Raw genomic sequence first — 57,671 nt, 5'->3', positions numbered from 1 at the left:
GCCCGCGATGACATGTTCCAGCTGGGCGTGCATGGCCCGGTGAAAGGCAATCGGATTGCGCCAATTCGCTCAAGTTCGGCCTTGATTCTTTCATCGATGAACGCGAACCGGGAGCGAATTTACATTCAGCAACCACCGATTGCTGCGAGTGGTTTTTCCTCGCAGGCCTTTGCGCCGCACTACCCTCACACCGAGCGCAAGGAAGAAACAAAAACCTGCAGCGATTGCCACTTGTCACGCGAGGATGACAACAACGCCATCATGGCGCAGCTGTTGTTACAAGGCACAAACTTTGTGAACTTCATTGGGTTCAATGCATGGCTAGGTGGCACGGAGCACATTGCAGCGGTTACCGTAACCGAATGGGATGAACCCCAGGCTGTGTTGGGTAGTTACCTGCACAAATACGCCTACCCGGACTATTATCAAAATCACCTGAACCGCAACCGCGAACTGGCCGACACTGTGGTGCCCGCGCTGATGGACCACACCACGCGCGGCGTGGCAAGCTGCATCCAGTTGCGCGGCGAGTATGTGTTTGTGGCAGAAGGAAAAGGCGGTTTCCGCGCCTATGACGCAGCCAGTGTGGCCAACAAAGGCTATGGGCAACGAGTGATCACTGCACCGTTCAGCCCGCTTGGTCACGACACCCATGTGGCTTCCAAAAATGCGACTTGCATGGCCTTGCCCACCAACCAGCCCATCAACCCCGAGAAAAACCAGGGCGACCTGATGCGCGTTACCAATATGGAACAGCCCTTCCACCCCATTTACAACTATGCATTCATCACCGACAGCGAAGAAGGCCTGATTGCAGTGAATGTGAACACGCTGGCAGACGGTGAACCCCGCAACAACTTCTTCGAACGTGCTGTAACCTGGAATGAGAATGGTGTGTTGAATGGCGCAAGCCACATCACCTTGGGCGGGCACTACGCTTACATCACCACGCCGAAGGGGCTGGTGTTTGTTGACATCAACAACCCGCTAAAGCCGCGCCACATTACCACCCTGCCCTTGCAGGACGCCCGAGCCACAGCAGTGCAATTCCGCTACCTGTTTGCCACCACAGCCAAAGGGCTGGAAGTGATCGACATTACCCACCCTGAGAAGCCCGAACACACCGGTGCTGTAGTGCCCATGGCGGATGCACAACGGGTTTATTTGGCACGCACCTACGCCTATGTGGCGGCTAAAAAACAGGGCTTGGTAATCGTAGACATTGAACGCCCGCGCAAGCCCGTGGTGTACCAACAATTTACTGCAGACGGGCAACTGAATGACGCGCATGATGTGGTGGTGGGCTCGACCAATGCATCCCTGTTTGCCTATGTGGCTGACGGTGTCAATGGTTTGAAAGTTTTGCAACTGACATCGCCTGACACGCAGCCGAAATTCTATGGCTTCTCGCCTGCACCCAAGCCTGAACTGATTGCATGGCGCAAAACGCCCAGCCCGGCTTTGTCGGTATCCAAAGGTTTGGACCGGGATCGCGCCGTGGATGAAACAGGCGGGCAAATTGCCGTGTTTGGTCGCATTGGATCACGCCCGTTCACCCGCAAGGAAATGGAGGCGTTTTACCTTCGCCCCGATGGCCGCTTGTGGACTGTGACCGACAAGGTTGAAAAAGAAAACTACCTGCCCAAGCCCAAAGTCAATTCAGTGGCTTTCAGAAAGGATTAAGCCATGAAAGCAAATGCCTTGAACCGATGCTTCAATTGCCTGTTGCTTGCGCTAGGCACAAGCTTGTTGCTGGCTGCGCCTACTGCTGGCATGGCCCAAACCATGCCGCACCAATCGCCCCATCAATCGGTGGGCACAGTGAACTGTGCCAGCAGCACCTGCCATGGCAGCATTGCTGAACGCACAGCAACTCCTGTTTTGCAAAATGAATACACCACCTGGCTGCGCGAAGACCCACACACCCAGGCCTATGCGGTGTTAAAGAATGCACAATCGCAACGCATTGCCAAAAACATGGGGCTTGCCCAACCAGCCCATGAAGCCAAAGTTTGCCTGGATTGCCACAGCCACAATGTACCGGCCTCCAAGCAAGGTACGCGCTTTGACAAAAGCGATGGTGTGAATTGCGAAGCCTGCCACGGCCCGGCGGAGAAATGGATTAAAACCCATGTGGAGCCCAAAGCCACCCATGCGAAAAACATTGAGAATGGCCTGTACCCCACCAGCGACCCTTATTCCGCTGCCAAGCTGTGTACCAGTTGCCATGTGGGCGATTCAAGCCGCCCGATTACCCATCAAATCATGGGCGCGGGCCACCCACGCATTTCCATTGAAGTGGAAACTTTCATGGCACTTGAACCACCGCACTACCGAATCGACGACGACTGGGTGAAACGCAAAGGCGCATATGACGCAGGAAAAATCTGGGCGATGGGGCAATTTGCAAGCAGCGCCAATTTGCTGGAATTGATCGCAGACACCAAGAGGAATCGCCAGGGCATCATGCCTGAACTCATGATGTTCGACTGCCATGCCTGCCACTCACCCATGAGCAAGAAAGACTGGTCCAAAGACCTGGCGCGCAGCCCAGGGCAAGCACGCATCAACAACTCCAGCCTCATCATGGTTCAGGCCATTGTTCGCGCAGCCGCACCGCAACACAGCAGCGACATTGCCAAACTGGTGAACCAGTTGCACATTGCAAGCACTTCACCAGCCGCCAACTTCGCTGAAGTTGAACGCGCCGCAAACATACTTCATGCGCAACTGAACACCGTGCGAAAAGTGGTGGCCACGGTTCCATTCAACGAGCAAGTGTTGGAGAAAATCCTGAAAGACCTGGTGAATATGGCAGCCAATAACCAATACGCTGATTTCGCCGGTGCGGAACAAGCCTACATGTCGATCAGCAGCGTGGCCAATGGCCTGGCCCGAAAAGGCAATTCGCGCATTGCGCAAACCGTGAATTCAAAAATGGGCCGTTTGCTGAAATTACTTAGCAATGACGAGGCCTACGACCGCGAAGCATTTCAATCCGAACTGCTGGCCCTGAAAGCCGCAGTGGGAGCGTAAATCATGCAAAATAATCTCACACCCATGTTTGCCGATGTACCTGCTGAACTGGATATCGCCATTGTAGGTTCAGGCCCCGCAGGTTTGTCGGCAGCGGCGCGAGCGCAGCAACTGGGTTGCAAGTACGTGCTGTTCGAATCAGAAAACCATGCATCGGACACAATTTACAAGTACCAAAAGGGTAAGCATGTGATGGCTGAGCCCGGCTTTCTGCCCCTTCGCAGTGGCATGTCATTTGAAGCCGGAAAGCGGGAAAATATTCTTGGCACCTGGGATTCTCAGCTGCTTAATCAAAAAATCAATATTCAATACAAGAAAACAGTCAGCAAGATCAGCAAACTCAATGATGGCGCTGGACCGTTCGAGCTGACCTGCGAGGACGGAACCACAACCACCGCCCGCACAGTGATTTTAGGGATTGGTCTACAAGGCAATATCCGAAAAATTGGAACTGCTGGTGACGACCTTCCCAATGTTCAATACACTCTGGCTGACCCAGACGAGTTCAGCAATGAAACCATCATTGTGATCGGTGCGGGTGATGCCGCCATTGAAAACGCTCTGGCCTTGATGAAGAACAACAAGGTGGTCCTGATCAACCGCAAAGATGAATTTGCCCGCTGTAAAGAAGGCAACCTGAACCAGATTCTTGCGGCAGACAGAAATGAAGATTTGCGTATCTTCTACAACACCAGCACAAGTGCAGTCGAGGAGATACCCGAGGCCAAAGAGGGAGAGCCCACACTCAACTACCGCTACAAAGGCCCCGAAGGTGAGCAGACCATGCCTGTGCACCGAATTATTGCCCGTTTGGGGGCGACACCGCCCCGTGGCCTTGTAGAGAGCTTCGGGGTGACATTCCCCAACAGTGATCCCAACGCAGTGCCTGCGCTTAGCGAAACTTATGAATCCAACGTGCCTGGCCTGTTCATTGTCGGTGCGCTGGGTGGATACCCTCTGATCAAGCAGGCCATGAACCAAGGCCATGAGGTGGTGGATTCCATCATGGGCTTGCCGGTGGTACCCGCTGACGAGCCACTGTTGGCTGAGAAGTTCAAACCCCTCGGTGATGTTTCTGTCTCGGCCGTGCTGGACATGATTCTGGAAAATGTTCCACTGTTCAACCAGATGACCCGCCTTCAACTGCGCGAATTCATGTTGGAATCAACGCTTCACCAACCCAAGAAAGGTTCAGTCATTTTCCACAAAGGTGACTACACCAGCACTTTCTTTGCCATCGTGCGGGGTGGTGTTGGCATTGAATTGGTGAACAAGGAAGGCAAGCCATTTATTCTTAACCTCGACAAAGGCAACTATTTTGGCGAGATGGGTTTGATCTCCGGGCGACGCCGCACAGCGACGGTTTATGCAGGTGAAAACTGCGTATTAATCGAAACGCCCCGCAAGGCCATGCTGAAGTTGATTGCTTCGGTGGATGCGGTGCGCCGAACAATCGATGAAACATTCGTGCGTCGCGCTCTGTCCACGCACCTTGCACCGCAGCTGGAGCCGCAGGAAATCGAGCAACTGATTGCGTCAGGCATCAGTGTGACCCGCTACGTGCGGGGTGAAAAACTGTTCAGTGAAGGCGATAAAACCGACGGCTTGCATTTGATTCGACGCGGATCTGTTGCAGTGTCCAAATTGATTGATGACCAAGACTCGGTGCTTTCCTATGTTTCCGCAGGCAGCTATGTTGGGGAAATAGACCTTGTGGATGGGACAGATCGACAAACCACATGCACAGCCACGGTATTGACTGAAGTGCTCTTGATTCAAGCCGATGCGGTCATCGATGTGTTGAGCAAAAACAGCAATTGGAAAAAGGCTCTTCAGGCCAAAATTGGCAAACGCGTTCACGACGCCATTTTCCGGGAAAGTACTGCAAAACGTGAAAGTGATTTGATTCACTTTCTGATGAAACAAGGTTTAGGCGATGCCACCAACGCCCTGGTTATTGATGAGAACCTGTGCGTGCACTGTGACAATTGTGAACGTGCCTGCGCAGAAACCCACGATGGAATACCCCGCCTGGATCGCGATGCTGGCCCTACTTTCCAGAATATTCACTTGGCGCATTCTTGCCGACATTGTGAACAGCCGCATTGCATGAAAGACTGCCCACCCGATGCCATTCGCCGCAATGAAAAAGGTGAAGTCATGATTGCAGATACCTGCATTGGTTGCGGTAACTGTGCCAAAAACTGCCCTTACAACGCGATTGAATTGCGCGTTAAACCGCCTCCCAGAAAAACCGGTTTGCTGTCTTGGCTGCTGTTCGGCGCGGGCGGTCCTCTGGGAGAACGCCCGGCGAAGTACGACGCCAACTCTATCAAGAAAGCATACAAGTGTGACTTGTGCCACGGCAAAGAAGGTGGACCAGCATGTGTCCGCGCCTGCCCAACGGGCGCGGCATTCCGTATTTCACCCGAGGTGTATTTGAACCAGCAAAACGAACTGATCTAAGCCAACCAAGTTGGGTTAAATCGGTTCGTTTTACTTCGTGTCGAACTGGGTTACGCCATCCCAGTTTTCAGGTGGGGAATTCAACTCAAAGTACTCAATACGGTTTTTGTAGAGGGCATGCAAAGTAGGATTCGTCACCACACTGCCCTGCAATCCAGTCAACCGTTCTCGCGCCGCCTGCCATTTCTGGGCACGAAACGCGGCCAAAAACTCATCCCATTGTTCCAACTGGCTCAAGCTTGCTTCAGGCAAAGTGGCGTGCTCGCCCACGGGTGCATAAATTGAAACAGGCTCGTTCTTGCCCTTCACCTTCACCGCATCCAGTTCTTGAAACACCATGCCGGGCACAGCCGCTTTGGTTTGTGGCCCTACAATTACGCCCACGCCATAAGTTTTGGTAATGCCTTCCAGTCGCGAACCCAAGTTCACAGCATCGCCCATCACGGTGTAAGCGCGACGAATTTTTGAGCCCATGTCGCCCACCCGCATTTGCCCGGTGTTCACACCCACACCAATGGCCAGGGTGGGCCAATTACGCGCCAAGAGCCGTTCATTCAAACGCACAGCTTCTTCCTGCATGGCAATGGCCGCTTTAGTGGCCAATTCAGCATGTTCAGCATCGGCAATGGGTGCCCCCCAAAAGGCCATGATGGCATCACCAATGTATTTATCCAGCGTGCCACGGTGGGAGCGAATAATCTCTGACATCACAGTGAGGTATTCATTGATGTACTCGCGCAGTTCATTGGGCTTGAGCGATTCTGAAATCGTTGTGAAACCTCGAACATCCGAAAACAACACGGTGAGTTCGCGGCTTTCACCTTCCATGGAATAGCGCTTGGGGTCCGCCGCCATTTCAGAGACCAATTCCGGCGCTACATACTCTCCGAACAAATCCACCATTTGCCGCTTGCTGCGCGATTCCGCCAAATATCCATAGGCCACATCGAACATGAATATGGCCAGCACCAGCAACAACACCACCGCCACCGGCAATACCAGGCCTGCCTGAAAATACAGCACGGAATTGATCGCCACGCTGGCCACCAACACCGCTAGCGCAACCAATAGCGACCAGGTGGCACTAAGAATCGGCATCATCACACTCAGCACGAAACCCACTGCCAACACCGTAATGAACAACAAACCCTGCGAATACTCCGGTCGAAGTTTGTAAATGCTGTCGAGCATGCCACTGATCACATTGGCATGCACTTCTACCCCCGGGTAGGCCGGGTTCACGGGTGTGCTTCGCAAATCGAGCAAGCCAGGCGCTGTAGTACCGACCAATACAATTCGACCTTCAATGTCTTCTGGCTTCAATACGCCCGCAAGTACATCGGCCGCTGACACATAGCGATAGCCGCCAGCATTCGGACCACCCTTGGCCCGGAAATGAACACGGGTCAACAAGCCACGTTCAACTGGAATGTCCAACTCAACTTCAGGAGACCTCAGTGCAATCAACTCCACTGCACCATAGTCATCGGGAACACCTTCAGGAAACACAGGTATCACCTGCGGATTACCCAAGGCCCGCCGCAGTGTGCCCAAAGCAAAACTTTGGTAATAAGCATCATTGAATTGAGCAAGCAGCGGAATGGAGCGAACGGTGCCGTCCTCATCCACAATCGGATTGAAATAGCCGCCCTCCGCATTTTTCTGCAACACGGGTATATTGCCGCCATAGCCCTGCCAGCTTGTACTGTCCAGGGCCAACTCACCCAACTGGCTTCTTTTGAACAACGCTGGCGGAAGCGCGCCAGACAACGCTGTTGGATCCTGATTCAGGTAATACCCCAACACCACTGGCCGGTCGGCCAGAACCTGGGCCAACTGTGCATCTCGATCGAACTGCGCTTTAATTCCGGTTCGCAACTCCTGAAGCTGACTACCCAGAGCAGGCTTGTTTTCGATGATGGTGTCCAATGCCAGAAGCGCATCACTTTGCTGAGGCTCGGCAAATACAATGTCGAAACCAACCGCAGCAGCACCCAACCGATCGGTTAGCTCCACAACCAGCTTGGCCACCACATCTCGAGACCATGGCCAACGCCCCACTTCGCTCAGGCTTTGTTCGTCAATATCGACAATCACAATGCGCGGATCAAGCTCGGGCAGTTGTGCTTCAGCCCGCAGCCGCACATCATAAACCAAGTAATCAAGACGTTTCACCACTTCGCTGGGGGCGAAGCCCAACACATGCAGCAAAGCCACTGCCGTGAACGAAAAACCCACACCGATGCGAAATGCTTTGCCCGCAATTTTTCGCCAAGACTTGATCAATTTGCTCATGCATCAACTACCATCAAGGCGCACACTGCGGTGCCGAGAATGGCGGGGCAGACAAGGTGATGTCTTGAACAATGACATCGGGCGGTGCAGTCAGCAATTGCGGAGGCAGGTTACTCAATGTTTGTACAAAGGCACCCTCACCCCGATTGACTTCAAGCGGAGCTTGATTGGAATTGGTAATCACGATGGTGCCGTCGTTCACTGCAACAAACAATTGAGAACCCTCATCTGAAGAACCACCACCCTGCGTCAATGACTGAACCGGCGTAGACGATAGGGTTTCAAAGTTTGCAGGCGTGGTTTCAGGTAGTGGGCCAGCATTGGGCACATTGCCCAGCACATTGGCCAATGAATTGATGACTTGAATATTCACGTTGCCCGCAGGAATCACCGCCGATTGCCCTGCATTGATCACTGAATTTAAATTGCCCGAAGTGACAATAATTTGCCCGTCACGAAGCTCAACCGTCAGGTTGGCTCCGCCCGAGCACACCACTAAGCCACCATTCACTGATGTACATGAGATATCAATTGCTGTGCCTCGAATACCCACCGTCGCAGTTTCAGTAAAAAACTTCACGTTGTTGGGTTCGGCTTTGGCAATGGCACCGGTTACCGCACGCACCGCCCCTTTGAGCAACTTGAACGAGGCCACTGAGGTTTGTGGTGAAGCGGGTGCGTATCGATAGGCTGCCACTTGCATGGAGCTGCCGCCTGGCAGAGTGAGGCGGGTGGAATCGGCCATACTGAGCACGGCAAACCCACCTTCCGACACATCGATGGTTTCTCCCGCAAATACAGCTGATCCTTTTTGCAAAGCGCGTCGCTTGCCCTCAACCGACACCGCAAATAATTCGCCAGTCAGTTGGGAAATACGCCCCGCCACATCAGCCGTGGAAGTATTTGTGGCGGTGGCTTTGTCAGACTCGCCCTTGGCCAGGCGAGCACATTCATTGCCTTTACAAATTCGGGCCGTGAAGTCAGTTCCCCGGATACCAATCGTGGCTGTTTCACTTTTCATTGAAAAAGCGTCTGCACTACCACGTTTGCCAATCAACCCAGTAAGTGTGCGCACCCCCCCTTTGACGAGTTTGAATTCGGCTTTGTCGGCTATGGGTTGCTCGGGTTGATATTCATAGTTTTCAACCACAAAGCGCGTATTTGGGCGCAATGCCACCTGCGTGGTGTCCACAAACTCCAGCACCGTGGTGCTTTTTGCCTGTGTGTTGATGACATCGCCCACATTCAACTTGGTGCCCGCACTGGCGAATTTATTCTTGCCCTCCGCAGTTTGTAAATTGACCAAGCCAGTCACTACTTTGATAGTACCCACCACCGGTTTGGCAGGCTGGCTGGCCGATTGTGCTCCCGCAGGAGCGGCAAGGTCTTTCGGTTGAATGTTTTGAGCCAACGCCATGTTGGTGTCAACAAAGCTCAAAGCGAGAAAACCCAAGGCCAATAGTTTGCGCATGTTGTTGGTCCTCATTTGCACACCGCCGAAGCCCGCTGAGGATCACTTTGTGTGGTCTTCAACTCAATGTCATTGGACTGCTGTGAAATGGTTGTACCCGCAGTGCTTTGATTGGCTACCTCGACAGCCTCCTCTTCCTGTTGGGTTTGCTGCGTGCTACTTGTCGATGTAGTACCCGAGCTTGGCTCGGTAGTGCCAGTTGAGGTGGAAGTTGGCGTGAAAGCCTGATTCAAGTTTTGACCAACCGAGGTGCTATCGGTGCCTGTACTTTGCGTCAACGAAGTTGGACTTGTTGGCGAGGTGGGCTGGGGCGAGACCGGAGGCGGTGAACTTACAGCCACGGTCGAGGTGCTCATCTGCTGAATGGGCAACTGCTGACCATTCGTGGTGTCAGCAATTACGGGTGAAGAGAATGTGTACGCAGAACTGGCAGGAGAGTTGGAAATGCCACCGAAGGTTCCATTGATGGTGTTGGCCTCCAGGAAAGCATATTGACTGCCCGCAACCAGCGTACCGCCTGAAATATCAATCAAATTCAATTGACCTGCCAGGTTGGCGTTGCCCTGTACCACGATGCAATCGAAATCAGTACCCTGTACACCACCGTCACTCAAAATCTCGATGTCAGTAATGCTGTTTGCATCCAGGTTCAAGTCACCACTCACGGTCATCAAGCCGGGCGATGCGCCCGGGACAATTCGACCACCCTGTGCATTCAAATTACCAGTGATACTTGCAAAACCGCGCAAGGCACCGCCGTTGATGTTCACGTTGCCGACCAACTGTGTACCAGGCTGAACGGTGAGGTTACCGGCAGTTTGGCTGTAACCAGTATCGAATGTAAATAACCCACCATTAAAAAATACATTCGCAGCATTCTGAAAAGAGCCACCAAAATAAATGTCTTGTGCGGATCCGCCAGAGAAGTTCAATGTGCCAGTGCCGCCATTCACAAAGTTATTTCCAAATAAGCCCGAACCTGTCAAGTTCAAAGTGCCCGCGTTGGAAAACAAACCAGTACCTGAAACGATATTTGAAAAAGTGTAGGTACCGGTGTTGTTAATCGTGCCGCTGTTAACGATCGAATTTTGAACAACACTTCCAGTGGCGTTACCAAGGTTCAGCACACCACTGTTGTTCAACATACCCGTACCGGTTAGCAGGCCACTGAGTGTGTAATTGCCCTGAAATTCAAGCGTGCCGTTGTTTTCCAGATTATTTGAAATATTTTCATTGGATACATTATTGACGAACCGCGCAGTGGCTGTGTTCCCAATAAGCAGCCTCCTTCCGCTCATCAAATCTGATGCTGCAATCGTGGTCACACCACCCATCAACATGATGTCAGTGGGGGTTTGAATCTGAGAAAAATTCAATGTCAAATCAGGGGAAAATTCAGCGCCGCTGCCGGTTACCCCGACTGAGTTACGATTTGTAATTACTGAGCCAGCAAAGCTGCCGACCTGAGCTACATCAAACTTCACGCAGAAGTCAGAAACCGAACAGGTCAGGCCGTTGATTGCAGAGGAATCCGGAGTACCGTCAATCACGAAGGAAGGGCTCGCAAACCCGCTCAACACGGTAGTGACTGGCGTAGAGAATCCATCAAAATCTTCATATTCGGCCAAAGCCACCGCTTCAGGCGTTAGTTGGCCCACCAGAAACACGGGGCGCGCTGGCGGCGTTGATGCACCATAAAACAACTGCAAAGCCGGTGGCAAACTTGGCGCATTACCGGTCACGTTCAATCGAATACCACTGCCCACGTTCAAGGTCATTGAATCAGGAATGGAGCCAACTGCCATTGGGTCATACGCCCGTCGGCCTGCAATGATCAAGTTACCTTGTGCACCTGAGCTGATCGTTGCAGCACCGTTCAAATTGGCCACACCCTGAGCATCTGTTTCCACAATCAGGAATGCATCGCCGCCCATATTGATAGTGGCTCCACTCAATACAGCGGGCGTGACTGGTGCGCCATTGCCATCTTGGGTGGCCAACAAGACTACACCGGTTGGCGATACATTGATGGTTGTAGTCACTTCGGTGTTGCGCAGTTCCAGAAAGCTGTCTGGCGCAATATTGATTGAATTGGCTGTGCCCGCGCTGGTCAGCAAACCGCCGGTTACCACCAAATCGTCGCCAACTAGAATATTGCCTTTACTCAGTGGCGCTGAGGTTGCAGCGTTGCCTGCGTTAACCAGGCTGTTGTCCCACACGCCTTCTGCAGCCAAGCGACCACCACTGCTGCGGTTTACACCGTACAAATCTGCAGAAGTGAAATTGCCAGACAAAACCAGAGCGGAATTTGTTCCGTTTACATTCAGGGTACCGTCTACGGTGGACACGTTCTTGCCCTCAAGGCGCACACGGCCACTGTTCACGGTCAGCAAGCCATTGAAATCCAGGTCTACAATGGGTTCAAAATTGGTGTTGATGGATTGTGAGGACTGCACCTCACCAATTCTGAGAGAGCGTCCATCGCCTCCGGCATTGACCTGAATATTTGCAGATTGAATCAACATGGTGTTGATGGGGGTGGCGAGACTTTGAGTGGAGTTAAGATCGAAATTCTCTGTACCTGTTTGAATAGAATTCAAGTAGCCGTTAACCTCAATGGTTACCGGCGCGTCCAGGCGCCCATCAAGACCTGTGATGTCAACAATTGCACCACCTGAAGGAGAACTGGGAAGCTCGGCACTCTGCAAAGGCGGCATTGAAAAAACAAAATCATCAGTGGCAGCACCGTTCATCACAATGCGCGCACCCTGTTGGGCCACAAATTGACCTTGCGTTGTCGAGATATACGCACCTGACTGCTTTGCTGGAACCACTGGGGTAACTGTCATACCTGAGGACGACGAGGTAAACGCGCGCCCCAGCTCAAGAAAAGAGCCCGTCGACAAGGTAATTCGGGAATTTGCACCCATGCCAAGCGCCTGAAACTTGGTATTGCTAAAACCAACACCAAAATTCAATGTTCCATTGATATCCGTATCGATTGCACTAAGAAAGGAGGAAGACCCAAACTCGTTGGACATGATGTTGAACGTGCCGTCCAGAATCGCTTTCTGATAGTACAAACTGGAACCCACCAAGTTGATGGTGCTACCCGTGCCAGCAGCAATATCGCCAATTTGATAGAAACCAAACGGTGAGCTGCTGCTGCCAGCGCTGCTTGAAAAATTCAATGTCCCCGCATTGGTATCAATCTCGAAAATATCGTTAAAACCACCGTTGAAATTCACTGTACCGCTGGACACCAGTCGGTTCAAACTGGTACTGGGATTTATATCAAACAACAATTGCGGGTCAAATTGTGTGAAAGTTGACACCGTGCTGCCCGCCTCCACTGTCAGGCTATTCGCATCCAGAAAGTTGTATTGCAAATTGCCTTGAATGGGTGCGGGCAAATCAAAATTGTCTACGCCAACGCGAATGTCGGTGGCCGGAATTGTTTCAATACCAAACAGGCTTAATTGATTCACCTGAAGGTTTGCTCCCAGCACATTGAGTTTCACTGTTTTGTCCGGACTGACCACGTAGCTTAGCTGAGTCATCGGATCAGTGGCCACCGCACTGGTAACAGTAATTCGATTAAGCGCCAATGGGCCACTTGAACCAGTATTCATACCCGACAACAAATTCACGCCGTCGAGTGGCAACTGACCTTGCGTGTTGGTGGGCAGTACAGTGCCGACATCGTAGGGCGACAAAATCAGATTACCGTTGTTACCCAAGTACAGTGGCGCGTCTATGTACACGGGTTTGGCAATGTCGTAACTTAAATTCAAATCAAAACCATTGAACGCTAGCTGACCTGGATTCAGACCAACCGCAGCATCCACGTTAATTTCGCCTTTGGCCTCGAGAAACAGAAGAGGATTTACGCCAGTACTCTGAGACAAATTCTGATTAATCAAAATGGGCGCAGCAATGGTCAAATTACCGTCGCCTGGTTGCGTGCCTGTGGTGTAAATTTGAACCAAACCGTTATTCTCCAAACCAGCCACAACAGTGCTGTTTAGCAAATACGACTCGGTTGGCGATAAGGTTGAAGAAATATCATCCGTAGAAAAAAACGGTCCTGGCTGTTGTGTCTCCAGATCGAAACTTCCCGCGGGTGCATCACTGGCCTGCGCTACGATCGTCAGATTAGCCGGGTCGATCAACCACTGCCCTGCCTCACCCTTGGCAGCCGAGGTATTCGCAGCCACATTCACAGCCAGGCTTTGTTTGCCCGAGGTTTCTACGCGACCACCATTGCCACCCAGTGCGCCACCCTTGGCTTGCACTTCAGAATCAACGGCCGTGTGCCCATCGGCCCACACCACCACCTCACCACCGTTGCCATTGGCTGTGGCGTTCGCAGAAATTTGGGTATTGGCCTGCACCACGGTTTGCTGGGCATTGGCAAGGGTTGCATCTTGCCCTTTCCAGCCACCGCCCACATGCACTGTACCGCCGCCTGTGGCGCCATCCGCAGAAACACGAGCACCACTCAGCACCGCCACGCGTTCGCCTGTGATGTCAATTTCACCACCTTGGCCCTGGGTACTTTCGGCAAGAACCTGCCCACCAACCAGCGCATCACCTTGCGCGATGAACCGAATAACACCGCCTTCGCTCAGCTGCGCGCCTGTGGCCTCAACCACACCACTGTTTTTCACCAAATGCGAAAACAGGGATACATTTTTACTGATGATTTGACCCAAGTTCACTGCTTTGTCGCCGTTCTTGGAAGCAACAGTAAGGCCGATAGTAGGGTGCCTCATGTCCACGATAGTCACACTGTGACCAGCAGCCAAAAGCACCTCTCCGTCTGCGTGAATAATGCCGCTGTTTTCAATACTGGGTGCCAACAAAACAATAGAGCCACCCGAGTGTGTGGTCAGTGAGCCCTGGTTGACGATGTTGCCTGCTGTGCCAGTTGAATCATTGAAACGCAAATGCCCGTTCAGCAAATCGGTGTCAGAAGCTGCCAGAGTACTGGCCAAAAAGCCGGCGGTATCCACGACAGCACCCTGACCAAAAAATACACCTGCCGGGTTGATCAAAAACACCTGCCCATTGCTTTGCAAGGTTCCCAAAATTTGAGACACATCACCACCAGTAACGCGGTTAAACACCTGGCTTGCCGCATTTTGTTGAATAAACTGCGTGGTTTGCCCCACATCAATATTGAACTGTTGCCAATTCAAAATGGCACCCGGCGTATTGGTAATTTGCATCAAGTTACCAATGGTTTGCGCGGTGGCCTGCCCTGCGACCACCGACATTCCTGTGGGGTTGGCGTAGGCTGAACTGGCAATGGCCATGGCCACACCCAAAGCCACCGCTTTTCGCTGAAACTGGATACCTGAACTGCGAACTGAGCTGCGGGTTGAAAGACGATTGGATTTCATGATGTCTTTCCTTACAGGGAAGTGGCAAAAGTGACGTGCAACATCACGTCACCATGCGGTTGAATAGGCACGCCTGACACAACTTTGGCCAGGTCAACTCGGAATTGATGCTTTGGGGAGAAGGCAAAACGGGCACCAACACCATAAGACATGAGATGCGGCTCAACTGGGGACCCGAACACGGGGTTGTTGAACTTCAACTGCGCAGCATCCACAAAACCAACAAACTGCAAACGTTCAAACAAGTTGCCGAAACTTTTGCTGACATTCGGGCCCATCAGTTCGAGTGATTGTCGGGTTCCACGGTCTGCAGAAATAACCCGTTCCTCGAAACCGCGGACGGAATACACACCCCCAGCGCCAAATTGCTCGCCGGGAATGAGTGAGTAATCGGTGTGTTGTGCATCCAGCTGTGCAGTCAGGCGCCAGCCGGGCATCACTAGTTCGGACCAACTGGCATTGGCTCGAATCACATCGAAATTGGCCTCGGCGGCCGGGTTTGTCATGCGGTACTTGGCGGTCGAATTGTTGCCACCCGTGACGTAATTTTTGAAGTACCCAATTTGAAAAGTACGCTGCCGCGAATCAAGTGCCTCGGAGAGTGAATAAGACACCCCCACCGGCCTGCTTTCCAGTTCTGGCACCAGGCTGGGACCAAAACCGTTCAGTTGAACCTGACTCACAAATTCCTTGATTTCGTGAGAAAAGGTAAGCCGTGCGTCGAACCCGGCCAAGCGGTCCAACAGCTTCACCCAACGAATGGCAGCAGTAGTACCAGCACCGGCCACCGATACAGAACTGGCCGATGGACCTGAGCCCACGCTTAAATTACCTGCATCCACATTCGAATCGCTGTAAGCCAGTTCAAGCATGGAACTGACGCTGTAAAACGGTACTTTGTAGTTCAGGCCGAATACTTCGACATCCGACCACCGCCCTGGCGAGGTCACGTATTGAAAGGAGGCCATGTGGCCTCTGTTAAAAGCATTGTTGTGTTGCAGGGCAAGGCCCATGCGGAAATCACCTGTGGCATTGGTGCCAGAGTTGTCCAGTGTGAAGTACGCTGCCAGGGGGTTTTGATCCGACACTTGCACTTTCGCGTCCACCAAGCCCGGCTTGTCGCTAGGCTCCAGGCGTACGCGTACAATTTTCGCTGGGTTGTCATTGATCAAGCGCAGGTTTTTGTCCATGTCCACAGTGTTGATCAAGGCACCGGGTTGCAGCACCACCAGGCTTTCCTGAATCGACTCCGCGGTGAAATAGTCGTTACCCGCGACAGTAATCACATCTAGCCGCGCATCAACAATTTGCAATTTAAGACGTTCGCCAGGCTTGATTTCCTGTTCAGGAATCAGCACGCGAACCACTTCGTAACCCGCCTCGGCGTGCAATTGCTCAACAGCGGCGGTGGCCGTTCGCAAATCGGAAAAAGTGATTTCACGGCCTGAAAAGCCACCGAGCACAGCCATAACCTGATCACGAGGCACCAATTCGGGGCCTAATACCTCAAAACCCGACACTGTGAAACGTGGCTCCTGATACTCGTCGTTGCTTGACTGGGAACCTGGTGTGCTCTCAGGCGGGGTTTGCGCATGTGCAAACTGCAAATGCGAGTTGACCAACAGCACCACTGCACAGGCGACTGCGGAAAATTTGAATTTCATAGAATTGTGGTGTAACCGTTAAATGTTAAAAATCATTCCGGCCGATAGAATGCGCAGCGGCTGGCTTCCCGGATACTGCTGTAACTCTTTTTGAATCTCGTCGTGTTCTCTGGGTTTTAGATGGCTAATCCAGATTTCACATGCTGCGTTTAATTTTTGAAGCTCACCAAACAACAAACTTGGACACAAATGCTTGGCCAAATCTGCAAGCCATTTCTCCTTGTCAGGAAAAGCAGCCTCAATAAAGAAATAATCTACCTTTTTTGCGTAGTTGATAAGGGTGAATAACCGGTCTGTTTGGTGAGTATCTCCGGAGAAGCACCACCCCCCGGTGGGAGTAGTCAAAAAAACACCCACGGCCGGTACCGTATGATCCACCTCTACGGTGGAAATTCTGCGCTCACCAAACACCAGTTCTTCTTCAGGCTGTATCTCAACATACTCCAGAACCGGGTTTTCTGCAGTGGGAATTTTTGAGAAATCAGGCCATATTTCCTCATTGAAAATATGTTGCTGCAAGGCCCTGATTGTGGGGAGGGTGGCATACACGCGCAGGGGACTTTTGCGGTCAACTCCCACCGTGTCGATTAGAAAGGGCAGGCCACAGATGTGGTCGAGGTGGGAATGAGTAATGAATACATGCTCAATTTGCTCTAGACGGGCAAAATCGAGCTCGCACAGGCCTGTGCCCGCATCGATCAAAATATCATTGTCGATCAGGAAGCTTGTTGTTCCTTGTCCGGGAATACCGATACTGCCGCTGCAACCCAACACCTCTACCGTAGAGTGTTTTTGCATCAAAGCCTCGTAAGAATGACGACTGCGTTGTTATGTAGTTTTGTGAAGCAAAGCCAGTATATCTGGAATTGCTTTACGCCCAGCCTCGTAACCCAAGGCAACGATCTCTTCTCTGCGCTCAAACTCCATCAATCCGATTTTTTCAATCGAAGGCTGAACATACAGGTCACTGTTGACTTTGGCCTGTCGTGATTTCTCAATACCGCCAAGTTCAATTACACGCATCAGCGACTTCATCATGGTCGGCATTTGTACATTACTGTCGTCTACCATGTGCGCGGTGATGTCTTCCTCAAGGCCCACGTCCACGGTGAGAATTTTTCGTGCGCCACGTGCACGCATGCAATCAACAGGCACATTGTTGACCAGTGCGCCATCCACCATCACGTGCCTGCCCGCCATGAAAGGCTCAAAAAACACTGGAATAGACGTACTTGCGCGCACCGCCTTCCACAAAGGGCCTTGTTCAAACAAAAACTGGTTGCCTGTAGTCAAATTGCAACTGATAGCGAAAAAAGGAATGGGCTGATCTTCAATCAACGAATTGCCAAATGCATTTTGATACACCTCGTCGACTGCCTTGCTTTTCACAAAGCCATGTTTGGGTATCCAGTAGTCGGTCAGTTTGAATGGCAAACCTTTCTTGAAACTGATGGCAAGGGCCTTGTTCACATCGGCGGCCGAGCGCCCTGAGGAAATAAGCGCACCCACCAACGCGCCCATTGAGGTTCCCCCTACCGAGTCCACGACCACGCCAGCCTCCTCAAGTGCTTGAAAGAGACCGGCATGAGCGAATCCGCGGGCACCGCCACCGCCCAGCACCAAGCCCAAAGTGAGCCCTAGAATGTGCCGCGCAGCGCGTGCGTTGTCGGAATGGTGGCCACGCCGAACGTGCAACAGCTTGAACCCACTGCCAAAATTGGCGTGTATGCGCTGTACAACCGACTGCTCAACCCAGGATGCTTCGTGCACCAGCACAAACCACACCGGCAAGTCGTCATCGGCGCTTTTCAACTGGGCTTTCAACAAGTCGCAACTGCGCGAATCATTCAAGGTGCTTGCACACAGCATCACCACCATGCAATCAAGCTCTTCAATCAAGCGATCGTCCAAAGTCTCCAGAGGTTGTGTCTCAATCATTTCAACCACCCAGTCTTTGGCACTGACAGAACGCGGCGGGGTTACATCAGCAAGCTGTCTCCAGCGCCGCAACTCACAATGCCGTGCCATGGCAGACTGAAATCCTTCAACGGCCTGCATGCCAAAACCCTCAGGGCGTACAAAAGACTGAAACAAAATGAACTGGTGTTGCTTCAAGGGGCCGCTGTAGCCAAGTTCACGCTTGAAACGGGAAACAAGCATTCGGATCAGGTGGTGATAAACCGAGCGACTGAACTCACCAAACTGCTCCAGGGCTGTTTGATCAATTTCAAGCAGAACACTGTCACGGCGGGCAGAAATGGTGACTGTACGTGGCGCTTGGTCGAAAAAACCAAGCTCGCCTATCATTTCGCCGGGGAAAAAAGAAAGGGCCAGGTCTTGAAAGCCGTCCGGGCGAAAACGTTGCCCTTTCAACTGGCCTTGCAACAAGAGATAAAAATGATGACTGGGCTGACCTTGCTCGAACAACGTGTCGCCAAGGGGCAAGCGAACCAGTTTTGCAAGTCGAATTAACTGCTCAGCTTCAGTGGGCTGAATTTCGAGCTTTTTGGACAAAAGCTCAACAGCATAACTCAGCTCAATAACCGGCAAGCCAGCGGGTTCGGACACAGGGACACCGTTGTAAGAATAATTTGCTTTGATGGTAGCAAACTATTGCCCCACAAAGCACCTACCCCCATGGGGCCCCTGGGATTGTTGCCACTTGTTGAAACTCAGCGATTCAGGAAACCTTTCAGTGCGTCCCTCACCTTTTCCTCGGCCTTGCCTTTCAACTCTTCTTTTTTCTCATCAATTTTGGGCTGCAACTTGGCCTTGGCCGCCTCTTTGGCCAGTTCTTTGAACTGAAGTTCCCATTGAACGCCTGTGAACGGGCCATACAGGCGAACAGGTACAGTCACCCCGTTCAAACCAGAATCAAGCGTTTTACCGCCCTGCCCTGTGCTGGTGGCCACCACCGCGGCCTTGGCCAGGTAGTCTAGCGAGTTGCTGATCAAATTCACCTGCCCTGCGCCACCAATTCGAAACAAGGGGGCCATCACATTCAAGTCATTCGAGGTAGCCACCCCATTGGCAATGTCAAAACTGACGGCCAATGAACTGAAATCTGTTTTCTGAGTGGTGTCGGTTTTTTGGGTGGCGTTGCTGCCGGTCGTCAGCAAGGATTTTGCATTTCTGAATTTCTCGGCCAGATTAATGCCTTTGATCGCACCATCCTGAAGACTCACCGAAACCTTTCCATCCAGGGCAGCTTTTATCTGGTTCACTGTGTTGCCCGTGGTGCGAATGTTGATGCCCACATTGCCCTTGCCCTCGACCATGTCTTTGTCCAGCAACGCCTTAATTACAGGTTGAACATGAACACCGGTCATGTTCTGGTTCACGGTCACCGTTTGAGTATTCGCATCCGCGGTAATCACACCCGTGGTTGAACCACCGTAAAGCTTTGCATCCAGCGGCGAAATGGTCAGTTTGCCCCCTCGCGCCACAGCCTTTGTTTTCAATTGCTGGGCCTGAATATTCGACACTTTCAATTCACCTATGTTGGCGGTGATGTCCAGATTCAGATTGCGCAGCGGGCTCAAATCAACAGGTGTGTCTTTGGATTTTTCACCCGAGCTTGCTGCGGTCTCGGTATTGGCGTTTTTCTTGGGTGGCAACAACGCATCAATGTCCAGCTTGTCTGCATTCAGCACTGCGGTGATCGCCGGTTTGCTGAAATTTTTCACAGCCGCTTTCAAATCAAAACGGGTTGCTTCAAACTTCGAGTTCAAATCCAGCTCGGCAGTTTTTTCTGTGTTGTTCACCGCCAAACGGCCTGCCAAAGGCATGCTCGCCTGTTTTTTTTGTAATGCCGGGTCTTTCACATCCAGTTGACCCGTCAAGGCTGCCAACTCAATCAACTGGCTTTTCAAGTTCAGGCTCATGGGGCTGGCCAGCTTCAAATTCACAGTGCGTTCGCCGTCCACCATATTCACGGTGGTGTTCAAGGCTGCAGACACCGCCTGCCTCAAGTTGCCCTGCAAACCGGTTAAATCGAGTGTGGCATTGATACTGCGCGTGGGCTGCTTCAGGTCAGCCTTGAAGTTAAATGCCTCACCACGCGCCACAGTGTCACTGAGTTCCAGTGAAGGCGAGCTTAGGCTAACGTCGAATGCCCCCACGTTGGGAAGTTGGCCTTTGGCCTTGGCATCCAGCGACTGCGCTTTAACCTCCAAGGTATTCGGGTTCACATTCAGGGTACTGGCCTGCACATTCACATCGGCTTGCTGCTGATCCAGTTGGCCCAACACGGCAAACTTCAGGTTCTCAAAATTCGCATACAGATTTTCACCCAAACCAAACTCAAGACGGGTGTTCAAGTTGATATTCAAATCCGCCTGTGGCTTGTTGGCCTTCACATTGCCCTTCAATGCAATGTCTGTGGGCACCCCCTGCTCAATGCGACCGCTTTGCATGGCGAAGTTGTTCAGCGAGGCCTCTAACCCGGTCTGCTTGTCAGCATACGTCACATTCAGATTTTCAAGTGCAATCGAGTCCACTGAAAAATTCACGGCCTGTCCACCCTCCGCCGGGGCATCTTCCATTTCTTGCTCAGGCTGATCGTTTGTTTCAGGATTGCTCAAATCATCGAAGTTGAACTTGCCATCGGCATTTTTCACCACATTCACGGTGACACCGCTTGCTTGTACCGCGTCTACCACCACCTCTGAACTTAACAGCGGCAACAAAGCCAGTGAAATACTGACTTTGTCAGCTTTCAAGAATTGATCATTGCTTTGGAATTCAGAAAGAGTGACGCCGTTCAAATCGGCGCCAATGGAAGGGAACCACTTGAGCTGCACGGGACCGGTGAACGCCAAATCGCGTTGCTGCTTTTGTTTAACAACCGCACTGGCTTTGTTCAGCAAGGCCTGCTGGTCAATTGTGTTCACCAAGATTGCTGCGGTAGCCGCCAAAACCACTGGCGCGCCCACCAAAATGCCCACACCCCATGCAATTGCCTTTTTCATGGCAAACCTCCTTAAACTGCTTGTTGGTCAGCTGGCTGGCTGATTTTGCTCCATACGCTAGGGGCTTTCGCCGCTTTCTCGATATCTGCCAGATAAGCCTCATGCAAGGCCAACTCTTCCTCACTGGGCTCAGGTTCTGGCAGATCCAAGGCGCCCAGTTTGATGCGTTCAACACCATCATCCTCATGATGCGCATTCAGATCGATTACCAAACTGTCTTGCCCGCGGGTCATCGCCAAATACACTTCCGCCAGAATTTGCGAGTCCAGCAGCGCCCCGTGCAGCTGACGGTGTGCGTTATTCACCCCAAGGCGGTCACACAGCGCATCCAGGTTGTTGCGTTTGCCCGGGAACATTTCACGGGCCATGCCCAGTGAATCGATTACGCCGTCCACATAGTCGGCCATCTTGCCCAAGCCCAGGCGTTCAAGCTCACCATCCAGAAAACCGATGTCGAATGATGCGTTGTGAATGATCAGGGTACTGCCCTGCACAAAATCAAGAAAATCTTTGGCGATTTGCTTGAATTTCGGCTTGTCGGCCAGCATTTCATCGGAAATACCATGCACCTGGAATGCGCCCTCATCAACCTCACGCTCGGGGTTGATGTATTGGTGAAAATGGTGGTCAGTCACCTGCCGACCATTCACTTCAATACACCCAATTTCGATGATGCGGTGGCCCTGCCTAACTTCCAGGCCGGTTGTTTCTGTATCCAGTACTACGTATCTCATTGTTTCATCGCCTTTTCTACACCAAGGTTTGCCAAGGCATCGGCCTTCTCGTTGCCAGGGTTGCCAGAATGGCCCTTCACCCAGTGCCAGCGTACCAAATGACGAACACTGGCCTCATCGAGTATTTGCCACAAGTCGGCGTTTTTCACCGGCTTTTTGTCCGAGGTTTTCCACCCGTTCATCTTCCACTTTGGCATCCACTCCAGTACACCTTTACGCACATACTGCGAATCGGTGTACACGTCGATGCTGCAACGCTTCTTTAAAGCATTCAACCCTTCAATTACAGCGGTCAACTCCATGCGGTTGTTGGTGGTGTTCAACTCTCCGCCGCACAATTCCTTGGCATGCTCACCCGATTGCAAGTACACACCCCAACCGCCTGGCCCTGGGTTGCCCTTGCAAGCCCCGTCGGCATACATCACGACGCTGGCGATTCTTTGTTCAGTCACAATTCAATCCTGTTGGCCTTATCCACGGTCGCCTATTGTAGGTGTTTTATTCAGCGCCTTATTGGCAACAGGTTTTAGTTGGCGTGCTGATACTTTTTTGTCTTTAAAAGCCGGGCCAATCAAACGCATGCCACGCACCCTTTTGACTGCACATACAAAATAGACAGCGCCACACACCGGCCACCAGCGGTCACCTGCATGCTCCATGAAACCCATCCGGCTCAAACCCTTGTCAGTAAACGACGGAAAACGGTAGCAACCAAAACGGCCAAACTCGGGTTCACAGGACAACAGTTTCAACCAGTCCTTCAGGCGGCTTAAATGAATCGGCTCGCACCCATCGGGCCAAACCGGTGCCCAGCGTTTCAAGGCGGCATGGCGAAGGCCCCACAGCGACATCGGGTTGAAACCGGTGATGACTACCCTGCCTTCCGGCATCAACACGCGCTCTACTTCCCGCAACAGCTGGTGCGGATCCTCAGAGAATTCAAGCACATGGGGCAACACAATCATGTCCAGCGACTGGCTCTCAAAAGGCAACTCTTCAAACTCGGCAAAGCAATCGGGCGTGATCATTTCCACCCCATCGGGTTTGCTGGCCACCAAGCCCTGCTGCACATAGGCCTTGTGGGGAATGCGGCTTTCTTTCAGACCATCCACTAGCCGAGTACCCAATTGCACGGCCCGGAAACCAAACAGGTCGGGCACCACAGAATCAATCCACGCCTGTTCACGACTTGTGAAGTACCGGCCCGCTGGCGTGTTCAACCAGGCATCGAGTGCTAACATTTGTGCTTGTTGTGTACTCAAGTCGTTCAGGGGTTCAGATGGAATCATTCAAGTCTTCTCAAGTGTCGAATTGGTCGGTCTATGGCATCCCGGCCTTTCAGGACAACTACCTGTGGGCGATTGTTCATGAACCCAGCAAGGCTTGCATGGTGGTAGACCCGGGCTGCAGCAAGTCAGTTCAAGATTTTCTGGATTCTCGTGGTTACCATCTTAGCGGTATTTTGGTCACCCATCACCACATGGACCACATAGGGGGAATTGATGCGCTCCTGAGCAAAGCCGCAAAAGACTTGCCCGTGTACGGCCCGGCCAGTGGACGGGTTGCACAGATCAACCGCCCCGTACGCGAAGGTGACACGGTGGATGTGCACTGCCTGATAGCTCGGGTATTTGAGGTACCCGGTCACACGGTGGACCACCTGGCTTATGTGATTGAGTTGAAAGACACCATGAACAGTGAAGAGGTGTGGATGTTTCCAGGTGACACCTTGTTCTCGGGCGGTTGTGGGCGCCTGTTTGAAGGCAGCGCTGAACAAATGTTTGAATCCATTCAAAAACTCAATCAATTTCCGGCAAACACCCGTGTTTTCTGCGCGCACGAGTACACCGAATCGAATCTGCGATTCGCCAGGGCCTATTCACCCGACTCCAAAAATATTGAAGCACGAGAAATTGAAGTCCGAAGAATTCGGGAGCAAGGCTTAAGCACTATTCCGACAACGCTGGGTGTTGAGCGGCTCAGCAATTTGTTCATCAATGCTACAAATCCCATTGAATTCAAACAAATACGCACAGCAAAAGACAATTTCTGATTGCGATAATCAGTTAACAGTTTTTTACAAAAACTCTCATTTGAAATAATTCAAGAGGTATCACTCGGGCTGGGGCATGGGTCAACTCTCGATTGACCTACACAAAAGTTCAACATAGGATGCATCTTCGTTTCGCTCTTTGCCCTGCCAGGCACACCTGCCCTTTGAAATTCGATTCATTTAAAAATGGAATCAAGAGATTCGCCCAAGTGGCCACCAGCGGTGGTTTCCGGGCGATGATGGGTGTATTTGTCGGGATCAGCGTCTCCCCTAGCCTGACTTGGGCCAATACCCAACAAGCCGAAATAGCGTTGAATGCGGACAACGAAGAGGTTCAACTATTTGGATTGATTGCGCCCAACCCCGGTCTAGAATTGAGAATGTCCGGACCCAACGACTTGATTACGCTGGACTTTGCCGAAGAAGCTGGCGACGTATGGGCAGACATCCGAAAGGGGTTCTCGGTGCCTGACCTGGAAACGCAGGCAGTGCAAGTTCGCGAACGCGCCTTGCTGAAAAACAAGCGCATGGTGAACAACATGTTGCAGCGCTCCGAACCCTACCTTTACTTCATCGCCCAGGAATGCGCAAAACGTGGCATGCCGTCTGAGCTAGCCTTGCTGCCATTCATCGAAAGCCAGTTCAACCCGCATGCACGCTCACCTTCAGCCGCCGAGGGTTTGTGGCAGTTTATTCCCAGCACGGGACGTCAATTTGACTTGAAACAAAACAAATGGGTTGATGAACGACGGGACCTGGTCGCCTCCACCCGCGCAGCACTGGACTACCTGACCTATCTTTACGAAATGCATGGCGATTGGCACCTGGCTTTGCTTTCTTACAACTGGGGCGAAGGTTCGGTACTCAGGGCCGTTAAAAAAGCACAGGAAGCAGGGCTTGAACCCACACTGGACAACCTTGAGTTGCCCCTTGAAACGAAACATTACATACCAAAACTACAAGCTTTGAAGAACCTGATTCAAAGCCCGGAACGTTTTGGCCTGACTTTACCCAAGTTTCCAAACAAACCTTACTTTGCTGAAATCAAACGCAGCGCCGATGTTGACCTTCGGGAGATTGCCCGCCTGGCGGGCGTTGAACTGGAACTGATTCGTAAACTGAATCCTGGTTTGAATCAACCAGTTTTGTATGCTGCCCACAGCAATACCCTGCTGGTGCCAGTTGAATACAGTGCAAAAATTCAGGCCAGCCTGAAACAGTACAAACCTTCAAACCCCCAACGCAGTTACACGGTACAAAAAGGGGATACCTTGGGAGAAATAGCCCAACGCTTTGATGTGAGTGTGAAATCCTTACAAAGACTCAACGGCCTGAGCAAGAAAAAACTCATCAAACCTGGCATGAAGTTGAACATTCCACACGCCCCAAAGCCCGGCAACTGGGAATCCTGACGAGTTACAACACCGGGGCCGCATCAATCAATTGACGGGTGTACGCATGTTGGGGGTTGGCAAATAACTGCTCGGCCGAACCACGCTCGACTACATCCCCATGCCTTAATACGACCACCTCATCGGCCAGATACTGCACGACAGCCAGGTTATGAGTAATGAACAACATGGCTACGCCGGTTTCTGTTTGCAGGCGTTTCAGCAAGTTCAAGATTTGAGCCTGGACCGACACGTCCAACGCTGAAGTGGGTTCATCGCAAATCAATATTTTGGGCTCTGAAACCAAGGCTCGGGCAATCGCAATTCTCTGGCGTTGACCTCCCGAGAATTCATGAGGAAAACGGGCCAGGGCCTCCTCGGGCATGCTGACTTGGTCAATCACTTTCAGCACACGAGCCTTGCGGGCAGTCGCATCCAGATCGGGGCGCAAACTAAGCAATGGCTCTTCTAGAATTTCAGCAATTCGATGGCGTGGATTGAGCGAAGCGAAGGGATCCTGGAATACAAATTGAATTTTTGAACGCCAGCCGTTCGGCCCACGCTCTGCCCATTGGCGAAGCGGTCTGCTATCCATCAGCACATCGCCGTCTACTTTCGCATTGCTGCCCAACAGTCCCAGCAAGGCGCGGGCTGCCGTGGTTTTACCTGAACCCGATTCGCCCACCAAAGCCACGGTGCGGCCTTGTAGCAAGGTGATGTCGAGTTTGTTCAATACAGGTTTGAAATGCTTTCGCAGAAAACCACCCTTTTCAGGATAAGCCACCGACAAAGACACTGTTTGCAACACCACCCTCGAAGTTGCGCCTGAAAAACTGCCGCCCACCGAGTTCACACCACCTTCGCCAGGCTTTGTGAACGACAAATCGGCATGGTAAAAACAACGCACGGTGTGGGTTTGTGTGGCCGCAAGCAATTGTGGTGTGCTTTGGCTGCAATTTTCTTGCGCGTGCAGGCAACGGGCCGCAAACCGGCAACCAGGTTTGGGATTCACCAGCGATGGAACACGCCCTTCAAGCGCATACAAAGCCTTGCCGCGCTGGGCCTGACTGGGCAAGGACTTCACCAGTGCATGCGCATAAGGGTGGCGTGGTGCAGCAAAAAACTCTTCGGTGCTGGCTTTCTCAACCAGTTGGCCAGCGTACATTAGCCCCACCGTGTCTGCCATTTGCTTCACAATCGCCAGGTCATGCGTAATCAGCAGCATGGCCATGCCCTGCTCGCGCTGCAGGGTTTTCAATAAATCAAGTACTTGCGCCTGAATGGACACATCCAGTGCGGTGGTGGGTTCGTCCGCAATCAGCAAGTCAGGCTTGACACTCAGGGCCATGGCAATCATGACTCGCTGTTTCTGCCCACCCGACATTTCGAATGGGTACTGCTGCAAACGCTTTTTGGGCTCGGGAATACCCACCCGGCCCAGCCACTCTTGGGCCTCTTTCAATGCCTGTGGCTTGTTGGCCCCAGTGTGCAAACAAATAATTTCGGTCAACTGGTCGCCCACCGTCATCACTGGGTTCAAGCTTGTGCCCGGTTCCTGAAAAATCATGGCAATTCGTTTGCCACGCAAGGTACGCATGGCCGTTTCGCTGATGCGCAACACATCGGTGCTGTTTGAATTTGCACCTGCACTACTCTCATTTAACCTCACTTGCCCGGCAACAATTGCGCCACTGTCTGGCAGCAGGCGAGCAATGCTGAGCGCGGTCATGGACTTGCCACAACCCGATTCACCCACCAAGGCAAAAGTTTGGCCCTTTTCAATGGCCAGTGAAATATCGTCGAGCGCATGCACCCAACCAGCCTCACTGGCCAAGCGGGTGGTAAGTCCGTGGATGTTGAGCAAACTCATACGCTTACACCCTTACCAAAGATTGTTTTAACTGGCGCGCGCGTGGATCAAACGCATCGCGCACGGCGTCGGCAAACAGGTTGGCTGATAGCACCAGCAGCAACATGAATACAAATGCAGCCACCAGGCTCCACCACACAATCGGTTCCCGGCTTAGCTCAAGTCGTGCTGCATTAATCATGGTGCCGTAACTGAATGTGCTGGGGTCTACACCCACGCCGACATAACTGAGCACTGCCTCGGCCAACACCAGGCCTGAAAAATCCATCACCATGGCAATCAAAATGAGGTGCATCAAATTGGGCAGCAAATGCGAGAACAGAATTTTTGCGCTGGACACGCCACTGGCACGTGCGGCCAGAATGTAATCTTGCTCGCGCATTTTCAACACTTCGCCGCGAATCAATCTGGCAAGGCCGGTCCAGCTGGTCAAACCCAAAATGGCACACAGGAAAAACAGGCGCAGGTCGGCTTTCTCAATCGACGACGCGAAGGCATCCGGGTTGGCATCCAGTGCCACCTGCAGCATCAACACCGTGGCTGCAATCAACAACACCGAGGGAATTGAATTCAGTGTGGTGTAGATGTATTGAATGACATCATCGACCCAACCACGGAAATAACCCGCAGCCAAGCCCAAGGCAATGCCCACAGGCAGGGTAAGCAAGGTGGTCAGCAAACCAATCAGCATGGCAGTGCGCAGGCCTTTCAAGGCAATGTAAAACACGTCCACGCCCACTTTGTCGGTACCCAGCACATGGTAAGCCTCGGCCCACTTCCACACCACGCCACCCGCAATACAGAGTACAAACAAGGTCCACACCACGGCCTGATAAGCACCACTGCCAGTGAATACGGTAATGCTGTTTTGATGATCCGCCTGTGCCATAGCCCTGCGAATGATCCACAAGGCTGCCAGGAAAAATGCCCAAAGAACCGCACCACCCAAGGCGCCTTGATAAGCACGCTTGAGCAGGTCTTGCTCCTTCATGCTTTCATCAATTAAATGCGCACCGCCAAACTGCAAACGGGCGTAATCACGCACGGGTTTGCCGTCTACCTCCATGGTTTCCTTGCTCAAGGAACGAGTGGCCAGTGGTGCTGAATACGATTTCTCGCGCTGGTAGGCCAAGGGGCCCAAGGCCACATCGAGCACAGAAATAATGGGGCTGGCGTAACGGCTTTGCTGTTCCGCATTCAAGCGCAGATGAACACTGTCAAGCAGGGTGATGAGCACCGCCAACAACAGAACCACCAAACTGGCACTGGCAATTTTCGATTGGAACACCAAGCCCCACGAGGCACGTGAAAGCGGATTTTTAACAACGCTGCGGGCATACGCAAGCACGCCAAATACCAGCAGCCAGATGAGCGCATCAGTGAGTAGTAGAGTGGGCATCATCGACCTGCTCCCCTTATGCCAATCGAACCCGAGGGTCCGCGATGGTGTAAGCAATGTCAGTCAAAATCAAACCCACCAAATAAAGCACCGAACCAATGAATACCATGGCGCGCACAATTGCAAAATCTTGCGACTGAATGGCCTCGATGGTGTAGCTGCCCAAGCCTGGGATACCAAAGAAGGATTCAGAAATCAGCGAGCCCATGAACAACAGGGGAATGACTGTGACTGAACCTGTCAGAATTGGAATAAGACCATTGCGCAACACATGGCGGCCGAGCACCTGTACTTCAGACAAACCCTTGGCACGCGCTGTGCGAACATAGTCTTTGTTGATTTCTTCAAGGAAAATGGTGCGGTACCAGCGAGTACCGCCACCCAAACCACTGACCACGCCAATAATGACCGGCAGAATCAAAAAGCGCCAAGCATCCGAGCCCGAGTCGTAACCTGAGATTGGAACCAGCGCCAATGTTTTAGAAAACAGGTACTGCCCGCCAATAATGTAAAACAAACCGGAAATCGACATGGCCAACACGCACAGCACTACACCGGTTAAATCAAGGTAAGTACCACGGAAAAAGGTCAGCAACAGCGACAGCACAATATTCAGAAAGAGACCCAGCACAAACACGGGCACAGCCAAGGCAAGACTAGGCCCCGCACGTTTCACAATTTCATTGGCAATATTACGGCCATCGTCGGAACTGCCAAATTCGCCTACAAACATGGGCACCGATTTTTGAAAGAAAATGGTTTCACCGAACTTGGCAACACCTTCAGCCTGGCTGTTGTACAACAAAGGCAAGTCGTACCCTTTTTCACGCTTCCATTGATCAACCGATTCTTGCGCAACCCGCTTGCCACCCAAAGCCAAACGGGCCATGTCATCGGGGCTGTTCACTTGAAAAAACAGCACAAAGGTGATCAGGTTCACGCCCAACAATACCAGCAGGCCATACAGCACACGGCGCAGCAAATAGTTACCCATCAGCGCTTGCCCCCCGTGAGGTTTTGCACAGTCGCAGCCAAGTCTTCGCGAATACCCATGGCTTGTTCACGGCGCTTCCAGGCGGCCCAGGCGGGCCAAATGAACAGGACCAGTGCAAGCAACAACACTGGAATAGGCCACCATTCAGGCTGGTTCCATTCCTTTCGGGCCGCATCGCGTTTGGCGGTATCGATGGTTTTGTATTTGATGTTGTTGCGGGCCAGATCATTGGGTTTCACGTTGCCGTACCATTCGTGAATCAATCCAAACTGTTGCGGCACGAATGCAAACAACCAGGGCACATCGTCTTGAACCAGGTCGGTCATCTGCGAAATAATCGCGGCACGCTCTTCATTGTTGGACATGGTTTTCATGCGCTCGAACATGGCGTCATATTGCGCGTTGGAATAGTTCGAGGCATTCTCCCCTGCAGTTTTGGCGCGGCTGTTGGGGCCGTAGAGCAGGAACAAAAAGTTTTCGGGATCGGGGTAATCGGCATTCCACCCCAGGAAGAAAATTTGAGCATTGCCCTTGCGGATTTTTTCCTGAAAACGGTTCCAGTCGGTGGCGCGAATATCCAATTGAATATTCAGCTTGGAGAACTGCTTGCGGTACCAATCGAAGCGGGCTTTGTCGCCTGGACCCCCACCAGTTGTATCGAGCGCCAAGGTTAAGGGTTGCCCCGTTTTTGGATCAATTCCATTGTCATAACCTGCTTGTTTCAACAAGGCCAAGGCTTCTTCAACTGGCTTGCGTACCGGCTTGCCATCCACCAGGTTGTACACCTGCGTGTTGTAGCCAGCCTCACCCTCCTCGTAGCCAAATAAGCCAGGCGGCACCGGGCCGTGGGCTGGCACTGCTCGACCATTGGTAAAAATTTGCGAGAATTCCTCCCAGTCCATGGCAATTGCAATGGCTTGGCGCAGCAACTTGGCACGGCGCGCTTCTTCGGCCGAATTGCCTGGCCCCACCACCGGGTCTAGCCAATTGAAACCCAAATAGAACATGCTGGTGGCCAATGAAGTTTCCAGCCGAATGCCTTTCTCGGCCATTTCCGGCGTCAAGGCGGCATCGCCGTCGGCACTGGCGCGAATTGCCTGATCGAATGTATCGGCACTGACACCCGAGGTGTCGTAGTAGCCTTGCAAAAACTTGTTCCAATACGGAATGCCCTCTTTCTCGCGCGTGAACACCACACGATCAATAAAAGGCATGGTCTTGCCGGCATCGGCCAGCAGACCTTTGGCCTCGTCACCCGGCTCGCCCTCGCTTGGATACGGCTCACCGCGGTGATTCGGATTGCGCGACAACACCATTCGGGAATTCGGGTCGTTTTCGGTCAGCATGTACGCGCCAGTGCCCACGGGCCACCAATCCAGCACCAGGTTGTTTTCTATGAATCCTTTTTGACTGTAAAAAGCATCTGCTTCCCAAGGGATGGGTGCAAAAAACGGCATGGCCAGCCAGTAAATAAACTGGGGGTATTTGCCGTTCACCCGAATTTCGAGCGTGTGGTCATCCAGCGCCTTGGCACCGGGCAAATCGAATTGGCGCAAATCAAGCCAGGGCAGATCAGCGGTGGCGGGTGGAAAGGCACTGCCGGTTTCTTTCTGGATTTTCTCTTTCAGCGCTTTGTCGTGTTCTTGCAAGGTTTTCGACAATTCGCCCAGGCCAACCACGTAATCGCCCATGTGCCCCAGAATTGGAGACACGATTCGGGAACTGGCAAGGCGCTTGATTTCGTACACATAATCGTGCGCAGTTAACTCGCGCGTGCCCTGCTGCTCAAACTGCAAGGGGCTGCTGTACTTGCGGGCTTCATCGCCCAACCGGTGATACAGAAGATTGCCCTGGGCATCTTTCGCAAAGGCGGGATGCGGTTGATATTGAATGCCAGGTTTTAACTTAATCGTGTACACACTGGTTTTAACTGCATTCAGCGGTGCATCGTCAGGCAGCACATTGCCAGCTTCATCCAGATACACCGGAACAGGCATTTCGGCGGCGGCGAGAGGTTCAAGCTGATACGGCCGTTTCAAGTAGTGGTACTGAAACAGTGGTTCGTAAATTTGGTAAGTGAATTCCGCTTCATCCGATGTATAAGACTGCGCGGGGTCCAGATGCTTGGGGCGAGCCGTGAAGGCGGTGTAAAGGGTGTTTAGCTTTTTGTCTTGCGAGGTTTCAACATACGGATTGTTGGGCGCCTTGCCACATGCATTAAGCGAGAGGGACAAAGCCACCGCCACTGCGAAACTGCCTGTAATGCGACCGAAAACTACCAAAAAACCACCCTCGCACTGTTGTTTTTTTAGATGTCTTTATTTAACCACGCCAAACACGCTCCGGACCAGTGTCAGCGTGAATCCAGCCACCTTTTGCACCAACTCGGAAATAGAAGCCGACGCCACCAGCACGGAATCCCTCAACCAGTTCACCCAACACCTTGGGGTGCAAGCCGGGCAGTCGAAAATCTACGGCCTGACCTTTCAAATGCAGGGAATTGCGGGCTGCAGGCAGACCTTTCTCGATTAGACGGGCATTTGTTTTGGGGCTGCGATAACCGGAGGTAATTTCAACTGGCGCCACAAAGCCGTAGCGACGCACAAAAGCCTGCGCGGCCCACAGCGTGTCGATAATTTGAGTGTCCATGCGGAAAATCTGATTTGCCTGCACGTCTCGAAGCAATCCACAAATCTGTTCATAGGCGATTGGGTTAAGATGTCCGTCTTTCCAGTAGGTAATGTTCAAGCGCTCGCCCGATTGTGGGCGTACCATTTCAAGGGTGCGCGGTTGCAACCAAAAGGTCAGGTCAACCAGTCCCGGATCGAACAAATCGGGCGGCGGCTCCAGATCCGAACCAGCGGCCAATACGCCACGGTTCAAAAAGGGTTCTACCGAGCCAATAACAGCCAAAGTACTTACTGCTTTGATGAATGAACGCCGGTCGAAATTGTGCATTGCCATAACCTATTGCCGCAACCTAAGAATTTACTTGAACTTATAATATGAGTTCTTTGAAAAAAAGTCACTAATCCATGTCAACAGATCGCCAAAATCAAACAGTTCGCACCCGTTTTGCCCCTAGCCCAACAGGTTATTTGCATTTGGGTGGCGCCAGAACCGCCTTGTACAGTTGGGCTTTTGCCCGCCATCACAAGGGGCAGTTCATTCTTCGTGTGGAAGACACCGATGTTGAGCGATCTACTCCCGAAGCCGTTCAGGCCATCATGGATGGCATGGCCTGGCTGAATCTGGATTACGACGAAGGCCCGTTTTTTCAAATGCAGCGCATGGACCGCTACCGTGCCATGATCGACAAACTGCTGGAAAAAGGCGATGCCTACCTTTGCTACTGTACGCAAGAAGAATTGAATCAAATGCGTGAAAAGCAACGGGAAAATGGCCAACGCATTCGTTATGACGGTACTTGGCGCCCAGAAGCAGGCAAGGAGTTGCCTGCCCCGCCTGCCGATGTGAAACCGGTTGTGCGTTTCAAGAACCCCTTGACCGGCGCGGTAAGCTGGGACGACTTGGTGAAAGGCCCCATTTCAATCAACAACGAAGAAATGGACGACCTGATTATCGCCCGTCAGGATGGTACGCCCACGTACAACTTCTGCGTGGTGGTCGACGACTGGGAAATGAAAATTACCCATGTGATTCGCGGCGATGACCACATCAACAACACCCCGCGCCAAATCAATATTTTGAAAGCGTTGGGTGGTGAGCAACCTGTGTATGGCCATATCCCCATGATTCTGGGACCAGATGGCGAAAAGCTTTCCAAGCGCCACGGTGCGGTGAGTGTGGTGCAGTACCACGAGGAAGGATTTTTGCCCGATGCCATGATCAATTACCTGGCTCGCTTGGGCTGGAGCCACGGCGATGATGAACTGTTCAGCCGTGAACAATTGGTCGAGTGGTTCGACTCGACCAACCTGTCCAAATCGGCCGCCCAATTTGACCCGGAAAAACTGAAATGGGTGAATGCCCATTACATGAAGCAAGCCCCCAAGGCGATGTTGCTTTCTGATTTGCAAACCCGCCTTGAGAAAGACAGTGTGAATACAGCTGAAGGCCCCAAACTGGTCGATGTGCTGGATGTGGTGCTGGAGCGCGCTTCCACCTTGGTGCAATTGCGCGACGAAGCAGCACTGTTCTACAAGGTGCCCAGTGTAAATATCGAGGAATTGAAACCCATGCTGGACGAAGCAGGCGTGCGCGCAGCACTGGCCGACTTCAACGAAGGCTTGAACACCGTGGAATGGAATGTGGAAGCACTGAATGGTTTGGTGAAAGCCACGATTAAAAACCATGGCCTGAAAATGCCGAAGCTTGCAATGCCGCTGCGCTTGATGTTGACTGGCATTACGCAAACGCCTTCAATTGACAAAGTCATGAATTTATTGGGCAAGCACACTGTACAAACTCGAATTGCGCAAGGACTGCAATCATGAGCAACAACAAACCCAAGGCAAACCCGGCCGACTGGGCCACCGCCACGCAGGCCATTCGAGCAGGCAGCCACCGCACTGAGTTTGGCGAACATTCCGAGGCGATGTTTTTAACCTCCAGCTTTGTGTTCGACAATGCAGCGCAAGCCGCAGCCCGCTTTGCTGGCACCGAAGAAGGCAATGTGTACGCGCGCTTTACCAACCCCAGTGTGCAAATGTTTGAGCAACGCCTGGCTGTGCTGGAAGACACCGAGTATTGCCTGGCCACGTCTAGCGGCATGGCCGCCATTACTACAGCCTGCATGGGCTTGTTGAATGCGGGCGACCATATTGTTGCTTCCAAGGCTTTGTTTGGCGCAACCGTGCAGTTGTTTGTGAACATCCTTTCCCGTTTCGGGATTGAAACCACATTCGTAGACGGTACCAGCATGGAAGCCTGGGAAAAGGCGATCAAGCCCAACACCAAGCTGTTTTACAGCGAAACGCCGTCAAACCCACTCACCGAAATTCTGGACATGCGTGCGCTGAGCGATCTGGCCAAAAAACACGGCATTTACAACGTGGTGGACAATTGCTTTTGCACACCCGCTTTGCAAAAGCCGGTCGATTTTGGCACGGAAATCATCATTCACTCCGCCACCAAGTACCTGGACGGCCAAGGCCGAGTACTAGGCGGCGCCATTTGCGGACCAAAGGACTTGCTGAAAGACAAAATTCTTCCCGTGCTGCGCACAGCGGGCCCTACGTTGTCTGCATTCAATGCCTGGGTGCTGTTCAAAGGTCTTGAAACGCTGAACATTCGCATGCTGGCGCAATCTGCGGCGGCACTTGATATTGCAAGCTGGCTTGAGGCACACCCTGCGGTGAGCAAGGTTTACTACCCCGGTCTGGAAAGCCACCCGCAACATGCACTGGCCATGAAGCAGCAGAAAACTGGCGGTGCCATTGTGTCGTTTGAAGTGAAAGCAGCGAACGAAGACGAAGCACGCGCCAAGGCTTGGCATGTAATTGACAGCAGCCAGCTGATGTCAATTACTGCGAACCTGGGTGATACGCGAACCACCATTACGCACCCCGGTACCACAACCCACGGACGCCTGAGCGCGGAAGCACGCGAAGCCGCGGGCATCAAGCAAGGCCTTATTCGTTTGGCGATTGGGCTGGAAGATGTTGCCGACTTGAAGAAAGACTTGGCACGCGGCTTGGGGAAGTAATCAATTAAGCCAAGCAGCACTCAATAAAAAAAGCCGCCGGTGACCACCGGCGGCTTTTTTCATATTCCCAAAAACAATGTTAGACACGCATTTGGTCTTCGGACATGCCTTTAGCCATGGCTTCCTTCATCCAGTTCGGGCGCTTGCCGCGACCAGACCAAGTGAGTGAAGAATCTTGGGGGTGACGGAAGCGCACAGGCGCTGGGCCCAATTCACGCTTGCCTTTGGGTTTGGATCCACCCAGTTCGGCAAACAACTCCTCAAGTTTCAAACCTTTTGAAGCAGCGAGCTTCTTGACTTCTTCGATGGCTTGCAATTTTGAACTGCGTTCATTCAATTCTTTTTCAATGTCTGATTTCAATTGCTGAAGTTCAGAAGCACTTAAAGCAGATAAGTTTAGTTTTTTCATTTTTACTTTTTAAAAAAATTATTAACAAGCCCAATTGTAATTAATATTATTATTAATCACAAATGCGAAATTAAATTGATTACTTAATAAGGTCAAGTGCAAACTTAAAGTGCTCGTTTTCTGCACTTTCCAACCATTCAAATACCACCATTTCGGTGGTCACCAATTCGGCACCATTACCAGCCAAACGATCAAAGGCTGCATCACGATTTCGATCGGTTCTCGAGCCACAAGCATCCGTGACTACCCACACTTCCATTTCTTCGTTCAATAAGTCGAGCGCGGTTTGAAGCAAACACACATGTGCCTCGACCCCCGCAATCACAATACTGGGTCGCTCTGATTCCAGGTTGTTCTTTTGTAAATGCTTGGGCAAGCTGCGTGCGTTGCCAGCTGGTGCTTTGCTAGTCAACAAATCAATCAAGCCCTCAGGGCAAGCGCTGAAGTGGGTTTTACGCATGGTGGCTTTGCACAATGTTCCAAGGGCAGGCACAAAAGGGCCAATTTTGTCGGGCATGTGCTCGGTACCAAACACGGGTACACGCAGCTTTTTGGCCAAGGTAGCCAATATCAGGGCATTTTTATAAACTTCATCGGCCTGGTGAATGGCCGGCATCAGTTTTTCTTGATAATCGATTAGAACAAGTTGACTGGATTCGTGGTTCAATAACATTCGATGTGAAAAGCAAAAGTGCAAAGCAAGAGCATACAAGGTAATTCACATCAAAAACACCAGGCACGGAACAACTCAATCATTGAATCAACCCTGTTTACTTTCTGTAATCTGTTGACAATATTTTTCAAGCTCTTCAGGCAAATGGCTTGGACAAACCCCACATAGACGATTGCCTGGCACCGCATAATCAATAAATTTGGGATAAGGCAAATTCAGATTACGCATGATCTCGATAAACTCCTGAAGAGTTTTTTGCTCACTCAGGCGAGGATTTCGGTTTTTCTCTTGCCCTATCGAAGAAACACGTCGATTTTGATAATCGTGGCCGGGATACACCAAAGTATCTTCAGGCAAGCGAAACAGTTTCTCTTTGACACTTTTGTACAATGTGGGGGCATCCCCGTTCTGAAAATCAGTTCTGCCGCAACCATCAATCAGCAAAGCATCACCAGTAAATACCCGTTCCCCAAGGTGATAGGAAAAGTGACCATCCGTATGACCAGGTGTGTGCAGTGGATCAATTCGCACAGTGCCCAAAACAAATGGTTTCCCCTCCTCTATCGCGTGGTCAGTGCATGGAAGCCGATCAAAGGCAGGCGCTGCAATTTTGCTACCTACCTTTTGTTTCAATTCAAGCGCAGCTGTAATGTGATCTGCATGAATGTGGGTATCCAAGGTATAGGCCAGTTTTAAACCGAGCTCATTCAAGATGGCGAGGTCGCGGTCCATCACCGAGACAACCGGGTCAATCAAAATGGCCTGACCGGTTTGCTCGCAACCCACGAGGTAGGTGTATGTGCTGGAGACGGGCTCAAAAAGCTGCTTGAAAATCATTCTCTAACCTCAATACCTTATATATGCGCAAACACGCATATAATAGACTCTTCTCTTGTTCTTGTCGCCTGCCGCACGATACTCAGGGACACACTGGCAATATGTTCAGCATTCAACCCTTTCCGAGAACATTTCTAGAACAGGCAATTGCATGATTGGTACCTTGGCTTTGGGGCTTTTAGTAGGTTTGGTCATGGCACTGACTGGCGCAGGCGGTGGTGTGCTGGCTGTGCCTTTGCTGGTTTTTACCACGGGCCTGCCTGTGCAAGAAGTATCACCAATTGGCCTGCTAGCCGTGGGCCTTGCCGCCACGCTGGGTGCAGCGCTGGGTTTACGTGCGGGTGAGGTTCGCTACAAAGCAGCGGCCCTGATGGGTTTTGTGGGCTTGCTTCTCTCGCCTGTGGGTTTTTGGGTTGCCCAACAAGTGGACACCCAGGCATTGGGGCTGGCCTTCGCGATAGTGTTGCTTTGGGTTGCATTCAATGCGTTTCGGGGCGCTGCCAATTCTGAAATGAATGTGATAGATGCGCCGCCTGATTCCGGAAAAAGCAAATGTCCCTGTATCCGCAGCCCGGAAACCGGGCGCTTCATTTGGACTTGGCCCTGCGCACGCGCACTGGTTTTCTCGGGTGCAGTGGCCGGCTTTTTGTCAGGCCTGCTGGGCGTAGGCGGCGGCTTTGTGTTGGTGCCTGCCCTGCAGCGTTTTACCAACCTGAGCGTACAGTCAGTCACCGTGACCTCCTTGGCAGTAATCGCAATTGTGTCGACATTCGGAGTGCTGAACAGCGCAAGCGCCGGCGCATTCAACTACCAAATAGGCATTACTTTTGCTGCTGCCGCGCTGAGTGGCATGTTGGGTGGCCGGTTGATTTCAAACAAAATGCCAAGTGCCCAGTTGAAAAAGGCATTCGGTGCGATGTGTGTTGTGGTCGCAATTTTGATGGTGATCAAAAACACCTGAATCTGTCAGAAACCGGGCGTGATCCCAAAACCTACGGTAAATGCCCTTGCACCCTGGAAAGTGCCGTAGTCGCTGCCATAAAAAAGTATGACCTTCACCAAACACTCCGTTTGCTGACAAATTACTCACAGTATTCTGAAAGGAAATAATGGGGGTTTAACAATGACGCGTAACCAACGTGACTATTGTTTACGGGATGGTCTATTTTTTTAAACTTTCACCCCCAACTGTTCTGGTCGGGGGATTTGAAGTCGGACCTCGAGGTAAAGCTTAAACAGGCAAGGCACCAGTTAATGAATCGAGCGGCCCCAGTCCTCCGCCGTCAGTTGAAATTGGCAGGGCACCGGTCAGCATATCCAGTGGCAATGCATCTGTGGGCAGTGCCGTACCTGAGCCCGAATCGCCAGAACTGGCGCTATCGCCACCCAATACCTCTCCCACCGTGCCAATCAAGCCAGTGGGGTCTTGGGCGGAGGCATCGGTCACAGCGCCACCCAGTGTTTCAACGCCATCGGCCAAGGTATTGACTCCGTCTCCCACGGCACTCGTGACTGGATCCAGAGGGGCAAGCGCGGCGTCTTCAGCAGTCAGGTCAGTCAGCCCTTCGCTTACTTCATTCAGGGTACCGGGAATACCATTGGTGTCACTTGTGTCGTCGCTCGTGCCCACGATCGGGGCAAGGATTTCTGATGTGACCGGCGCCAATGGGCTGTCATCGCCAGCCAGGGTGTTACCCACATCGGCCAAACCTTGCGCAACGCCATCCACAGCGCCAGAGTCCGAACCCAACGTTTCTGTAAGGGGATCAACCAATGGTGACAAAGGCGTGTTTTCAGTGCCGCTGTCCAGCCCTGTCGAAATTGAATTCACAGCACCAACCAACCCACCAGCATCCGAACCATCGCCACTGCTGGGGTCGCCTACAACGCCTGCAAGCACATCAGTCAAACCGGTTGGATCTTGATCCGAAACTCCACCAATTGCACCGCCAACCATACCAAGGCCGTCCGAGACTGCATCTGTGGCCCCCGCCACAGGTGCCAAGGGCGTTTCCTCAAGGCCATCACCTATTGCTTCGACACCACCGGCCAAACCACCAGCACCGCTACCACTTTGGCCAGCGCCACCATTGTCATCGTCGTTGCCCAGCAAAAATGCGCCTGCAGCCACTGCGCCCAGGCCAGCGGCTGCGCCTCCGCCCAAACCACCAGCCAATAAACCAGCACCAACCAGGCCTGACATTTCGCCTGTGCCCTGTTCGAGAATGGCAGATGAGACATCGTCATCAATGTCGTAAAGTTCAACACCCTCAGTGAGTGCCACCACTTTGGTACGCGAAGCCGCGCCTGCTACGTCTGAGCCAATCTCCTCCAGACGCGCTGCCGCGCCAGGCTGCAGCACCAGTAAAGTATCGCCTTGTCCAGGCCCACGCGCAGGAATACGGATTTCCATGGGAGTGGCCGAAGTGTTTGAAATTTCATCGCCCCACTGAAACAACTCCGCATCAGCCACAACCTGGCCATTGCGGGTAATGGTTGGGGTCGCATTCGGGGTTTGAATTTTCGCAACTGGAACTTGATCGATCATGGTGTGTATACCTGTAAGTTTTCGGATACAAGTCATACACAGAAACGGGATATTCAGATTCGAAGATTGTTACTAAATTTCGTTAATTATGTTTAACACAATAATCATTCAAGTATTGATCAACATCGCGTCAACAAAAAAAAAACCCGTCAATCGACGGGCTTTTTAAAGTCAAAACAGCTTACAGCGAACGCGCGATGATTTCTTTCATGATTTCGCTGGATCCACCATAAATGCGCTGAACACGGGCATCCGCGTACATCTGCGCAATCGGGTACTCCATCATGTAACCGTAGCCACCGAAGAACTGAAGGCATTCATCGATCACCTTGCATTCAAGCTCACTCAAATGCAATTTGGCAATCGATGCGGTTGCCGCGTCCAGCTTACCCGCCACCAACTTTTCAATGGAGTTGTCAATAAAGGCCCGAGCCACGACAGCTTGAGATTTCAGTTCAGCCATTTTGAAACGGGTATTCTGGAACTCGAAAATGGATTTGCCAAAAGCTTTACGTTCTTTCGTGTATTCCAGGGTAATTTCAATGGCCATTTCAATCGCAGCCATGGCACCCACACCCAGCATCAAGCGCTCGTAGGGCAACTCAACCATCAACTGCATGAATCCCATTCCCTCAGCACCCAATACGTTTTGGGCTGGAATGCGCACATTGTCAAAGAACAATTCGCAGGTGTCTTGCCCTTTCTGGCCAAGTTTTTCAAGAATTCGACCTACTTTGAAACCTTCGGCTTTCTTGGTCTCCAGCAACATCAACGTGGTGCCTTTGGCGCCTGCGCTTGGGTCAGTTTTGGTAACCAGAATAATCACGTCGGCCAGATAACCATTGGAAATGAAAATTTTGGAACCATTCACTACATAGTGATTGCCCTCTTTCACCGCGCTAGTGCGAATGCCCTGCAAATCTGAACCGGCACCTGGTTCGCTCATCGCAATCGCGCCAATCATTTCGCCGCTTGCCATCTTGGGCAGGAAGTATTGTTTCTGTTCCTCAGTGCCATGATTCAAAATGTACTGGGCTGCAATTGCATGCACATGCACACCGAATGAACGGTCGCCGCTGTAGGCCAATTCTTCAAACAACACGGCCATGTGCGTGAAATCACCACCAGCACCACCGTATTCTTCAGGAATATCTGCGGACAACAAACCCATCTCACCAGCTTTTAACCACAGTTCGCGATCCACATGCTGTTGTTTGGCCCATTTGTGCTGATTGGGCTTGATCTCGGTTTCAACGAAACGGCGGATGTTGGAACGATAAAGTTCGAGGTCGGAATTCATCCAGCTGGGCTTGGGATATCTCATTTGTCTCTTCACACTCTCAAAGTTATAGGTCACATGACCGAATGTCGTAAAGCGATTATAGGTCACGTGACCTGTTTGTCAACAATCAGGTCAATATTGGGGGCAATTTTTGAGTTAAAGTACGCACATGAATACACACGCCACCACCGACAAAGGTCACATTCGCTCGCAAGAGATTTTGCGCACCGCACAGACCATACTGGCCAGCGAGGGCTATGCGGGCTTAAGTATGCGCGGCGTAGCTACCCAGCTGGGCATTTCGCTAAGTACCGTTCAGCACTACTACACCAACAAGGAAGCGCTGGTTGAGGCCTTGCTGACCTATGTGATGGACAACTATCAGGCCGCGGTTGCGCAAGTGATGAATGCGATGAGCGATAAAAGCCAGCTTGAGCGATTTAAAACAATCATTGATTTGATTCTGATTGAAATTCGCCGGCCTGAAACCTTTGGTGTGTTGGCAGAAATCTACGCCTTGTCGAACCGCTTGCCTTTTGCGGCACGTTTGGTCGAGGCCGTGTACGCCAGGGAGAGAAAAGAGATTTTCAAACTAATTTATGGCCTGGAGCCAAAAATCAGCAAGGCAGAATACAAGTTGAGGGCCGCAATGATCGTTGTTCAAATACATGGGCTGGTTTCACAATTGGCCCAGGACAACGACCCGAGCCTTAGCCGCAGGCAACTTGAGCAAGCGGCAAAACAAAGCTTCTTGATGCTGGCCACCAAAGCCTGACCAAAGCCACGTATCGCCTGATGTTCAGGCGTACACGTTCAATTTCGTACCCAAATTACCACTGGTGGCCAGTGCGGGTGGCTGGGGAATCGACTGGATGAGTTGCGCCACAGACGACTCAGCAATTTCCATGGTTTTCTTGAACACTGCAATTTGGCCCTGTTGAATTGATTGCGCTTGCTGCATCTGAACCGTGGCATTCACCACGGCGGCGGGGGACACATCCATTGCTTTTCTCCGTATCTGTCATTTCGATAACGGCAGCCTGGGCTGAAACTTGAGTGCTTTATCAGGCCGGGGTTTTAGTGCCCTTTTTTGGCACGGTCCAGTATTTGAACCACCAGTTCACTTCGAATTTGCTCGCCACGCTCTACGTTCTGCGCATGCAACAACACGTTTTCCTCAATGAGTTTCGCCATGGAGCTGAGCAGCACATAGATCAGGTCTTCAGCCTTAAACATGGCTGCATTTTGAAGAATGTTCAAAGCCCCCAAGCAGCAAGAATGTCGTAGCGCCATTTCATCCACAGCCAGGTCCCCATAATCAAGCGGGTCCTCCTTGGCAACTTCATTGACCAGCATCACAAGGGTGTTCAGATCAATTTCAACTTGATGCGTTGTTGCCATGGTGTTTCTCCGTGGTGAGCACACCTTCGTTCTACCATAGCGCTGTACAAAAAACCAGCACTGAATGGATGTAATTTCACCCCATTAATTACAAGTATTTGCATTTATGATTAAATTGAGTAATTATTAATAAATACTCCAAGAATGACAGGGATGAATGCCATGAAAACCGCCAAAGAATTGCAAGCCAGCCCAATCGTGGGCGAGACCCACCAGGTACAGAATGTTGCCAACGAATTGCACAGCTACAACCTGTTTACCACCGATGCCGCCCTGCTCGAAGGTGTGAAGCGCGAGGGTGGCGCCTGGGGCGTGTCTGAAATTGCCGCTTTTGGCGAAAAGTGTGGCAAACCGGAATACCTGGAGCTGGGTTTTCTGGCCAACAAATACACCCCTGAGCTGGACACCCATGACCGCTTTGGCAACCGGGTCGATTCCGTGCGCTACCACGGTGCTTACCATGAGCTCATGAAATCAGCCCTTGAAGAGGGCTTGCACAGCCAGCCCTGGACCCACCCACGCGAGGGCGCACATGTGGTGCGCGGTGCCAAGGCATTCATGCAAAGCCAGGTGGAGGCCGGGCACGGCTGCCCCGTCACCATGACTTTTGCCTCCATCCCAAGCTTTCGCTTACAGCCTGAAGTGGCTGCCATTTTCGAATCGAAAATATTGAATCGCGGCTATGACCCCCGCAATGTGCCCATCGATGAAAAACAGTCCATTACTGTGGGCATGGGCATGACCGAAAAACAAGGCGGCTCGGATGTGCGGGCCAACAGTACAATGGCCACTCCTGTGAACCAGCCAGGTGCCGGGCAAATGTATTCACTGGTGGGGCACAAATGGTTTTTGTCTGCCCCCATGTGCGATGTGTTTTTGATTCTTGCGCAAACCGCTGCCGGTGTCTCTTGCTTCGCAGTGCCGCGCTGGTTACCCGATGGCACGAAAAACGCTTTGAACGTCATTCGCTTGAAAGACAAAATGGGCAACAAGTCCAATGCCTCCAGCGAAGTGGAATTTCGCGGTGCCCAAGGTTGGCTGATTGGTGATGAAGGCCGTGGTGTACCCACCATTATCGAGATGGTCAGCCTGACCCGTTTTGATTGCATGGGTGCATCGGCGGGCCTCATGCGTGCGGGCCTGGCCAATGCCATTCACCATTGCAAACAACGCGCGGCGTTTGGCGCCAAGCTGATTGATCAACCGTTGATGCAAAACGTACTGGCCGATTTGCAACTGGAATACGAAGGTGCCATGGCTTTTTCCATGCGCATGGCCCGAGCACTGGACAAAAAAGACAGCGACGAGCATGAAGCACACCTGGCCCGCCTGGCCACCGCTGTGGGCAAATACTGGATTTGTAAACGCGCCCCACAACACAGCTATGAAATCATGGAATGCATTGGCGGCAGTGGCGTGATGGAGAATTCGATTTACCCGCGCCTGTTCCGCGAAAGTGTAATCAACCCGATCTGGGAAGGCAGCGGTAACGTGCAATGCCTGGATGTACTTCGCGCCATTGGCAAAACCCCGGCGGTGCTCATGGCCTTCAATGCAGAATTGAACAAAGCACGGGGAGGCAATTCCATTCTTGACCAATACCTGGATGGCTTGAACCAACAATTTATGCAGTTAAACCCGACCGATATGCATGGCCTTCAATACAGCGCCCGAACCATGGTGGACCAAATGGCTTTGGCCTTTGAAGCATCGCTGTTGGTGCGCCATGCACCCACCGCTGTGAGCGAAGCATTTTGCGCAAGTCGCCTAGCGGCCCAAGGCCACCACAACTATGGCGCTTTGCCCAAAGGCGTGAATGTGAAATCGATCATTGAGCGAGCCGACCCAGGCGTTGTTAAAGCATAGTTCCATTGGACTGGAATCGCCACACTCCGAGCCCTGACCGACAGGCAATGCACCATGTCGTGAAAGGGCTTTCGCATGCGGGGTGTGGGCCAATACAATTGCCCCGCCAACGCAGGTTGTTGACTTAAAATTGCTTCAATCGCGGGTATGCAATCGTTCCACACCATGGCATTGGGCCAAAGCATAGCGGCCCATTCAATGGCCTCCAGCTCAGCCAGCACCGAACTGAATGCCTGACAGGGCGCACTGTATAAATCCACTACCTCGCCATTCTCCATGCACACAGCTGCCATGCAATAGCGCCCCTGCCCCGCACCTGAGGCATCCACCAACACATGCCGCCCGACGTTAAACACCGCCGCAGTTCGATTTTCCGGGGCCACCCGAAATACCATGAAGACCACCCTTTCTCAAAAAGACCAATCTGACAACAAAAGTGAGAGTGTTTACCCTGAGGGTTACTACCAGCAATTGTCGCTAAAATGCCCAAATTCGAGCACCACCACAATACAACATGAACGCCTTACCCCAAGCCCAACCCGGAAAATTGTTCCAACTAGTCTTTGCACTCATCATGGGTTTTCTCATGGTGGGTATCGTTACTTTCGTCACCACCGCCAGCAATTTCGGCTTCGGCGGTAACTTTCTGGCCACTTGGGGAAAAACATACCTGATTGGTTACCTGGCTGCGGTGCCCGCCATTTATTTGCTTGCCCCCATCGCGCGGCGTATCACGACCCAACTGCTGAACTAATGCACTGAAGCAGCATTCCCCCTTTCCTCCGGTTTTCACTGGCGCTAAGCTCGGCTTATTCTTGCGGTTAACAAAACTCAAGTTACAGGCCAGGAGCCCAGCACGTGACCGAATTCAAACGCACCCAGGATATGCACCAGTACTACCGCGACAGTCTGGTGAAAACCTACTTTTTCGATGAATTCGGGAAAATTCCCAAAGACACGTTGATCTCGTTGATCGATACCAACTCCTGCGATCCGGTCTATTGCGCTGAGGTGCTGCAGGGCGTGCAATCAGGTCTGCCTGCGGTCAAGGACCAGGCACTGCGGCAAATCATCATGCTGATTGCGCAGTCGCATTTGTCCATGGACAAGCACCGCAACGGTATTCAAACCCCGATGCCCGCAGCCTACAAAAAAGGAATCCGAGACGGGCTTATGCGCGTACTGCAAAAAGTGCCCAGTGTGAAATACCTGATCAACGCCATTCAAATTTTGTACCGCATTGGTGAAATTGATGAAGCCATGGCCTTGGTTCGTAAAAATGAAAAAGTAGTCGACACTTCACCGCACCTTCAACAAATTGTGGCCATGGTGTACACCATGGAGGAACGCTATGAAGAGGCATTGCCCTACCTGCTGAAGCTGGTCGATTCTGGCGTACATCAAAACAATTCGCTGATCAAGCTGATGAGCATGACCTGCATGTACAGGCTGGGCGCGCTGCCTGATGAACCGGTGGACTTCGCAAGCCTTGCGAATAATCACCCCGGTGAGAATGCCGAATTTCCTTACCCATGGCTGATTGCACCCGGCAGTGACCGCCGCAACAAACCCACGCTGCTGATCGCCTGTGACGACAAATATTTTTATGAACACGCCCTTGCTTTGGTGTACTCGGTGCTTGAACACAACCAGGCCAATGTGCTGGTTCACTTTCACCTGTACACCCCCAATGCCAGTGTTGTTAAATACGTACGCGATCTGGCTGCGAAATATCCGCAACTTGAAATCACTGCAGCGCAGGAAACAATCGATTTGAAATCACCGACCAAGGTGGTTGAATTTGCAACCCGGCGATTTGCAGCCAGCAAGGCTTTGCTTTCGCACTTCAACGCGCCAGTCATTTTGCTGGATGCCGATGCCCTGTGGCGCAAACCCTGGAAGGAGACCATGTGTGAATTGGCCAGCAACAGCGATGTGATTGTTTGCCAGCCCAAAGCTGCACCGTTCTGGGAGCATGTGGCCGCTGGCATGATGTACTTGAACAACACACCGGCCGCGAAGCGTTACATCGCCCAGGTGGTGGCATTCATCGAAGACAATTTGCGAAAGGGAAAATCACTTTGGTTTCTCGATCAAATTGCCCTGTCAGCATGCCACCACGAAGCGCACAAACACCAATGGGGCATCCGCTTTGCAAGCACAGCACCCGACCAGTTAATGGATGTGAATCACGGCGAGCACGCATTGACCTGGGTAGTCACCAACCAAAAACATGCAGCGGGTGCGTATGCGGATTACAAACGTGAACTTCAACAGCGACACGAACAACTACCCTACTCCAACCCCAACGATGCATTCCTGACAATTAGCCAACAAAAAAAACCGGTTCAGTTTCTGCAAGTGGGAGCCATGGACGGCGTCAGCTACGACCCCATTCACCCGTTCATTCGTAATTTCGGCTGGCACGGCGTGTTGGTTGAACCCCTGCCCGACATGCTGGAGCGCACACGCAACAATTACCAAGGCTGTACCGGCCTCGTGTTTGAAAACGTTGCAATTACAGAACAAGTGGAAACCAAAAGTCTGCATCGAATTGCACCCGAAGTGATAGTGAAGCACAAGCTGCCAGACTGGCTCAAGGGCATGTCCACCTTCAGTGACACCAAGCTGAAGGACTATCAACAATATGTCACTGTGGAAGAGGTGCAGTGCATGCCCTTAATGGCCTTGATTGAGCGCAATGCCCTGCCCAGTGTTGATGTTTTTCAGATCGACACCGAAGGCTACGACTACACCGTATTCAAACAACTCGATTTCTCGAAATTCAGACCCACCATCATCAACCTTGAAATCGTGAACCTGAACGCAGACGAACTACAGTCACTGGAGCGAGACTTGTTTGCACAGGACTACGTGTTTTATCGCTACGAGTTCGACATGATCGCCATGGACAGGCACTGGTTTCAAAATGCGACTTGAATGCGATTAAAAATTCGCTTTAGTCTGGGGTATTCACACTGCGTGTTTTTGCTCCATGAAGACGATTGATTATCCTGCCCCCACAAGGCTTCGACCATTCCAGCTCACGCAGATCAAGACGCCATGGCCCATTCGGCAACTGCTGGGCAGGCCATTTGCTCCCACTCCCGAAGAATACGCAAAACTGCACCACGGCCTTTTTGACGGCGACCCAGTCATGGATCGTTACATTCAATCTCGCTTGGAACAATCTCCCGGGAAACCAGATTGGCGAGAATTTCACCAAGCTCTACATTCGCCCAAGCCATCTGAATTTCAAGGCAGCGACGCGCTGCAAACCCTATTGAAATCGACCTGCACAAACCCAACTTGGGTAGATAGGAATTTGATCGAAGATGGCGTGCAATTCATTCATAGCACTGGGCGGGCTGCCACCGATGTGTTGCGCGACATGGCGCTGATGGGCGGCTACCTGATGGTGGCCTTCAACAAAACCCTAATTCTCACGGGTGAACTTGAAAAAGGTGCGGCCCCCAGGCTGGCGAGCACCGCTCAGTGGTGGCTAAAGGTGGTCAATCCAAACGCCAACTGCGCGGGCGGGCCTGGCGCCTTGGCCACATTGCGGGTGCGTTGGATGCATGCCTTGGTTCGCCACCAACTGCGCAACAGCCCGCAATGGGACTCGAACCAATGGGGCCTGCCCATCAACCAAGTGGACATGGCAGCGACCTACCTAGGCTTCAGTGCAGTCATGCTATTGGGCCTCCGTAAAATGGGCATTGTGGTTACACCGCACAATTCAAGAGCAGTGATGCAACTGTGGAAACTGATCGGCTGGCAAATGGGTGTGAGAGAAGAATGGCTCGTGGACACAGAACAGCAGGCACTGGTGAAACTTCGCCAGTTTCTATTCACCCATTCACCACCTGATGAATCCACGCACCGTTTGGCCAGCGCTTTGGCTGGTGAGCCTTTAAGCCGCAACTACGCAAGCCTTCAAACACTTCGCAAACACTATGCACATCAAAAGCATTTGAGTTCATCCTGGTATTTGCTGGGGCCACGCATGTTTCACAAACTGGGGCTACGCGCGCCTTTCGGTCCCTTCATTGCGCTGCTGGCTGTGCCTGCCCGTGTTGCGCATCATGCACTGGGGCGAATCATTCCCGGGCAGTGGGCACGGTTAATAAGGCATGGCCGAAAAGCGCAAGAAATTGCCGTTGCAGAACTTCAACAGCGGCAAGCCGATCAGCCCAACACCCCAGTTTCTGTCAACGCGAATTGAATACGAACAATAAGTCGTATTAAACTGAACGCTCGTTTGAATTAAACCTTGCGGGGCAATATGGGAAGCTGGACGAATAAAACTGTGTTCATCACCGGCGGCAGCCGTGGCATTGGCCGGGAAATCATTCTGCGGCTGGCTCGCGAAGGCGCCAACATTACTATTGCCGCAAAGTCAGACCAACCCAACCCGAAACTGCCTGGTACCATTCATTCCGTGGCGCAGGAAGTGATTGAAGCCGGTGGCAAAGCCCTGCCGATAGCAACCGATGTGCGCGATGAAGAACAAATCAAACGTGCAATACAGGCCACCGTGCAGCAGTTTGGTGGCATTGATTTGCTGGTGAACAATGCGGGCTTTTTGGGCATTACCCAGCTGGGTATTACTGACACCAAAAAATTCGACTTGATGCACGCATTGAATACCCGCGCGCCCCTGATCACCATGCGTGAATGCCTGCCACACCTTCAAACGAGCAAAGGCAGTGTGCTGAATCTGTGCCCGCCCTTGAACCTGGATGAAGGCTGGCTGGGTGCGTTCATTCCCTACACCACCACCAAGTACGCCATGACCCTGCTCAGCATGGGTTTCCAGCAAGAAGTGAAAGCCAAAGGAATTGCAGTCAAAACATTGTGGCCTGCCACCTTGATTGCTACAGCTGCGGTGGGCATGTTCAGCGGGGAAGAAGGCTTGAGCGTTTCTCGCAAGCCAGAGATCATGGCCGATGCCGCTTTTGAGTTGATCAACCAGCGCAGTCGTTTTTCTTCGAAGGTGTCGTGGCTTGATGAAGAAGTGCTGCGTGAAACCGGTGTTTCCGATTTTGCGAAGTACGCCAACAACCCGGCTCGGGCAGATGAAATTCAGCGGGACTTCTATATCGGAAAGTTCTGACACCCATGCGCAAAATTCCGCAGCAACAGCGATCCAAAGAACTGGTGGCACGCCTTGTTCAGGCTACGGCGCAGGCCATTCGTGAACATGGCATGGACAAATTCACCACACACCATGTGGCCGAACAGGCCGGTGTCAGCGTGGGCTCGCTGTATCAGTATTTCGATTCGCGCGAGGATCTGGTTGAAGCATTGCTGGAGGATGTCACGCTCAATCTTCAACAAGGCTTGAATGCTCTTGTACTGGAAAAAACCACCGACCTTCGTCAAATGGTGGACCGCTCGGTGCGGTTTGGCATGGCCTTCTTGAGGGCTGACGATGGCCTTGCGATTGAACTGGTGCGCAACTGGTACAAGCTGCCCACACACAACGTAGTGCGCCTGCTTCAAGACACGCTGCTTGACTTCATGCGGATGTACCTGCTGAAAAATCCACTGTCGAACAATCCTGAACGGCTTCACATTCGCAGCTTTGTCATTGCCAACTCGATCGTGTTCACCATGATTCGTGCGATCAGCGAGCCCAATCCATTCATCACTGATGAAGAACTGACGCTTGAACTGATTGAAATGGTGATCAGTTATTTGAATGCCTGATCAACAAGGTTGATCACTGTTTGTTTTCGTCGTAAATGGTGCCGCCAAACCGCAAGGCAGAATCTTCACGCCTGGAATGCAGCACCGGATAAAACATTTGCTGAGCCCAATGTTCCTGGCCGTGAATGCGGTCGTCCATCAAGCCGATGTGTTCCGGGTATTTGCGGGTGATGTGCGCCGTACCAAATATCACATCCCACAAAAACAGCATGTTGCCGAAATTGCCTGTGTAATTGCCAATGCCATCCTTGTTGGTCAAGGCATGGTGCGCCCAATGTGTGGCCGGCGTTGAAATGGTTCGCTCGACCACCCACATCACAGGGTGCAGGGCCTTGATTTTGTACAGCGGCTCATCCCAGCGCCATGAACAGTGAGCGCCTAAAATAATGGTCAGCTTCAAGCTTAAATACGTCACATACACCCATCCGCCAAAACCCAGGTACAACAAGGCACCGGCAATCCAAAGGCCAGGCATCATCAGGTAATAAAAGAAGTTGTTGCGAAAGGTCATTCGCACACTCATGTATTGCGCGGAATGGTGCGCACGGTGCAAAGGCCACAACAAAGGCGAATGCGATGCACGGTGCCACAAATACTGAGTTAAATCGTCGCCCAACAGCAGCACGCCAAACATGGCCCACCATGGCCAGTGCGCCAAGGCATCTTGCCACTGCGGAAACAGCGTTTGCCCCGCGTGCTGTGTGGTCAAAATTGCAAGCGGTTGGGTGATGGCCACCAGACTGACAAACATGAACAACTCAAGTTTGGTGTCATTTGCAGTGGCCTTGACCGTGGCCTGATATCGACGGGTTGCAAACTCCATCAATGCGAAACCCACAATCGCACTACCGATCAGAATGTTCTGAAACTGCATGGGGTCCATCTGGTGTCTCCGTTGATTCGACCATGGGCAGAATTTACCCTTGTGCAAGGAATACGTCCAATGCATAATCAGTGAACTTTCAATGCAACCAGTGCATTAACAATGATGAACCTCAACCAGCTTGAGCACTTGCTGGCGCTTGACGACACCCGACATTTCGCCAAAGCCGCTGACAAAGTCCACCTTAGCCAACCGGCGTTTAGCCGCAGCATTCAGGCACTGGAACGGCAAACCAACCTGATTCTGTTTGAACGCAAAAGTGGTGAAATACGCCCCACACCAGCCGGCCAGTTTTTGATTGACCGCGCCCGGCAGTTGATACTGGAAGCACGCGCTGTTCAACGCGACATCCATTTGTACCAGCGAGGCGAAGTGGGTGAACTCGCCTTTGGTGTAGGCCCTTTTCCCTGCGCCACACTGGCGCGCAGTGTCATTGAAAACATCCGCAACGCATATCCAAAAGTCGCCCTTCAAACAGAGATTGCAAGCCCTGCGGAATTACTTGCGATGCTGGTGCGAGAGGAAATTGAGTTTTTTGTCGCTGACACCGGCGACATTGGTACCGTGCCCTTCCTGCAAATCGAACCATTGATGCGGCAGTATGGCCACTTGTATGCACGGTGTGGTCATCCACTGGCCAAGGGCAAACACACTTTTGAGCAAGCATGGGAATACGGCATTGCCTCAGTGAAGTTGCCTGATCCACTCAAGGCTGGCCTGGGGCAATTGCTTCAACAAAGTAATCGAAACCTGCCACAACTGGCACTGGAATGTGACGACGTGAATTTGTTGCATCAACTGGCGGTGAACACCAACACGGTGGTGGCATCTACAGACCTGGCCGCGAAACCATGGATAGACAAACAGCAACTTGTGATGTTGGACATCAGCGACTTTCCAAAACTGTTCTCGAATATTTCAATCGTCAGCCTGGGCAATCGCGTGCGCTCGCCAGTGGCCAGTTACGCCACTGCGCAATTCAGGCAGTTAGTGGCGTAGCAGCGCCATCAAGATCAATCTGCTTATCGATAAAAAGCGGGAGGCCTGCGATGCATTGTTTTTTGTTCATAAGCGTAGGCCAGACCGAACAGCGTACCTTCATCCCAGCGCCTTCCTAAAAACTCGACCCCCACGGGACGCGGCCTGTTATCCTCCGAGAAACCTGCAGGTACAACAATCGAAGGCAATCCGGTGGTTGACCCGAACTCACAATTGTCACCTTGAGTCATTCCAGTTTCCATTGCGGGACGCAACACGGGTGGGTACACCAATGCATCAAGCTTGTTTTCATTCATGAAATCTTCTACATACTTGCGCAGCTCAACCCGTCGGGCCAGTGTTTGCTGATAGCCTGCCGACTCGGTATCGCGAAGTGCCAACGACGCGCCAATCAATGCCTGGATCACGGGGTGAGCGCGGCCACTAAGAAATATCGACTGTGTGTCAGGATGCGGCGCGTTGAAACTGGCCAGATACTCATCAAGATGATCTGCAAACTCGCGCGGAATCAGCAGAATCGAGAGTGACTCGAATTCAGGCAAGTCGATCGGATCCACCAACGTGGCACCAGCAGCCTGCAGGTCAAGCAAAGCTTGTGAGAACGTAGCCACAACCGCAGGGTCTGTGCCAATTGCATCTGTTCCACCATAACTTCTGAGTACACCCAATCTTTTGCCTTTCAAGGCCCCCGCATCCAAAAAGGCTGTGTAGGTCTGCGGCTGTACACGCGTCGCGTCCAATGTTTTTGCATCTGCAGGATCGACACCGGCCATGGCATCCAGAAGCAGCGCAGCATCGCGCACCGTTCTCGTCATCGGACCACCCACATCCAAAGTATGCGAAAGGGGCACCAAGCCATCTTGCGAGACCAAACCCACCGTGCTGCGCACCCCCACCAAAGAATTGTTGCTCGGTGGAAGGCGCACCGAAGCGCAAGTGTCTGATCCTGTACCCACCAAACCAAAGTTGGCCGCAATCGAAGCACCAGTGCCCCCCGAAGACCCGCCCGCATCTCGCGTGGTGTCATATGGTGTGCCAATGCGGAAAGTTTGCGTGTTGTAGCTTTGTGTAAAGTAGGCGAATTCCGTCATCGACGCCTTGCCCAGAATCAATGCGCCGTGCTCACGCATTCGCTTCACTGTAAACGCATCATCGGGTGGCTGCGAACCTTGTAAGGTAGCGCTGGCCGCTGTGGTTGGAAACTCTTTGGTGTCATAGAGATCTTTCAGAATCACCGGCACGCAATGCAGCGGACCAGTCAAACCTTGTTGAGCGTACGCATCGTCAAGCGCCTGTGCCTGCTCTTGAAGCAAAGGGTTGATCGACACCATGGAATTCAAAGGCAATCCGCCTGCAGCAGGAATGATTGCCGTGTCCAGTGCCGAAATACGATTGACATAAAGGTTTGCCAGTTCTACACAGGTCAGCGCCGTACCGTCCTCCTGAATTAATTGACCTGCAAAAGCCTTGTGAACATCGTCAATCGTCGCCTCCAGTAACTTGAATTCCCCAGTCACAGTCTGCGAGTTCCCAGATTGAGTGGTGCGCGTAGAAGTTTGAGGCGAAGAATCAGAGCCTCCGCTGCACGCCGACAACACAAACATCATCATAGTAATAAGCGGAGAATACTTCATGGCGAATCCTTCTTTGATGTACATACAAACCTGATCTGTGCATGCTCAGCAAGCTTCATGCCGTCAGTAAAGTGATGTAAAGCCGCCCCAACAGTTGCGGGTAAGTGCACCAAGGCCGCGCACACCTGGCCATGTTCTTACTACCCACGGATTGGGTTAGTATCGTTGTGGTGCAATTCACGGTGCACAGCCCACCACACTGCGTTTTATGAGAAATTTGATGAACAACACCTTTCGCGCACAGTGCCACTGTGGTCAATTGTCTATTCGCTTTTCCCAAGCGCCAGTCGCACAGTTGGTGTGCCACTGCCGGGATTGCCAAGCCGTCAGCGGCATGACTTATGCAAAAGCAGCTTTTTTTAAAGCCGAAGAACAATGTGCACAAGGCGAGTTTGTAGCGGTTGACATGACAGGCGGCTCAGGCAAACCCAAGCAATACCGAAGATGCAGCCAATGCAACGATTTTGTTTATGCCACAGTGGATGCGCTGACTGGCCTGTTGGGTGTAGCTGCAGACAAACTGGAGCCGCCCTTTGAGTTCAACCCCATGGCCCATGTGTGGACCAGCGAGAAGGCACCCGAGACGGAAATTCCTGCAGGTGTATTTCAGTTTCCCAAAGCACCACCGTTCAGGCCGGGGAAATAAAGAAATGAAGAATTGCGGAACTATTCGTGCATTACGGAGCTGAAAGCAAAAGGCCTACATCGCTGTAGGCCTTTCTGTATTTGGCTCCCCGACCTGGACTCGAACCAGGGACCTGCGGATTAACAGTCCAATTCAAGCACTAGCACTGGCGGGGCTTTCAAGGGCATACGCTTAAAAATCAAGCATTTCCGTTTACCTGCGTTTACCGCAGTTTACCGCTATTTACCGTCTGATTGCAGCAATGCTGCAATGAAAAATACGGCACTGAAACCCTAGCCAAATTTTACTTCTGAACCGACTCAAATATTTGACTTAGTCAAAGACACTGATTTAATATCAAGCCACTTTACGCGATCTGTTTTATGGTTTCAGATTGTCGGGCGCTTAGCCAGACATACAACAATTGGTGACTACTACCGCAGCAATGCCGCGCAGTCTTTTCTGCGGTGTGTCCTCAAAAACCCTGCGCGGCATTGCTGCGCAATTTAGGTGAAGTGACTAATTCAAACGAAACAGGCTCAGACCTTGTTGAGCGTGTGCTATCTACGATAGCCTGGGAGAAAGTTAGGATCCGTTCTTACGAAGGACTAATTTTTCTATGCGGCGGTGATTTTGAAACCGATACACGAGGCAACCCAGAACCACCGCTGAAGTCAGTGAGAGATTTGCTAAGAAGAAGAGCGTTTAGTGATCCTGACATCAGCTCAAAGATACGAATTGCTGAAGACACCAAGAACTGGGGTCAAGAAGCTACGTACAAAGACCTTCTGTCCTTCGAGAATGACCTTGCTGTAATCGCATCACTTATAGTCCTGCCTTTAGAGTCTCCTGGCTGCCTCGCAGAATTAGGTGTTTTTGCCACATCAGATGTACACCGCTCAAAGTTACTTGTGTTCATAGATGAAGAACACTACTCATCACCAAGCTTTATAAAACTCGGTCTCATAGATCATCTAGAAAAACTGTACCACAACACTTCGGATTGTCATTCTTGGCATAAGAGACATGGCAGTAACTTGGTATTTTGCCCGAAAAAACTTGAATCTATAGCAGACGATCTTATAGCTGAGATAAAAAACAGATTTAAAAAAGAATCTGAATCAGATTTTAACAAAGATAATCAAAAGCATATAATGCTTTTGATTATTGACCTCATTGATCTTTTTGGGGTTTTAAAACTTAATGAAATCCGTACCGCTCTTCAGAAGCTAGATATTGAGATCAAAGAGGATAGACTCAAGCAACTTCTTTTCACACTAGAATCAGTAGAATTTATCTCAAAGAAAGCCAAAGGAAAGCATCGGTACTACAAGAAAATAGCTCAACAACAGTATACAACCATAACCTTCAAAGATTCGAAAACTGACTTCGTTTCTAGAAAAGCTGCCATTCTTGACGAGTTGAAAAAGATTGATAACAAACGCTATCGAGCGATTACGGAAGATCAATGAACAAAGAATTTCCAATAATCGAAGAGATAAGCAAAAAGACTGGCTTGCTAAGTAACCAAGTCGCAAGCGTCATGATTACTGCACCCTTGCGATATAAAGTCTTCACAATTCCAAAGAAAACCAAAGGCGTGAGGAAAATAGCTCAACCGTCAGTTGCAGTGAAGATGGTTCAACGGCATCTGATCGAAATATTAAAATTACATCTCCCAGTTAGTTCTTCTTGCATGGCATATGTAGAGGGAAAGTCCATTAGAGATAACGCCGAAGCACACAAAAGTAATAATATAATTTTAAAGCTAGATTTCGAGAACTTTTTTAACTCTATAAAATTCTCTGATATTGAAAAACATTTGCGACGTCATCTTCCCGAGAATATTAGCGAAACAGAAATAAAATTTTTGTGTCACGCCTTAACATGGAGTGAGCAGCGAAGCAGAGACTTGTGTGTGTGCATAGGAGCTCCGAGCTCTCCTTTCATATCAAATTCAATAATGTATGACTTTGACATGCATTTACAAGAGTTTTGTTCGAAGAACGATCTTACTTATTCCAGATACGCTGATGACCTTACCTTTTCAAGCCCGTCAACAATATCTAAAGATCAGATTTTAGGATTAGTGGAATTATCTTTACAAAAAATTGATTATCCTAATATCAAGATAAATCATAATAAGACTGTTCTTGCATCTAAGGCGTCACGTCGAACTATAACTGGGATCAACATTACTCCAGAGGGCAATCTCAGCACGGGCAGATCACTCAAACGAAAAATCCACAGCTTATGTTGCAGTTTTATTCATGGAAAACTTGATACAGACCAAATTGAGCAACTTCAAGGATACATAGCTTTTGTCGAAAGCATTGAACCTGGGTTCAAACGAAGACTTTTAACGAAGTACAAACAAATTCCTTGTAGACCACCGATGGACTGAATGGCACCCATGGGGGGAGCCGATTTCAGCTAGCGGCCCTAGCCGATAGAGTGCGGCCCACCGCACGCTATGAAATCGGGGGGCAAGGCCCCGTCGCCCGTTGCCGTAGGCGAGGGAAACCCAATCAAATATTCACGTGCGGTCAGCACGACTGAATATGTTGGAGTCGCGTCCAGCGCACTCCGTGATTGGGTTTCCCTCGCCTCAACTGCTGCGCCAGCGCAGGTGAGGCTAAAGGGCGACCTTCATTAAAGGTATGCCCTGCGTCCAGCTAGGGCAAGCGATTGAAGCAGCGTTCAGCTGCGAAAAAGAGCGATACCGTCCTGCTTTGCCAGTTCGTCGGTGAGTTCGCCTAATGGCGAACATCCGTACGAACTCGATTAAGTCTATCTACACCTCTTTTTAGAGGTGCCAATTGAACAAAATCAATCCGTACAAGAAGTCCATTTCGAACCGATTAAAAGTTTTGAAGTTACTTCACAGATTTGGCTGGCTACGAACCAGAGACATAGCAGCGCTCGTTTGGCTGCCAACACATCGGGGCAAGCCAACCATTCCCCTAAGCTTAAAACCACCTCAGGCGACCGCAAGCGGTCTTCGAATGGCACAACGAACGCTACGTGCGCTGCAATCTAATGGATTCATCCTTCAAACAAAAGCTCCAGACGGCGCTTGGATATTCGCGTTGTCACAGAAGGGTGCTGATACGTTGAATCAAATTGGGATCACTGCACGATCAGGAAAGGATCTATTGCGTGACCGTAGCTTTAGTTACTACAGGCATCGTTGTATCTCGACAGAGATCGCCATTTCTGCACTACTTGAAGGCTGTAAAGTCACTACGGAGCTTGAACTACTGAAAAACGGAAGTACGTTTGTAAATCCTGTTGTTAGAAAACTACCTGATGTCTTGGTGCGTCAGTATGACAACTGGTACTGGGTTGAAGTTGAAAAAAGCAGAAAATGCGTATTCTGGTTGAAA

At 51.5% G+C, this 57,671-nt stretch carries 45 protein-coding genes and 1 tRNA gene (1 of these 46 running past the window's edge); 20 read left to right on the top strand and 26 right to left on the bottom strand.

The features are described from left to right. The 3 genes in view from PY990_RS06480 to PY990_RS06470 are tightly spaced (at most 3 nt apart) and all read left to right on the top strand, a layout consistent with a single transcriptional unit that may run on beyond the window. On the top strand, positions 1 to 1,683 hold the 3' portion of the coding sequence (locus PY990_RS06480; RefSeq protein WP_275270925.1) for an LVIVD repeat-containing protein. It extends 2,217 nt beyond the left edge of the window; the window shows 1,683 of its 3,900 coding nt (coding positions 2,218-3,900); its start codon lies beyond the left edge, outside the window; the stop codon is at positions 1,681 to 1,683. Positions 1,684 to 1,686: 3 nt separating this feature from the next. Further along, on the top strand, positions 1,687 to 3,036 hold the full coding sequence (locus PY990_RS06475; protein ID WP_275270924.1) for a multiheme c-type cytochrome: 1,350 nt from the start codon (positions 1,687 to 1,689) through the stop codon (positions 3,034 to 3,036). 3 nt (positions 3,037 to 3,039) lie between these two features. Next, complete coding sequence (locus PY990_RS06470; protein WP_275270923.1) at positions 3,040 to 5,502, top strand: cyclic nucleotide-binding domain-containing protein; 2,463 nt, start codon at positions 3,040 to 3,042, stop codon at positions 5,500 to 5,502. Positions 5,503 to 5,532: 30 nt separating this feature from the next. On the opposite strand, the gene PY990_RS06465 is transcribed toward PY990_RS06470, so the two are convergent. From PY990_RS06465 to PY990_RS06420, 10 genes are all read right to left on the bottom strand, one after another. Further along, the gene (locus PY990_RS06465; RefSeq protein WP_275270922.1) at positions 5,533 to 7,797 is read right to left on the bottom strand and encodes a CHASE2 domain-containing protein; all 2,265 of its coding nucleotides are present in this window, start codon (positions 7,795 to 7,797) and stop codon (positions 5,533 to 5,535) included. Positions 7,798 to 7,810: 13 nt separating this feature from the next. Continuing rightward, entirely contained in the window at positions 7,811 to 9,268 is a 1,458-nt protein-coding gene (locus PY990_RS06460) for a FecR family protein (protein ID WP_275270921.1), read from the bottom strand. An 11-nt stretch (positions 9,269 to 9,279) separates the two neighbouring features. Next, the gene (locus PY990_RS06455) at positions 9,280 to 14,673 is read right to left on the bottom strand and encodes a two-partner secretion domain-containing protein (protein ID WP_275270920.1); all 5,394 of its coding nucleotides are present in this window, start codon (positions 14,671 to 14,673) and stop codon (positions 9,280 to 9,282) included. Between the two features lie 11 nt (positions 14,674 to 14,684). Further along, positions 14,685 to 16,337: a ShlB/FhaC/HecB family hemolysin secretion/activation protein gene (locus PY990_RS06450; protein ID WP_275270919.1), complete on the bottom strand. Its 1,653-nt coding sequence runs from the start codon at positions 16,335 to 16,337 to the stop codon at positions 14,685 to 14,687. Between the two features lie 18 nt (positions 16,338 to 16,355). Further along, a complete protein-coding gene (locus PY990_RS06445; RefSeq protein WP_275270918.1) occupies positions 16,356 to 17,135 on the bottom strand; it encodes a 3',5'-cyclic-nucleotide phosphodiesterase in 780 nt (259 codons plus the stop codon). Between the two features lie 30 nt (positions 17,136 to 17,165). Beyond that, positions 17,166 to 18,905 carry a patatin-like phospholipase family protein gene (locus tag PY990_RS06440; RefSeq protein WP_275270917.1) on the bottom strand — a complete coding sequence of 580 codons (1,740 nt, stop codon included), beginning with the start codon at positions 18,903 to 18,905 and terminating at the stop codon, positions 17,166 to 17,168. A 104-nt stretch (positions 18,906 to 19,009) separates the two neighbouring features. Next, on the bottom strand, positions 19,010 to 21,307 hold the full coding sequence (locus tag PY990_RS06435; RefSeq protein WP_275270916.1) for an AsmA family protein: 2,298 nt from the start codon (positions 21,305 to 21,307) through the stop codon (positions 19,010 to 19,012). An 11-nt stretch (positions 21,308 to 21,318) separates the two neighbouring features. Next, positions 21,319 to 22,041, bottom strand: coding sequence for a DNA polymerase III subunit epsilon (gene dnaQ, locus PY990_RS06430; RefSeq protein WP_105028722.1), 723 nt, complete (start codon positions 22,039 to 22,041; stop codon positions 21,319 to 21,321). Continuing rightward, positions 22,038 to 22,478, bottom strand: coding sequence for a ribonuclease HI (gene rnhA, locus PY990_RS06425; protein ID WP_205882538.1), 441 nt, complete (start codon positions 22,476 to 22,478; stop codon positions 22,038 to 22,040). The genes dnaQ and rnhA overlap by 4 nt, the downstream gene beginning before the upstream one ends. A 33-nt stretch (positions 22,479 to 22,511) precedes the next feature. Beyond that, positions 22,512 to 23,330 carry a class I SAM-dependent methyltransferase gene (locus PY990_RS06420; protein ID WP_275270915.1) on the bottom strand — a complete coding sequence of 273 codons (819 nt, stop codon included), beginning with the start codon at positions 23,328 to 23,330 and terminating at the stop codon, positions 22,512 to 22,514. Between PY990_RS06420 and gloB the strand changes: the two genes are divergently transcribed. Further along, the gene (gene gloB / locus PY990_RS06415) at positions 23,321 to 24,094 is read left to right on the top strand and encodes a hydroxyacylglutathione hydrolase (RefSeq protein ID WP_275270914.1); all 774 of its coding nucleotides are present in this window, start codon (positions 23,321 to 23,323) and stop codon (positions 24,092 to 24,094) included. The two genes, PY990_RS06420 and gloB, sit on opposite strands and share 10 nt — an antisense overlap. Before the next feature lie 209 nt (positions 24,095 to 24,303). Further along, the gene (locus tag PY990_RS06410; protein WP_275270913.1) at positions 24,304 to 25,506 is read left to right on the top strand and encodes a transglycosylase SLT domain-containing protein; all 1,203 of its coding nucleotides are present in this window, start codon (positions 24,304 to 24,306) and stop codon (positions 25,504 to 25,506) included. Positions 25,507 to 25,510: 4 nt separating this feature from the next. Here the strand turns inward: PY990_RS06410 and PY990_RS06405 are convergent, their stop codons facing one another. Genes PY990_RS06405 through PY990_RS06385 form a run of 5 tightly spaced genes read right to left on the bottom strand, consistent with a single transcriptional unit; the run spans position 25,511 to position 32,706 of the window. After that, positions 25,511 to 27,355 (bottom strand): ABC transporter ATP-binding protein, encoded by a 1,845-nt coding sequence (locus tag PY990_RS06405; RefSeq protein WP_275270912.1) that lies wholly within the window; start codon positions 27,353 to 27,355, stop codon positions 25,511 to 25,513. A 4-nt stretch (positions 27,356 to 27,359) separates the two neighbouring features. Beyond that, the gene (locus PY990_RS06400) at positions 27,360 to 28,757 is read right to left on the bottom strand and encodes an ABC transporter permease (RefSeq protein ID WP_275270911.1); all 1,398 of its coding nucleotides are present in this window, start codon (positions 28,755 to 28,757) and stop codon (positions 27,360 to 27,362) included. A gap of 13 nt (positions 28,758 to 28,770) precedes the next feature. Next, the gene (locus PY990_RS06395; protein ID WP_275270910.1) at positions 28,771 to 29,748 is read right to left on the bottom strand and encodes an ABC transporter permease; all 978 of its coding nucleotides are present in this window, start codon (positions 29,746 to 29,748) and stop codon (positions 28,771 to 28,773) included. Then, positions 29,748 to 32,012: an ABC transporter substrate-binding protein gene (locus tag PY990_RS06390; RefSeq protein WP_413789509.1), complete on the bottom strand. Its 2,265-nt coding sequence runs from the start codon at positions 32,010 to 32,012 to the stop codon at positions 29,748 to 29,750. Before PY990_RS06390 ends, PY990_RS06395 begins: the two co-directional genes overlap by 1 nt. A 58-nt stretch (positions 32,013 to 32,070) precedes the next feature. After that, the gene (locus PY990_RS06385; RefSeq protein WP_275270908.1) at positions 32,071 to 32,706 is read right to left on the bottom strand and encodes a YcbK family protein; all 636 of its coding nucleotides are present in this window, start codon (positions 32,704 to 32,706) and stop codon (positions 32,071 to 32,073) included. Positions 32,707 to 32,783: 77 nt separating this feature from the next. On the opposite strand from PY990_RS06385, the gene gltX reads away from it, so the two are divergent. Together gltX and PY990_RS06375 are read left to right on the top strand one after the other, a co-directional pair. Next, the gene (gene gltX / locus PY990_RS06380) at positions 32,784 to 34,205 is read left to right on the top strand and encodes a glutamate--tRNA ligase (RefSeq protein WP_275270907.1); all 1,422 of its coding nucleotides are present in this window, start codon (positions 32,784 to 32,786) and stop codon (positions 34,203 to 34,205) included. Continuing rightward, positions 34,202 to 35,416 carry an O-succinylhomoserine sulfhydrylase gene (locus tag PY990_RS06375; protein WP_105028714.1) on the top strand — a complete coding sequence of 405 codons (1,215 nt, stop codon included), beginning with the start codon at positions 34,202 to 34,204 and terminating at the stop codon, positions 35,414 to 35,416. Before gltX ends, PY990_RS06375 begins: the two co-directional genes overlap by 4 nt. Positions 35,417 to 35,495: 79 nt before the next feature. Here the strand turns inward: PY990_RS06375 and PY990_RS06370 are convergent, their stop codons facing one another. The 3 genes from PY990_RS06370 to PY990_RS06360 all read right to left on the bottom strand — a co-directional run bounded on the left by PY990_RS06370 (position 35,496) and on the right by PY990_RS06360 (position 37,335). Next, complete coding sequence (locus PY990_RS06370) at positions 35,496 to 35,825, bottom strand: H-NS histone family protein (protein WP_275270906.1); 330 nt, start codon at positions 35,823 to 35,825, stop codon at positions 35,496 to 35,498. A 79-nt stretch (positions 35,826 to 35,904) separates the two neighbouring features. Further along, positions 35,905 to 36,498, bottom strand: coding sequence for an isochorismatase family protein (locus PY990_RS06365; RefSeq protein ID WP_275270905.1), 594 nt, complete (start codon positions 36,496 to 36,498; stop codon positions 35,905 to 35,907). Positions 36,499 to 36,585: 87 nt separating this feature from the next. After that, positions 36,586 to 37,335 carry an MBL fold metallo-hydrolase gene (locus PY990_RS06360; RefSeq protein WP_275270904.1) on the bottom strand — a complete coding sequence of 250 codons (750 nt, stop codon included), beginning with the start codon at positions 37,333 to 37,335 and terminating at the stop codon, positions 36,586 to 36,588. Between the two features lie 151 nt (positions 37,336 to 37,486). On the opposite strand from PY990_RS06360, the gene PY990_RS06355 reads away from it, so the two are divergent. Beyond that, positions 37,487 to 38,296 (top strand): sulfite exporter TauE/SafE family protein, encoded by an 810-nt coding sequence (locus tag PY990_RS06355; RefSeq protein ID WP_275270903.1) that lies wholly within the window; start codon positions 37,487 to 37,489, stop codon positions 38,294 to 38,296. 270 nt (positions 38,297 to 38,566) lie between these two features. Here PY990_RS06355 and PY990_RS06350 read toward each other — a convergent pair whose 3' ends face one another. Both PY990_RS06350 and PY990_RS06345 read right to left on the bottom strand, forming a co-directional pair. Further along, on the bottom strand, positions 38,567 to 39,883 hold the full coding sequence (locus PY990_RS06350; RefSeq protein ID WP_275270902.1) for a hypothetical protein: 1,317 nt from the start codon (positions 39,881 to 39,883) through the stop codon (positions 38,567 to 38,569). A 181-nt stretch (positions 39,884 to 40,064) separates the two neighbouring features. Further along, positions 40,065 to 41,207 carry an acyl-CoA dehydrogenase family protein gene (locus tag PY990_RS06345; RefSeq protein WP_275270901.1) on the bottom strand — a complete coding sequence of 381 codons (1,143 nt, stop codon included), beginning with the start codon at positions 41,205 to 41,207 and terminating at the stop codon, positions 40,065 to 40,067. Between the two features lie 127 nt (positions 41,208 to 41,334). On the opposite strand from PY990_RS06345, the gene PY990_RS06340 reads away from it, so the two are divergent. Next, positions 41,335 to 41,940 (top strand): TetR/AcrR family transcriptional regulator, encoded by a 606-nt coding sequence (locus PY990_RS06340; RefSeq protein ID WP_275270900.1) that lies wholly within the window; start codon positions 41,335 to 41,337, stop codon positions 41,938 to 41,940. Positions 41,941 to 41,964: 24 nt separating this feature from the next. On the opposite strand, the gene PY990_RS06335 is transcribed toward PY990_RS06340, so the two are convergent. Both PY990_RS06335 and PY990_RS06330 read right to left on the bottom strand, forming a co-directional pair. Then, positions 41,965 to 42,168: a YjfB family protein gene (locus tag PY990_RS06335; RefSeq protein ID WP_275270899.1), complete on the bottom strand. Its 204-nt coding sequence runs from the start codon at positions 42,166 to 42,168 to the stop codon at positions 41,965 to 41,967. Between the two features lie 74 nt (positions 42,169 to 42,242). Beyond that, entirely contained in the window at positions 42,243 to 42,566 is a 324-nt protein-coding gene (locus tag PY990_RS06330; RefSeq protein ID WP_105028705.1) for a hypothetical protein, read from the bottom strand. Between the two features lie 162 nt (positions 42,567 to 42,728). Here PY990_RS06330 and PY990_RS06325 point away from each other — a divergent pair, with 162 nt between their 5' ends. Next, positions 42,729 to 44,432, top strand: a complete 1,704-nt coding sequence (locus tag PY990_RS06325; protein WP_105028704.1) for an acyl-CoA dehydrogenase family protein — start codon at positions 42,729 to 42,731, stop codon at positions 44,430 to 44,432. Here PY990_RS06325 and PY990_RS06320 read toward each other — a convergent pair. Further along, positions 44,357 to 44,827, bottom strand: coding sequence for a hypothetical protein (locus tag PY990_RS06320; RefSeq protein ID WP_275270898.1), 471 nt, complete (start codon positions 44,825 to 44,827; stop codon positions 44,357 to 44,359). The two genes, PY990_RS06325 and PY990_RS06320, sit on opposite strands and share 76 nt — an antisense overlap. 119 nt (positions 44,828 to 44,946) lie before the next feature. Here PY990_RS06320 and PY990_RS06315 point away from each other — a divergent pair, with 119 nt between their 5' ends. The 5 genes from PY990_RS06315 to PY990_RS06295 all read left to right on the top strand — a co-directional run bounded on the left by PY990_RS06315 (position 44,947) and on the right by PY990_RS06295 (position 50,144). After that, entirely contained in the window at positions 44,947 to 45,186 is a 240-nt protein-coding gene (locus PY990_RS06315; protein WP_105028702.1) for a DUF2798 domain-containing protein, read from the top strand. Positions 45,187 to 45,290: 104 nt separating this feature from the next. Next, complete coding sequence (locus PY990_RS06310; RefSeq protein WP_275270897.1) at positions 45,291 to 47,372, top strand: FkbM family methyltransferase; 2,082 nt, start codon at positions 45,291 to 45,293, stop codon at positions 47,370 to 47,372. A gap of 55 nt (positions 47,373 to 47,427) precedes the next feature. Continuing rightward, positions 47,428 to 48,657 carry an oxygenase MpaB family protein gene (locus tag PY990_RS06305; protein WP_275270896.1) on the top strand — a complete coding sequence of 410 codons (1,230 nt, stop codon included), beginning with the start codon at positions 47,428 to 47,430 and terminating at the stop codon, positions 48,655 to 48,657. A 60-nt stretch (positions 48,658 to 48,717) separates the two neighbouring features. After that, complete coding sequence (locus PY990_RS06300) at positions 48,718 to 49,548, top strand: SDR family oxidoreductase (protein WP_275270895.1); 831 nt, start codon at positions 48,718 to 48,720, stop codon at positions 49,546 to 49,548. Between the two features lie 5 nt (positions 49,549 to 49,553). Next, positions 49,554 to 50,144, top strand: coding sequence for a TetR/AcrR family transcriptional regulator (locus tag PY990_RS06295; RefSeq protein WP_105028698.1), 591 nt, complete (start codon positions 49,554 to 49,556; stop codon positions 50,142 to 50,144). Between the two features lie 13 nt (positions 50,145 to 50,157). Here PY990_RS06295 and PY990_RS06290 read toward each other — a convergent pair whose 3' ends face one another. Beyond that, positions 50,158 to 51,027, bottom strand: a complete 870-nt coding sequence (locus PY990_RS06290; RefSeq protein ID WP_275270894.1) for a sterol desaturase family protein — start codon at positions 51,025 to 51,027, stop codon at positions 50,158 to 50,160. A 102-nt stretch (positions 51,028 to 51,129) separates the two neighbouring features. On the opposite strand from PY990_RS06290, the gene PY990_RS06285 reads away from it, so the two are divergent. Next, positions 51,130 to 52,026 (top strand): LysR family transcriptional regulator, encoded by an 897-nt coding sequence (locus tag PY990_RS06285; RefSeq protein ID WP_275270893.1) that lies wholly within the window; start codon positions 51,130 to 51,132, stop codon positions 52,024 to 52,026. A 23-nt stretch (positions 52,027 to 52,049) separates the two neighbouring features. Here PY990_RS06285 and PY990_RS06280 read toward each other — a convergent pair whose 3' ends face one another. Continuing rightward, positions 52,050 to 53,543, bottom strand: coding sequence for an amidase (locus PY990_RS06280; RefSeq protein ID WP_275270892.1), 1,494 nt, complete (start codon positions 53,541 to 53,543; stop codon positions 52,050 to 52,052). A gap of 337 nt (positions 53,544 to 53,880) precedes the next feature. On the opposite strand from PY990_RS06280, the gene PY990_RS06275 reads away from it, so the two are divergent. Continuing rightward, entirely contained in the window at positions 53,881 to 54,306 is a 426-nt protein-coding gene (locus tag PY990_RS06275; RefSeq protein WP_275270891.1) for a GFA family protein, read from the top strand. A gap of 81 nt (positions 54,307 to 54,387) precedes the next feature. On the opposite strand, the gene PY990_RS06270 is transcribed toward PY990_RS06275, so the two are convergent. Then, a tRNA-OTHER gene (locus PY990_RS06270) sits at positions 54,388 to 54,470 on the bottom strand. A 330-nt stretch (positions 54,471 to 54,800) separates the two neighbouring features. Here PY990_RS06270 and PY990_RS06265 point away from each other — a divergent pair. The 3 genes from PY990_RS06265 to PY990_RS06255 form a co-directional block, all read left to right on the top strand. After that, entirely contained in the window at positions 54,801 to 55,757 is a 957-nt protein-coding gene (locus PY990_RS06265; protein ID WP_275270890.1) for a retron St85 family effector protein, read from the top strand. Next, complete coding sequence (locus PY990_RS06260) at positions 55,754 to 56,689, top strand: retron St85 family RNA-directed DNA polymerase (protein ID WP_275270889.1); 936 nt, start codon at positions 55,754 to 55,756, stop codon at positions 56,687 to 56,689. Before PY990_RS06265 ends, PY990_RS06260 begins: the two co-directional genes overlap by 4 nt. 415 nt (positions 56,690 to 57,104) lie before the next feature. Continuing rightward, positions 57,105 to 57,671 (top strand): hypothetical protein (locus PY990_RS06255; RefSeq protein WP_275270888.1); only part of this gene is annotated, 567 nt, incomplete at its 3' end.

The organism is Limnobacter olei (assembly GCF_029087225.1).
Taxonomy (GTDB): domain Bacteria; phylum Pseudomonadota; class Gammaproteobacteria; order Burkholderiales; family Burkholderiaceae_B; genus Limnobacter; species Limnobacter olei.
This window is presented reverse-complemented; position numbering and strand designations above follow the sequence as displayed.

Excerpts from the sequence above, each read along its gene's own strand:
- PY990_RS06475 (WP_275270924.1), top strand. The coding sequence starts at position 1,687 with ATGAAAGCAAATGCCTTGAACCGATGCTTCAATTGCCTGTTGCTTGCG.
- PY990_RS06470 (WP_275270923.1), top strand. The coding sequence starts at position 3,040 with ATGCAAAATAATCTCACACCCATGTTTGCCGATGTACCTGCTGAACTG.
- PY990_RS06465 (WP_275270922.1), bottom strand. The coding sequence starts at position 7,797 with ATGAGCAAATTGATCAAGTCTTGGCGAAAAATTGCGGGCAAAGCATTT.
- PY990_RS06460 (WP_275270921.1), bottom strand. The coding sequence starts at position 9,268 with ATGCGCAAACTATTGGCCTTGGGTTTTCTCGCTTTGAGCTTTGTTGAC.
- PY990_RS06455 (WP_275270920.1), bottom strand. The coding sequence starts at position 14,673 with ATGAAATCCAATCGTCTTTCAACCCGCAGCTCAGTTCGCAGTTCAGGT.
- PY990_RS06450 (WP_275270919.1), bottom strand. The coding sequence starts at position 16,337 with ATGAAATTCAAATTTTCCGCAGTCGCCTGTGCAGTGGTGCTGTTGGTC.
- PY990_RS06445 (WP_275270918.1), bottom strand. The coding sequence starts at position 17,135 with ATGCAAAAACACTCTACGGTAGAGGTGTTGGGTTGCAGCGGCAGTATC.
- PY990_RS06435 (WP_275270916.1), bottom strand. The coding sequence starts at position 21,307 with ATGAAAAAGGCAATTGCATGGGGTGTGGGCATTTTGGTGGGCGCGCCA.
- dnaQ (WP_105028722.1), bottom strand. The coding sequence starts at position 22,041 with ATGAGATACGTAGTACTGGATACAGAAACAACCGGCCTGGAAGTTAGG.
- gloB (WP_275270914.1), top strand. The coding sequence starts at position 23,321 with ATGGAATCATTCAAGTCTTCTCAAGTGTCGAATTGGTCGGTCTATGGC.
- PY990_RS06420 (WP_275270915.1), bottom strand. The coding sequence starts at position 23,330 with ATGATTCCATCTGAACCCCTGAACGACTTGAGTACACAACAAGCACAA.
- PY990_RS06405 (WP_275270912.1), bottom strand. The coding sequence starts at position 27,355 with ATGAGTTTGCTCAACATCCACGGACTTACCACCCGCTTGGCCAGTGAG.
- PY990_RS06400 (WP_275270911.1), bottom strand. The coding sequence starts at position 28,757 with ATGATGCCCACTCTACTACTCACTGATGCGCTCATCTGGCTGCTGGTA.
- PY990_RS06395 (WP_275270910.1), bottom strand. The coding sequence starts at position 29,748 with ATGGGTAACTATTTGCTGCGCCGTGTGCTGTATGGCCTGCTGGTATTG.
- PY990_RS06385 (WP_275270908.1), bottom strand. The coding sequence starts at position 32,706 with ATGCACAATTTCGACCGGCGTTCATTCATCAAAGCAGTAAGTACTTTG.
- gltX (WP_275270907.1), top strand. The coding sequence starts at position 32,784 with ATGTCAACAGATCGCCAAAATCAAACAGTTCGCACCCGTTTTGCCCCT.
- PY990_RS06375 (WP_105028714.1), top strand. The coding sequence starts at position 34,202 with ATGAGCAACAACAAACCCAAGGCAAACCCGGCCGACTGGGCCACCGCC.
- PY990_RS06370 (WP_275270906.1), bottom strand. The coding sequence starts at position 35,825 with ATGAAAAAACTAAACTTATCTGCTTTAAGTGCTTCTGAACTTCAGCAA.
- PY990_RS06365 (WP_275270905.1), bottom strand. The coding sequence starts at position 36,498 with ATGTTATTGAACCACGAATCCAGTCAACTTGTTCTAATCGATTATCAA.
- PY990_RS06360 (WP_275270904.1), bottom strand. The coding sequence starts at position 37,335 with ATGATTTTCAAGCAGCTTTTTGAGCCCGTCTCCAGCACATACACCTAC.
- PY990_RS06355 (WP_275270903.1), top strand. The coding sequence starts at position 37,487 with ATGATTGGTACCTTGGCTTTGGGGCTTTTAGTAGGTTTGGTCATGGCA.
- PY990_RS06350 (WP_275270902.1), bottom strand. The coding sequence starts at position 39,883 with ATGATCGATCAAGTTCCAGTTGCGAAAATTCAAACCCCGAATGCGACC.
- PY990_RS06345 (WP_275270901.1), bottom strand. The coding sequence starts at position 41,207 with ATGAGATATCCCAAGCCCAGCTGGATGAATTCCGACCTCGAACTTTAT.
- PY990_RS06340 (WP_275270900.1), top strand. The coding sequence starts at position 41,335 with ATGAATACACACGCCACCACCGACAAAGGTCACATTCGCTCGCAAGAG.
- PY990_RS06335 (WP_275270899.1), bottom strand. The coding sequence starts at position 42,168 with ATGGATGTGTCCCCCGCCGCCGTGGTGAATGCCACGGTTCAGATGCAG.
- PY990_RS06330 (WP_105028705.1), bottom strand. The coding sequence starts at position 42,566 with ATGGCAACAACGCATCAAGTTGAAATTGATCTGAACACCCTTGTGATG.
- PY990_RS06325 (WP_105028704.1), top strand. The coding sequence starts at position 42,729 with ATGAAAACCGCCAAAGAATTGCAAGCCAGCCCAATCGTGGGCGAGACC.
- PY990_RS06320 (WP_275270898.1), bottom strand. The coding sequence starts at position 44,827 with ATGGTATTTCGGGTGGCCCCGGAAAATCGAACTGCGGCGGTGTTTAAC.
- PY990_RS06315 (WP_105028702.1), top strand. The coding sequence starts at position 44,947 with ATGAACGCCTTACCCCAAGCCCAACCCGGAAAATTGTTCCAACTAGTC.
- PY990_RS06305 (WP_275270896.1), top strand. The coding sequence starts at position 47,428 with ATGAAGACGATTGATTATCCTGCCCCCACAAGGCTTCGACCATTCCAG.
- PY990_RS06300 (WP_275270895.1), top strand. The coding sequence starts at position 48,718 with ATGGGAAGCTGGACGAATAAAACTGTGTTCATCACCGGCGGCAGCCGT.
- PY990_RS06295 (WP_105028698.1), top strand. The coding sequence starts at position 49,554 with ATGCGCAAAATTCCGCAGCAACAGCGATCCAAAGAACTGGTGGCACGC.
- PY990_RS06290 (WP_275270894.1), bottom strand. The coding sequence starts at position 51,027 with ATGGACCCCATGCAGTTTCAGAACATTCTGATCGGTAGTGCGATTGTG.
- PY990_RS06285 (WP_275270893.1), top strand. The coding sequence starts at position 51,130 with ATGATGAACCTCAACCAGCTTGAGCACTTGCTGGCGCTTGACGACACC.
- PY990_RS06275 (WP_275270891.1), top strand. The coding sequence starts at position 53,881 with ATGAACAACACCTTTCGCGCACAGTGCCACTGTGGTCAATTGTCTATT.
- PY990_RS06260 (WP_275270889.1), top strand. The coding sequence starts at position 55,754 with ATGAACAAAGAATTTCCAATAATCGAAGAGATAAGCAAAAAGACTGGC.